Annotated in this window: 48 protein-coding genes and 1 pseudogene (1 of these 49 running past the window's edge); 19 read left to right on the top strand and 30 right to left on the bottom strand. The window is 63.5% G+C overall.

Annotated elements, in window-relative coordinates; genetic code table 11:
* The first annotated feature begins 105 nt into the window (after positions 1–105).
* Positions 106–447, top strand: a complete 342-nt coding sequence (locus B0G80_RS01455; protein ID WP_166679094.1) for a response regulator — start codon at positions 106–108, stop codon at positions 445–447.
* 43 nt (positions 448–490) lie between these two features.
* Here the strand turns inward: B0G80_RS01455 and B0G80_RS01450 are convergent, their stop codons facing one another.
* The 3 genes from B0G80_RS01450 to B0G80_RS01435 all read right to left on the bottom strand — a co-directional run bounded on the left by B0G80_RS01450 (position 491) and on the right by B0G80_RS01435 (position 10,480).
* Positions 491–6,001 carry an ATP-binding sensor histidine kinase gene (locus B0G80_RS01450; RefSeq protein ID WP_116116717.1) on the bottom strand — a complete coding sequence of 1,837 codons (5,511 nt, stop codon included), beginning with the start codon at positions 5,999–6,001 and terminating at the stop codon, positions 491–493.
* A gap of 347 nt (positions 6,002–6,348) precedes the next feature.
* Positions 6,349–8,847, bottom strand: coding sequence for a glucose/quinate/shikimate family membrane-bound PQQ-dependent dehydrogenase (locus tag B0G80_RS01440; RefSeq protein ID WP_116116715.1), 2,499 nt, complete (start codon positions 8,845–8,847; stop codon positions 6,349–6,351).
* A 301-nt stretch (positions 8,848–9,148) separates the two neighbouring features.
* Positions 9,149–10,480 carry a chloride channel protein gene (locus B0G80_RS01435; RefSeq protein ID WP_116116714.1) on the bottom strand — a complete coding sequence of 444 codons (1,332 nt, stop codon included), beginning with the start codon at positions 10,478–10,480 and terminating at the stop codon, positions 9,149–9,151.
* Positions 10,481–10,961: 481 nt separating this feature from the next.
* On the opposite strand from B0G80_RS01435, the gene B0G80_RS01430 reads away from it, so the two are divergent.
* From B0G80_RS01430 to B0G80_RS01395, 8 genes are all read left to right on the top strand, one after another.
* Positions 10,962–12,182 carry an MFS transporter gene (locus B0G80_RS01430; protein ID WP_116116713.1) on the top strand — a complete coding sequence of 407 codons (1,221 nt, stop codon included), beginning with the start codon at positions 10,962–10,964 and terminating at the stop codon, positions 12,180–12,182.
* 359 nt (positions 12,183–12,541) lie between these two features.
* Complete coding sequence (locus B0G80_RS01425; RefSeq protein WP_116116712.1) at positions 12,542–13,408, top strand: TetR/AcrR family transcriptional regulator; 867 nt, start codon at positions 12,542–12,544, stop codon at positions 13,406–13,408.
* A gap of 420 nt (positions 13,409–13,828) precedes the next feature.
* The gene (locus B0G80_RS01420) at positions 13,829–16,327 is read left to right on the top strand and encodes an acyl-CoA dehydrogenase (protein WP_116116711.1); all 2,499 of its coding nucleotides are present in this window, start codon (positions 13,829–13,831) and stop codon (positions 16,325–16,327) included.
* Between the two features lie 157 nt (positions 16,328–16,484).
* The gene (locus B0G80_RS01415) at positions 16,485–17,897 is read left to right on the top strand and encodes a 3-oxoacyl-ACP reductase (protein ID WP_116116710.1); all 1,413 of its coding nucleotides are present in this window, start codon (positions 16,485–16,487) and stop codon (positions 17,895–17,897) included.
* A gap of 2 nt (positions 17,898–17,899) precedes the next feature.
* Positions 17,900–18,835, top strand: coding sequence for a MaoC family dehydratase (locus B0G80_RS01410; RefSeq protein WP_116116709.1), 936 nt, complete (start codon positions 17,900–17,902; stop codon positions 18,833–18,835).
* Between the two features lie 165 nt (positions 18,836–19,000).
* A complete protein-coding gene (locus B0G80_RS01405) occupies positions 19,001–20,302 on the top strand; it encodes an acetyl-CoA C-acetyltransferase (RefSeq protein ID WP_116116708.1) in 1,302 nt (433 codons plus the stop codon).
* Between the two features lie 135 nt (positions 20,303–20,437).
* Entirely contained in the window at positions 20,438–22,258 is a 1,821-nt protein-coding gene (locus B0G80_RS01400; RefSeq protein ID WP_116116707.1) for an AMP-binding protein, read from the top strand.
* A gap of 37 nt (positions 22,259–22,295) precedes the next feature.
* Positions 22,296–23,360: a DUF1571 domain-containing protein gene (locus tag B0G80_RS01395; protein ID WP_116116706.1), complete on the top strand. Its 1,065-nt coding sequence runs from the start codon at positions 22,296–22,298 to the stop codon at positions 23,358–23,360.
* Here B0G80_RS01395 and B0G80_RS01390 read toward each other — a convergent pair.
* The 6 genes from B0G80_RS01390 to B0G80_RS45625 form a co-directional block, all read right to left on the bottom strand.
* Complete coding sequence (locus B0G80_RS01390; RefSeq protein ID WP_116116705.1) at positions 23,357–23,815, bottom strand: hypothetical protein; 459 nt, start codon at positions 23,813–23,815, stop codon at positions 23,357–23,359. The genes B0G80_RS01395 and B0G80_RS01390 overlap by 4 nt on opposite strands.
* A gap of 40 nt (positions 23,816–23,855) precedes the next feature.
* A complete protein-coding gene (locus B0G80_RS01385) occupies positions 23,856–25,433 on the bottom strand; it encodes an FAD-binding oxidoreductase (protein ID WP_116116704.1) in 1,578 nt (525 codons plus the stop codon).
* A gap of 78 nt (positions 25,434–25,511) precedes the next feature.
* Entirely contained in the window at positions 25,512–25,982 is a 471-nt protein-coding gene (locus B0G80_RS01380) for a hypothetical protein (protein WP_116119467.1), read from the bottom strand.
* Positions 25,983–26,257: 275 nt separating this feature from the next.
* Positions 26,258–27,109 carry an anti-sigma factor gene (locus B0G80_RS01375; RefSeq protein ID WP_116116703.1) on the bottom strand — a complete coding sequence of 284 codons (852 nt, stop codon included), beginning with the start codon at positions 27,107–27,109 and terminating at the stop codon, positions 26,258–26,260.
* Positions 27,109–27,639, bottom strand: coding sequence for a sigma-70 family RNA polymerase sigma factor (locus B0G80_RS01370; protein ID WP_106284599.1), 531 nt, complete (start codon positions 27,637–27,639; stop codon positions 27,109–27,111). Before B0G80_RS01370 ends, B0G80_RS01375 begins: the two co-directional genes overlap by 1 nt.
* 14 nt (positions 27,640–27,653) lie before the next feature.
* Positions 27,654–27,794, bottom strand: a complete 141-nt coding sequence (locus B0G80_RS45625) for a hypothetical protein (RefSeq protein ID WP_181919886.1) — start codon at positions 27,792–27,794, stop codon at positions 27,654–27,656.
* A 408-nt stretch (positions 27,795–28,202) separates the two neighbouring features.
* Here B0G80_RS45625 and hfq point away from each other — a divergent pair, with 408 nt between their 5' ends.
* Entirely contained in the window at positions 28,203–28,706 is a 504-nt protein-coding gene (hfq, locus tag B0G80_RS01365) for an RNA chaperone Hfq (RefSeq protein WP_106284597.1), read from the top strand.
* A 23-nt stretch (positions 28,707–28,729) separates the two neighbouring features.
* Here the strand turns inward: hfq and B0G80_RS01360 are convergent, their stop codons facing one another.
* The gene (locus B0G80_RS01360) at positions 28,730–28,960 is read right to left on the bottom strand and encodes a hypothetical protein (protein ID WP_106284596.1); all 231 of its coding nucleotides are present in this window, start codon (positions 28,958–28,960) and stop codon (positions 28,730–28,732) included.
* Between the two features lie 331 nt (positions 28,961–29,291).
* On the opposite strand from B0G80_RS01360, the gene B0G80_RS01355 reads away from it, so the two are divergent.
* Complete coding sequence (locus B0G80_RS01355) at positions 29,292–29,480, top strand: hypothetical protein (RefSeq protein WP_116116702.1); 189 nt, start codon at positions 29,292–29,294, stop codon at positions 29,478–29,480.
* A 387-nt stretch (positions 29,481–29,867) separates the two neighbouring features.
* Here the strand turns inward: B0G80_RS01355 and B0G80_RS01350 are convergent.
* The 14 genes and pseudogenes from B0G80_RS01350 to B0G80_RS01285 all read right to left on the bottom strand — a co-directional run bounded on the left by B0G80_RS01350 (position 29,868) and on the right by B0G80_RS01285 (position 43,809).
* Positions 29,868–30,597: pseudogene (locus B0G80_RS01350) on the bottom strand (DUF2968 domain-containing protein).
* Between the two features lie 48 nt (positions 30,598–30,645).
* Positions 30,646–32,037, bottom strand: a complete 1,392-nt coding sequence (locus B0G80_RS01345; RefSeq protein ID WP_116116701.1) for a sigma 54-interacting transcriptional regulator — start codon at positions 32,035–32,037, stop codon at positions 30,646–30,648.
* A gap of 10 nt (positions 32,038–32,047) precedes the next feature.
* A complete protein-coding gene (locus B0G80_RS01340) occupies positions 32,048–33,655 on the bottom strand; it encodes a TadG family pilus assembly protein (protein ID WP_258878790.1) in 1,608 nt (535 codons plus the stop codon).
* 185 nt (positions 33,656–33,840) lie between these two features.
* On the bottom strand, positions 33,841–34,242 hold the full coding sequence (locus B0G80_RS01335) for a DUF3613 domain-containing protein (protein ID WP_116116700.1): 402 nt from the start codon (positions 34,240–34,242) through the stop codon (positions 33,841–33,843).
* A 55-nt stretch (positions 34,243–34,297) separates the two neighbouring features.
* A complete protein-coding gene (locus B0G80_RS01330; protein ID WP_116116699.1) occupies positions 34,298–35,152 on the bottom strand; it encodes a tetratricopeptide repeat protein in 855 nt (284 codons plus the stop codon).
* A 9-nt stretch (positions 35,153–35,161) separates the two neighbouring features.
* The gene (locus B0G80_RS01325) at positions 35,162–36,184 is read right to left on the bottom strand and encodes a type II secretion system F family protein (RefSeq protein ID WP_116116698.1); all 1,023 of its coding nucleotides are present in this window, start codon (positions 36,182–36,184) and stop codon (positions 35,162–35,164) included.
* Positions 36,185–36,186: 2 nt separating this feature from the next.
* On the bottom strand, positions 36,187–37,215 hold the full coding sequence (locus tag B0G80_RS01320) for a type II secretion system F family protein (protein ID WP_116116697.1): 1,029 nt from the start codon (positions 37,213–37,215) through the stop codon (positions 36,187–36,189).
* On the bottom strand, positions 37,208–38,608 hold the full coding sequence (locus B0G80_RS01315; RefSeq protein WP_116116696.1) for a CpaF family protein: 1,401 nt from the start codon (positions 38,606–38,608) through the stop codon (positions 37,208–37,210). The genes B0G80_RS01320 and B0G80_RS01315 overlap by 8 nt, the downstream gene beginning before the upstream one ends.
* 3 nt (positions 38,609–38,611) lie before the next feature.
* On the bottom strand, positions 38,612–39,853 hold the full coding sequence (locus B0G80_RS01310; RefSeq protein WP_116116695.1) for a fimbrial protein: 1,242 nt from the start codon (positions 39,851–39,853) through the stop codon (positions 38,612–38,614).
* Positions 39,854–39,985: 132 nt separating this feature from the next.
* Complete coding sequence (locus B0G80_RS01305; protein WP_116116694.1) at positions 39,986–41,392, bottom strand: type II and III secretion system protein family protein; 1,407 nt, start codon at positions 41,390–41,392, stop codon at positions 39,986–39,988.
* A gap of 44 nt (positions 41,393–41,436) precedes the next feature.
* On the bottom strand, positions 41,437–42,387 hold the full coding sequence (gene cpaB / locus B0G80_RS01300; protein ID WP_116116693.1) for a Flp pilus assembly protein CpaB: 951 nt from the start codon (positions 42,385–42,387) through the stop codon (positions 41,437–41,439).
* A 100-nt stretch (positions 42,388–42,487) separates the two neighbouring features.
* Positions 42,488–42,985 (bottom strand): TadE/TadG family type IV pilus assembly protein, encoded by a 498-nt coding sequence (locus B0G80_RS01295; RefSeq protein WP_116116692.1) that lies wholly within the window; start codon positions 42,983–42,985, stop codon positions 42,488–42,490.
* Positions 42,982–43,482, bottom strand: a complete 501-nt coding sequence (locus B0G80_RS01290) for a prepilin peptidase (RefSeq protein ID WP_116116691.1) — start codon at positions 43,480–43,482, stop codon at positions 42,982–42,984. Before B0G80_RS01290 ends, B0G80_RS01295 begins: the two co-directional genes overlap by 4 nt.
* A 138-nt stretch (positions 43,483–43,620) precedes the next feature.
* On the bottom strand, positions 43,621–43,809 hold the full coding sequence (locus tag B0G80_RS01285; RefSeq protein WP_106284581.1) for a Flp family type IVb pilin: 189 nt from the start codon (positions 43,807–43,809) through the stop codon (positions 43,621–43,623).
* A 656-nt stretch (positions 43,810–44,465) separates the two neighbouring features.
* Between B0G80_RS01285 and B0G80_RS01280 the strand changes: the two genes are divergently transcribed.
* From B0G80_RS01280 to B0G80_RS01270, 3 genes are all read left to right on the top strand, one after another.
* Positions 44,466–45,908, top strand: coding sequence for a collagen-like triple helix repeat-containing protein (locus tag B0G80_RS01280; RefSeq protein ID WP_116119466.1), 1,443 nt, complete (start codon positions 44,466–44,468; stop codon positions 45,906–45,908).
* Positions 45,909–46,086: 178 nt separating this feature from the next.
* On the top strand, positions 46,087–47,478 hold the full coding sequence (locus B0G80_RS01275; RefSeq protein ID WP_116116690.1) for a collagen-like triple helix repeat-containing protein: 1,392 nt from the start codon (positions 46,087–46,089) through the stop codon (positions 47,476–47,478).
* A 286-nt stretch (positions 47,479–47,764) separates the two neighbouring features.
* The gene (locus B0G80_RS01270; RefSeq protein ID WP_116116689.1) at positions 47,765–49,474 is read left to right on the top strand and encodes a ShlB/FhaC/HecB family hemolysin secretion/activation protein; all 1,710 of its coding nucleotides are present in this window, start codon (positions 47,765–47,767) and stop codon (positions 49,472–49,474) included.
* Positions 49,475–49,635: 161 nt separating this feature from the next.
* Here B0G80_RS01270 and B0G80_RS01265 read toward each other — a convergent pair whose 3' ends face one another.
* Positions 49,636–49,854 carry a hypothetical protein gene (locus B0G80_RS01265; protein ID WP_116116688.1) on the bottom strand — a complete coding sequence of 73 codons (219 nt, stop codon included), beginning with the start codon at positions 49,852–49,854 and terminating at the stop codon, positions 49,636–49,638.
* 251 nt (positions 49,855–50,105) lie between these two features.
* On the opposite strand from B0G80_RS01265, the gene B0G80_RS01260 reads away from it, so the two are divergent.
* The 3 genes from B0G80_RS01260 to B0G80_RS01250 all read left to right on the top strand — a co-directional run bounded on the left by B0G80_RS01260 (position 50,106) and on the right by B0G80_RS01250 (position 51,177).
* On the top strand, positions 50,106–50,651 hold the full coding sequence (locus B0G80_RS01260; protein ID WP_147309819.1) for a hypothetical protein: 546 nt from the start codon (positions 50,106–50,108) through the stop codon (positions 50,649–50,651).
* 65 nt (positions 50,652–50,716) lie between these two features.
* Positions 50,717–50,911, top strand: coding sequence for a YodC family protein (locus B0G80_RS01255; protein WP_220377436.1), 195 nt, complete (start codon positions 50,717–50,719; stop codon positions 50,909–50,911).
* Entirely contained in the window at positions 50,911–51,177 is a 267-nt protein-coding gene (locus B0G80_RS01250; RefSeq protein WP_116116685.1) for a DUF6953 family protein, read from the top strand. Before B0G80_RS01255 ends, B0G80_RS01250 begins: the two co-directional genes overlap by 1 nt.
* A 277-nt stretch (positions 51,178–51,454) precedes the next feature.
* Here the strand turns inward: B0G80_RS01250 and B0G80_RS01245 are convergent, their stop codons facing one another.
* The 5 genes from B0G80_RS01245 to B0G80_RS45135 form a co-directional block, all read right to left on the bottom strand.
* Positions 51,455–51,739, bottom strand: coding sequence for a hypothetical protein (locus B0G80_RS01245; RefSeq protein ID WP_116116684.1), 285 nt, complete (start codon positions 51,737–51,739; stop codon positions 51,455–51,457).
* A 143-nt stretch (positions 51,740–51,882) separates the two neighbouring features.
* Positions 51,883–52,389, bottom strand: coding sequence for a hypothetical protein (locus tag B0G80_RS01240; protein WP_116116683.1), 507 nt, complete (start codon positions 52,387–52,389; stop codon positions 51,883–51,885).
* Between the two features lie 73 nt (positions 52,390–52,462).
* Complete coding sequence (locus B0G80_RS01235; protein WP_147309818.1) at positions 52,463–53,116, bottom strand: hypothetical protein; 654 nt, start codon at positions 53,114–53,116, stop codon at positions 52,463–52,465.
* A gap of 140 nt (positions 53,117–53,256) precedes the next feature.
* Positions 53,257–55,389, bottom strand: a complete 2,133-nt coding sequence (locus tag B0G80_RS01230; RefSeq protein ID WP_116116681.1) for a lytic transglycosylase domain-containing protein — start codon at positions 55,387–55,389, stop codon at positions 53,257–53,259.
* 348 nt (positions 55,390–55,737) lie between these two features.
* Positions 55,738–56,271 (bottom strand): hypothetical protein, encoded by a 534-nt coding sequence (locus B0G80_RS45135; protein WP_147309817.1) that lies wholly within the window; start codon positions 56,269–56,271, stop codon positions 55,738–55,740.
* A 226-nt stretch (positions 56,272–56,497) separates the two neighbouring features.
* On the opposite strand from B0G80_RS45135, the gene B0G80_RS01215 reads away from it, so the two are divergent.
* Both B0G80_RS01215 and B0G80_RS01210 read left to right on the top strand, forming a co-directional pair.
* On the top strand, positions 56,498–56,776 hold the full coding sequence (locus tag B0G80_RS01215) for a hypothetical protein (protein WP_116116678.1): 279 nt from the start codon (positions 56,498–56,500) through the stop codon (positions 56,774–56,776).
* Between the two features lie 285 nt (positions 56,777–57,061).
* A protein-coding gene (locus tag B0G80_RS01210) for a DUF4062 domain-containing protein (RefSeq protein WP_116116677.1) crosses the window boundary here: on the top strand, positions 57,062–57,671 show its 5' portion. It continues 407 nt past the right edge of the window; 610 of the gene's 1,017 nt are visible here — the first part of the coding sequence; its start codon is at positions 57,062–57,064; its stop codon lies beyond the right edge, outside the window.

Here is a 57,671-nt window from a genome sequence, read left to right as displayed (position 1 = left end):
TCCGTAGGCCTGTAATTTGCCTAGAGGATTCAGCCTTTCTGAATCCTTTCGATGCCCTGCGGACTCGAGATGAGAACAAAGCGCTCTCCTGCAGTTATTGGGGTAGTGGACGACGACGAATTCGTCCGGATGGCGACATCCAGTCTGCTTCGTTCGGCAAACTGGAAAGTGATTGTTTACGAGTCCGCCAGCCATCTTCTAGGTGATACGCGCCGCTCGGCACTGAAACTTGTTGTCGCGGATATTCACATGCCCGGCATGGACGGTTTTGCGCTGCTTGAATCGATCAAGCTATGGAAGCGGCCTGTTCCTGTTATTTTCATTACCGCCTACGCAACGCAAGCGCTTCTCGAACGGGCTGAAGCTAGCGGAGCCTCCGGCTTCTTCTCGAAGCCAGTGGATGATGCGCGGCTACTCGCGCTGATCGGCGAGATACTGCAGAAGTGAGTCGGCTGAAAATCAGTCGGTTCTTCAGCGTGCGCGTCGCGCGCTAGGCATTGCCTGGATGCGCTACGTTGCCTTGCGCGGGCAACGTGAACTGGAACGTGGCGCCTCCCGCTGCGTTCGATGTTACCCATAGCCGTCCACCGTGACTTTCCACGATCGAGCGGCAGATCGGCAGTCCCATCCCCAGCCCGTTGGGTTTGGTCGTAAAGAACGCTTCGAAAACGCCTTCCAGATGCTCTGCGTCGAGACCCGGCCCGGAATCCTCCACGCTGATGCAGAGTTCGTCGACGCCGGACCTGCCGGATCGGATCAGAAGCACTCGCTCGCGGATATCCGTGGCGCTCATCGCTTCAAGGGCGTTGATCATCAGATTCAGCATGACTTGCTGCAACTGCACCCGGTCGCCCTGAATCTGCGGCAACCCATCGGCCAGTTGCACGGTCAGCTCGACACCATGCTTGCGAGCTTCGCTGCGCATGAAGGCGATCAACTCGAGAATGGTTTCGTTGATGTCGAGGCCGTCTTTTCGCTGCGGCTCCTTTTTAAAGAAAGCGCGCGTGCGGTCGACGATGTTATTGGCGCGGCCACCATCCGCGACGATCCGCTTGAGCGCCTCACGCACTTCGTCCAGATTCGGCGGACGCGCCGCCAGCCAGCGCAAGGCCGCACTGGCGTAGGCGATGGTTGCGGTAACGGGTTGCTTCACCTCGTGGGCAATCGACGCCGATAATTGGCCCATCGTCGCCACGCGATTGGAATGCGCCAGCTCCATCTGGAGTCCGACATATCGTCGTTCGCTGTCGCGCACGTCCTGTTGCGCCCGCTTCTGGTCAGTCAGGTCGAGTATGAAAGCGACGCCCTGCCCCTCGCGGTCGCCGAACGCTGCAGCGCCGACCAGCACGGGCACGCGGCTGCCATCCTTGCGGATGTATTCTTTCTCGAACGGTTTGGCGCTTCCCGTGGTCGTCAATTCCGCCCTCACCCGTTCGTCGAGATCACGCCACTCGGGCGGAGTCAGATCGGGCCAGCGGATACGCGCTGAGACAAGATCGTCCCGGCTGTAATCCACGATGCGCAGAAAAGCGTCGTTGGCTTCGACAACATTGCCTTCGAAATCCCAAATGTGGATCCCGATGATGTTGGAATCCACCAGCCGCCGAACCTTTGCCTCGCGCTCCTGAAGATCGGCATAAAGACGCGTGTTCTCGAGCGAAATGGCCGCCTGTGACGCCAGCAAATCGAGCAGCGAGGAGCGGCGTGCCGTAAAAACGTGTGACGTGGCCGTGTTCTCCAGATACAGCAGGCCGCTGAGTGTGCCCTGCCTGACCAGCGGCAGGCAAAACAGGGAGCGCGTCGCGCCACTTGCCAGGTAGCTGTCCTGCGAGAACATATTGGGTGTCAAGGCATCGTCGATGATGACGCTCTTTTGCGTGTGCATCACGTAACGCAGAACGGCGGCGGGAACAGAGCAATGAGCAAGCGGCGGCCGGTTCAACGCGATCCCATGCCCATCGATGCGCGCCTCAGCCTCGATCCGGTAGCCGTCCGGCTGCTGCGGCACGACCAGCAGGCCCCGGTCGGCGCCCGAGGTCTGCAGCGCTATCGTCATCAGGCGCTCGATCAGGCCATCCAGTTCGATCTCGCTGGAAAGGGCTTGCGACGCCTTGAGCAGCGTCGCGGCGTCGAACTGCCGCCAATCGAAGCTGAGCGTCGACGTCGCCGTGCTCCCGTCCTGATTGGCAAGGCGGGGAAACTCCGCGTCGAGTTGCGCGACTTTGCCCTCCGCGCCCCAAAAGGCAAAGCAATGACGCGCGTTGCGCAAATACGCATCGGCATTCGTCCTGAGACCGCTGCCTAGATAAAAGCGACCGGCGAGTTCGTTGGCGATGCCTTCGTGGTGTGGAAATCCATTCTCGTGAGCGGAGTGGACAGCCTCTTCATAAAGGCGCATGGCTTCGAGATCGCGGCCCTCCACGCGCGCGAGCTCCGCGCAAATGAGCGCGTAGCGGTTCTGATAGTTCTCCGGGCAGTGCTCAGCCCATCTTTCGAGCTTCCTCAGCTTTGCTGCAAGAATATGCTTATAGACTTGCTGCTGCTCCGGGGATGCCTGCGGAAAAAGCGCCGTCAGGATGAGCGCATGGAAGAAGTGATAGGTCGGCTCGATCGCCAATGCCATGACGGAACTGAGGACCGCCTCCGCCCGGCCGGCCGCCTCCAATGCCTCGGCGTACCGGCCATCGAGAAAAACGAGCATGACCTTGATGATGCGATACACGCCGATCGCGCAGCCGAAATTCGATCTGATGATGGCCTCGAAGCAGGCTGCTTCATCGAACGTCTCGTCGTTCAGGTTCAACGGTTCGGTCGTCTTGCCGCGAAGACTGATGACGAATTGCCGCTCGACCCGGATCAACTCATACACCGCGTCGTTGTGACTTTCGCGCGCGAGCGCCGCGTACTTTTCCGCGAGCGTCTGCACGTCTTCGAGAGCAGCTCCTTTCTCGATCGTCTGCCAAACCGCGTTGAATGCGACGTTGCCTGCAAAAACCAGATCGCCCGCTTCCAGGCACGCAGCGGTGGCCCGTTCGAGAACCGGCAGATTAGCTGCAATGTGGCAGCGCCAGAAATTGACATGGGCGCCGTACAGATGCAGCAGCTTGCCTTTCAGGCGCCGATTGCCGAACTTTTCGTTGAGCTTGAGCGACATCTCTGAAAATTGCACCGCGGTGGGGATATCGCCGATCAAGGACACCAGCATCAACGCGTAATTGCCGTAAGCAAAACTGGAGTTCTCGGTATTGCCGTGCTGCAAGGAAAGGTTGACCGCCTTGAGGGTAATGAGCGGATAGAACGCGGGCCGCGCGGCGAAAGCGCAGTTCATCGCCTGAAGGAGAAGGTTGACGATCGCACGGATCGAAGGATCCGTCGCCACCGGCACCTCAACCAGTTCGCCGATGGCACGCCCGGCCTGATTGACGTGAACCTCCCGCAATGCATGGTCGAGGGCCGCCTGGATGTCCTGATCGGTCTCAGGAAACAGAATGCCGAAATCGCGCAGCGCAACCAGCGCGACCATGAAGCTCTCGTCATATCTCCCGGCGAGCTGATACAACTCGATCCGCAGGCTGAAGACCTTCGCACGATCGAGATTCGAGCGCGCTCTCGCGAGCATCATGTCGGCCAGCGCGTCGGCTTTCGCAAAATCGCCGACCAGATATTCGCACTCCGAAAACGCGAGATAGAGATCGAACGTGCTGTCGTAGCGCTGCGTCCATGCATTGGGCGACAGCAGCGCCACGCCCTGCGCCAGATAGCTGCGCGCCGCCGCGTAGGCCGTCGAATTCATCGCGCGCCGCCCCGCGATGAGATTCAACGCAACGGCCTGTTCGCGCTCCGGCTCCGTCACGATCAGCGCGGCGCCGCGATTGAGATGGTTGACGATGTCGAAGATGGCATCTTCCAGCGCTTCTGCCGGGGTGCGCGACACCAGCGCCCGGCCGATCCGCAGATGGGCGGCGGCCCGCTCGTCGGCGGGGATTAGCGCATAAGCGGCCTCCTGCACGCGGTCGTGTGCGAATGCATACGCGTTGGCCACGCGAAAAACGAGCCCCATTCGCACGGCTTCCCACAGGTTCGCGTGCATCGTCTCTTCGGAACCGCCCTGAACCCACGTCAGCGCGATCACTTCGGCAATGTTGCCGAGGCACGCCAGCTGCCCCAATGCGTCGCGCGTGGGCGCGGGCAAGCGGCTCAGCTTCGTCGCCATCAGATCGGCGACGTTCTCGGTAAAGCCCTTCGCGCGGATGCGCGGCAGATCCCAGCGCCACGCCGCGGCGCGCTGATCGAAGGTGAGCAGGTCTTCATCGTCGAGTGCGGTGAGAAACTGGATCGCGAAGAATGGATTGCCACCCGTCTTCTCGTGCACCAGTTGCGCGAGCGGGCCGGCGGTCGCGCCGTCGCAATGAAGCGAATCAGCGACGAGTTGCGTGACGTTCTCCGCTGTGAGCGGCGCGAGTTCTATCTGCTGCACCCTCCCTTCGGCGTGGCTGATCGACTCGAGCGTGCGCGCAAACGGGTGCGATGCGTCCACCTCGTTGTCCCGGTACGCGCCGACCAGCAGAACGTGCTTCACGTCCGGATGCGTGACCAGATGCGCGAGCAGATCGAGCGTCGCCGTATCGACCCATTGCAGGTCGTCGATAAACAGTGCGAGCGGATGCTCAGGCCGCGCAAAGACGCCGAGAAAACGCCGAAATACGATCTGGAAGCGGTTTTGCGCATCCTGCGGCGGCAGCACGGGCGCCGGCGGCTGCTCGCCGATGATCAGCGCAAGTTCGGGAATCAGATTCACCATCAACTGAGCGTTGGGCCCGAGCGCCTCCATCAGCGCGTGCCGCCACGGCTCGACCTCCGCGTCGCTCTGGCTCAGCAGGTTGCGTACGAGCGTCTGGAAGGCTTGAGCAAATGGCACATAAGGGATGTCGCGTTTGTACTGGTCGAACTTACCGGACGCGAACAGGCCGCGCGGCGGCACCAGCACCCTGTGCAACTCATTGACGACCGACGACTTGCCGATCCCCGGATAGCCCGAGATCAGCACCAGTTCGACCGCCCCGCTGCCCACGACGCGATCGAACGCGGTCACGAGCGCTTCGATCTGCGCCTCGCGTCCGTACAGTTTTTCGGGCACCAGCAAGCGGTCGGACGCGTCGTGCGCACCGAGCGGGAACGCTTCGATGCGATGGTGCGCCTCCCATGCCGCGAGGCACGACCGCAAGTCGGCTTCGACACCCGCCGCGGTCTGGTAACGGTCCTCGGCGGCTTTGGCGAGGAGCTTCAGCACGATCCCTTCGACCGGCTTCGGCAGAGCGTCGACGCGCTCGCCTGGCGGTGTCGGCCTGCGCGCGATGTGGCAATGAATCCACTCCATCGCGTCCGATGCGGTGAACGGCAGCGCGCCGGTGAGCATCTCGTACAAGGTGACGCCAAGCGAGTAGAGATCGCTGCGCGTATCGATCGAGCGGTTCATGCGGCCGGTCTGTTCCGGCGCCATGTACGCGAAGGTCCCGGCCACGATCTCCGGCGGCGCGGGCGGCTGATGTTCGTGCGGCAATTGCGAGGCGATGCCGAAGCCGGTGAGCCGTACGTTGCCGTTCCCGTCGACGAGCACATTCGCCGGCTTGATGTCTTTGTGAACAAGCCCGCATCGGTGAACGTGGCCGATGACCCGCGCCAGATTGACGGCGATGCGCAACCAGCGCGTGAGTTCCAGCGGACGGCCCAGCAAGCGATAGAGAGGCTCGCCGCCGTCGTCGTCGAGAACCAGCATGGGCGGCTCTCTGCGGCGGTATAGCGCGAGCGGCCGAGCCGCCCAGCTGGCATCGAGCAGCGGCGCTAATCCGTATTCGTGCTCGAGCCGGGTGATGCTCTGCGAGGCCGGGCGCGTGACGACCAGCGCAAGCACCGAGACGGCATGGCGGGGTCTCCTGGCGCGATAGAGAGAGAAGTCGCCGTCGTCGTGCAGCGGCTCCAACTCGTATCCGGTGAGATCCACGGCGGACTCCACTGTCGAGCGGAACGAGTGCTTCGGCACTGGCTCCGGTCCCACGCAGAACGCGGTCGACCGGAGCTTGGCGCATAGCGTTCACTTCGATCCCACGCAAAGAGGTTGCTGTAAGGCTGCGAATTCCATTTAGAAATTATTGTCCGCGCTTCGCGCCTTCCCGGCTATCGCGTGCGCGGTCGTCCCAGTTATTGAGCAGCAGCCGGCGCGAAGCAAAAAAAACGGATCGCAAGAAAAACGGCATGCGCGGCGCGCTTCCCGCGCGCGCGGCATGCCGTTGCATGAGGCCGGCGCCTTCGGGCGCGCCGCACTGCATCAACTGCGGCGGCGCATACCCCTTACTGCTGTGGCAACGCGTAGGCAATCACATAGTCGCCGAGCTTCGTGCCGAACGAGCCATGCCCGCCCGCCGCGATCACCACGTACTGACGGCCGTCGATCGAATAACTCATCGGCGTGGCCTGGCCGCCCGCGGGCAGGCGGGCCTCCCAGACCTGCTTGCCGTTGTTGACGTCGAACCCGCGGATGTAATTGTCCGCCGTTGCGCCGATAAACGCGACGCCGCCGGCGGTGACTATCGGGCCGCCCAGCATCGGCATGCCCATCCTGAACGGCAGCGGAATCGGTGAACTGTCGCGCGTCGTGCCGATACGCTTCTTCCACACGATCTCATTGGTCTTCAGATCGATCGCGGAGATGTAGCCCCACGCCGGCTGCTTGCACGGCAAGTCGAGCGGCGAGAGGAACGGGTTGATCACCACGCCGTACGGCACGCCATATTGCGGCTGAATGCCCGACTCCGTGCCGCTGCCCTTGGCGCCCGGCACCGGCTCCATTGGGTTGCCGGGGCCGCGCGGAATCAGACGCGAGACGAACGGCAGCGCGATCGGGTTCGCAATGGCGATCTGGCGATCGGTGTCGACGGCAATGCCGCCCCACTCGAACATGCCGAGGTTGCCCGGAAACACGAGCGTGCCCTGCAGCGACGGCGGCGTGAACGTGCCCTCATACCGCAGCTTGTGGAACATCACACGGCAGATGAGCTGGTCGTACATCGTTGCGCCCCACATGTCGGCGTCGGTCAGCTTCTTCGACGGGCGATAGGTGAGCTGCGAGAACGGCTGCGTCGGCGATACGTGGTCGCCGGGGGCGGCGCCTTGCGGCACGGGCGTTTCGGGCGCCGGCACGACGGGCACACCGGTGCGGCGGTCGAGCACGAACAGGTTGCCGGTTTTAGCAGGCGCGTAGACGACCGGTACGGTCTGGCCATCCTTGCCCGTGATGTCGGCGAGCGTGGGCTGCGACGGCTGGTCCATGTCCCACAGATCGTGGTGCGCGGTCTGGTAGAACCAGGCGAGCTTGCCGGTCGAAGCGTTGAGTGCGAGCAGGCCGCTGGCGTAACGCTCCTGCTCCGGCGTGCGGGTGCCGCCCCAGATGTCCGGCGTCGTGACGCCCATCGGCAGATAGACGATGTCGAGTTTCGCGTCGTAGGCAGCGGGCGCCCACGAGTTGGGCGAGTTCCACGTGTAGTGCTCGCCCGCGCCCGGAATGTGATTCGGGTCCTTCGCGCCCGGATCGAATGCCCAGAGCAGTTCACCCGTGCGCACGTCGAAGCCGCGAATGACACCCGACGGCTCGCGGTTCGAGAAGTTGTCTTCGACCGAGCCCGCCACGATGATGACCTTGCTGGTGATGATCGACGGCGAGGTGGGCTCGTACATGCCCGCTGTCGTGACCGGCTGGGCGTGTTGGAGGTCGAGGTCGCCGTGGTTGGCGAAGCCGTCGCAACGTTGGCCTGTGAGCGCGTCGAGCGCGTAGAGGTGGCCGTCGTTGACCGGCAGGTAGATGCGGCGTGTGCAGGCTGCGGTGGTATCGCTCGCTGGCGCGGCAGTGGTTGAGGCGGCATCGCTCGCAGACGTGGCAGCGGCTGCGGTGGCATCACTCGGCGGTGCCGCTGCTGCTGCGGTGGCATCACTCGCCGGCGCCGCCGCGGGCGCGGCCGCCGCTGTGCTGGCCGACAAATCGACATACGACACGCCGCGGCAAGTCACGTGCTGGAACGACGGATCGGACTTCAGCCTCGGATCGAACTTCCATTTGAGCGTGCCCGTCTTCGCGTCGAGCGCGAACAGAATCTGATGGGGCGAGCATAGGTAAAGCAGATCGCCGATCTTGATCGGCGTGACTTCGTCGGTGATCTCGACAGGATCGTTGGGCCCCTTCATGTCACCCGTGCGGAAGGTCCAGGCCACCTGGAGATCCTTCACATTCTCAGGTGTAATCTGCTGCAAAGGCGAGTAGCGCGTGCCTTCCTGGGTGCGCCCATAGGCGGGCCAGTCGGCGGCGTCGATCCCGCTGCCGGCGCCCGCGCCGCTCGCGGGCGCGGAAGCACTCAAGGTGCCGTTGACCTGTTGCGGATCGTTGAAGTTCGCGTACACCAGCACGCCCGCCCATGCCACGAGCGCGACGACGAGTGACATCACACCCAGCTTGCGCTCGCCGACGAGCCGCCAACTCACGAACAGCAGCAACCACACGCCGAAGATGACGAGCACGCCGGAGCGCGGCGCGAGTGCCCAGAAGTCGGGACCGGACTCCATCAATGCCCAGATCGCCGTGCCGATCAGCACCAGCGCATACAGCACGAGCGCGGCGGGACTGCGCCGCCACAGCAGCCAGGCCACGCCCAGCAGCACAATGCCCGTGATGAGATAGTAGGCGGAGCCGCCGACCGCAAGAAGCCACGCGCCACCGATCAGCAAATAAAGCGCGGTGAGCACGGTGAAGAGCAAGGTGATGACGCCGATGACGCCCCGGGAATTCGACTGACTGGTCATGATGATCGCAACCCTCTTGAGTGGATACCGCCTGCCGTCGGTACCGACGCCGAATTCCCGCGCCGGAGCACGGGAAAAAGCATATCAGAAGGTGCGCATTAATCTGCTGTAACTGTGCATTCGCGATTAGCCGGCGCGCGGGCTTGTCGCTCGGGACGAAGCACGCCGAGTCGCGAGCTTGGAGAACGTACCGCTCCTGCCGTCGTTCTCGTTGGCGTATTTCAATTCGAGGTGCACGCCGGCTTTCCTTTCGCTCTCCTTTCGTTTTTCGCCGTTCGCGTGACGATGAGGCGACCATGCCTTATCGCGCCCTGCTTGCATCGCTCCAGCCAAACCCGAAGCTCGACTGCAACGCGGGCGCCCACTTCGCGCACGCACGAAAACCCAGCAGCGCGCCGCCCACGGCAAACAGCACGGGAATCAGAAAGTCCTGGCTGACGCGGGTGAATTCGAACATGAGCACCACGGCCGTGATCGGCATCTGCATCGAGGCAGCGAGAAACGCCGTTGCCCCGACCACCGCGAATGCGCCCAGCGACGCCCCCGGCCACACGAGGCTCCACAAGCCGCCGAGCACGATCGCCAGCAACGCGCCATTAGCGAGTCCCGGCGTGAGCAGCCCGCCTTCGGCGCCCGCGCGCAAACTGCTCGCCGAAATCACCACTTTCAACACCAGCAGCATCGCGGCGAGACTGATGGTCAGGCCTCCGTCGAATGCCAGCCCCGCAGGTCCCTTGCCATTGCCGAGCAACTGCGGGAAATGCATCGCGAGGACCCCGATCATCGCGAAGTTCAGCAGCGACAACACCGGCAAGCGCCAGTTCTTCGGCGCCGCCGCGCGCGAGCGCTTCATCAGTTCCGCGAAGCCCCACGCCGCTACGCCGAAAATCGGACCGCACACTACGGACCAGACCACCAGCGTGGGGCTCAGCGTCATCGACGGGACGAGGTATTGATGCTCGTTGCCCAATCCCAGTTGCGCAACCAGCGCGGCCACCGACGAGGTCACGATGGCCGGCACCAAAGCGGGCCAGCCGAGCGTGCCCAGCAGCACTTCAAGCACGAACACCGCGCCGCCGAGCGGCACGTTGTAGACAGCGGCCAAACCGGCGCCCGCGCCGCACGCCACCATGATCCGGCTCTGCGCGACCGACAGACCCGCCCGGCGCGACAGCCAGCCGGCCAACGCCGAGCCGATTTCGCGCGGCGCGACTTCGCGGCCGAGCGGCGAGCCGAGCGCCACGGTGACGATCTGCAGCACCGCGTGAATCGTCGTGCTCACGACGGGCATTTGCGGATCGTCGGACTTGACGGCCTGGCGAATGCTCACGAGCGGCCGGCCGAACCGATACAGCGCCCACCAGCCGAAGCCCGCGACCAGCCCGCAAATCGTCAGCACGAGCAGGCGGCGTTCGGGCGCGGCAGCGCTGACGCCCTGCAGAAAACTCTCGGCGCTGATCACCTGCGTCACACTGTAGCCGTAGGCAAGATGCTGGATGCCGTGCAGCAGCAGCGCGAGCAGCATGCCGCCGAGGCCGGCACCGACGCCCGTAAGCAGCGTGACAGCTGCGACCACGGCAAATGGACTCCGCTCGCGGCGTACAGGCTCGGAAGTGATTGATTTGACTGACATGGTGCGTCGACAAAAGCGGAATGAGTAGGATGGCGACCATCTTATTCCGCGCCGCAGCATGAATCCAATTGATTTTTCAGCTCGACTGATGCGCGCACTTCATATATCGAACAGAGAGCCTTTCCGGGCACCGGTAAAGCTTGCAGTGCAACCTGCGTCGCCTCGTTCGATCCGATAGCGCACATATCCGTCCGCGTAAAAGTGACCGGATTAGCGCGAAATCAAACTCTAAATGGATTACAAATAACAAACGAAATTGCACGCGCTGTTAATACGACAATTACATTTACCCGACACGGCGCATACACCGCTATTCTGCGTGAACTCCGTCCCAGGGATTAATACGGATAAAGGCGCCTTCATCCATGCAAGCGTTTAACAGTCGGCGTACACTCGCTCGGAGCCTACGCCCGGGGGCGTGCGGGGCTGCGGAACCACCGGTCGTTGAATATGGGTGAATGGAGAACCAGGAGAACAATCAATGAGTTGGACACGGGAACAGAGAAACGTCACGATCGCTGCCTATCTGGGTTGGACACTCGACGCATTCGATTTCTTTCTAATGGTGTTCGTATTGAAAGATATTGCGGCGGAGTTCAATACAAAAATTCCCGAAGTCGCCTTCGGTATTATGTTGACCCTGGTGATGCGTCCGCTCGGCGCATTGATTTTCGGCTGGCTCGCCGACAAGTACGGCCGCCGTCCCACGCTGATGGTCAACATCGCGTGCTTCTCATTGCTGGAATTGCTGTCCGGCTTCTCGCCGAATCTCGCCACTCTGCTCGTGCTGCGCGCGCTGTTCGGCATCGCGATGGGCGGCGAATGGGGCGTCGGCGGCGCACTGACCATGGAAACCGTGCCGCCGAAATCGCGCGGCATCGTCTCGGGTCTGCTGCAAGCCGGCTATCCGAGCGGCTATCTGCTCGCCTCGGTCGTGTTCGGCGTGTTCTATCAGTACATCGGCTGGCGCGGCATGTTCTTCGTCGGCGTGTTGCCGGCTTTGCTCGTGCTGTATGTGCGCGCCCACGTGCCGGAGTCGCCCGCCTTCAAAACACTCGAAAAGAAAGCGCGTCCGGGTCTCGTCGCCACGCTCAGGCAGAACGTCAAGCTGTCGCTATACGCGATCATTCTGATGACCGCGTTCAATTTCTTCTCGCACGGCTCGCAGGATCTGTATCCGACCTTCCTGCGCGTGCAGCATCAGTTCGACGCGCACACGGTGTCGTGGATCACGATCACGCTGAACATCGGCGCGATTTGCGGCGGCCTGTTCTTCGGCGCCTTGTCGGAGAAGATCGGCCGCAAGCGCGCGATCTTCATTGCCGCATTGATCGCGTTGCCGGTGTTGCCGCTGTGGGCTTTCTCGACCACGCCGGTGCTGCTCGCGGTGGGCGCCTTCCTGATGCAGATCTCCGTGCAGGGCGCGTGGGGTGTGATTCCAGTACACCTGAACGAAATCTCACCCGATGAAATTCGCGCGACCTTCCCCGGCCTCGTGTACCAACTCGGCAATCTGATCGCGTCGGTGAACGGTCCGTTGCAGGCGAGCGCCGCCGAAGCGCACGGCAACAACTACGCGCTCGTCATGGCCGTCGTGATCGGCATCGTCGCGGTGGTCATCGCCGCGCTGATTCCGTTCAGCCGCGAGCGTCGCGGCATCGATATGACGCAGTCGGCGAAACAGGTTGCGGCGCAGCTTTAAGCGTTCGAACCAAACAGCTATTTTGCCGGCGCGTTATCGGGCACAATAGACAGCAAAGGCGGCTCGAACCGCCGCGACGCAGAGCACGCGTCAGCCAGCAAACGCAGGGCCAAACAAGGTAGCAAGCAATACGAGGCCGTTCCGATTTCCATCGGAACGGCCTTTTTTATTTCCGCGCGGTTTGACGTGCCGCGCGAATGGAAAGACGGACCTTCGTCAGGTCTTCTAGAGGAGTTAGTCGACTGTGACCCCTTGATCGCACGCATCATTTCTTCTTATCCTGAAAAAAACGGCCGTTTCAAATCAATATTTGAATCGCTTGTTTGCGGGCCGGACGCCCGGCAACTGGGAGACGCAACATGGCAGTTCGCACAACAGGCCGGCATGCCGGCGATACGAAGTCCCGCATCCTCGACGCCGCCGAAACACTCTTCATCGACTGCGGTTATGAGGCCATGTCGTTGCGCCAGATTACTTCGCGCGCCGAAGTGAATCTCGCCGCAGTGAACTATCACTTCGGCAGCAAGGAATCGCTGATTCACTCGATGCTGTCGCGCCGCCTCGACCATCTCAACCAGGAGCGGCTCAAGCTGCTCGACCGCTTCGATACCCTGCTCGGCGAGCGCCTGACCTGCGAGCATGTGCTCGGCGCGATGTTCATTCCGGCGCTGCGCCTGTCGCGCGATCCGCGGGTAGGCGGCAAGGCGTTTCTGCGTTTGCTCGGCCGCGCTTATACCGATCCGTCGTCGTTCATTCGTGATTTTCTCAACGGACATTACGCTTCAGTGGCGGTGCGTTTTTTCGATGCCTTTCAGCGCGCGCTGCCGCATCTGCCGCGCGAGGAACTGGGCTGGCGTCTGCACTTCGCGATCGGCGCGCTGTCGGGCGTGCTGGCCGGCACCGATACGGACAGCCTGCTTTCCGAGTTCTCGCAAGGCAAGTCGATGAACGACCTGCAACTCATCGCCCGTCTCGCTTCGCTGATGGTGGCCGCGCTCAAGGCACCGTTGCCTGACGGCACGCAACTGGCCGCGTTCGCCGCAGTCCTCGGCGACGCCAGCGAAGGCGGCTCGGAATGCGCCGGCATCGGCGGTGCTGAAACCGCGAGCGCGGCACGCACAGAGGGCGGATCCGAGTCGCCGTCGCCGGCCGTATCGGAAGGCGAGCCTCGCGGCGGCAACATGGAAGCAGGTTCGCGCCAGCACGCATTGCACGGCGCGGCTTGACGATCTGACGCTGCGGGTAACGCGTCGTCATCAGCCGTTGCCCGCATGCGGTGCTTGCGCGAGCAGGCGAGCGAATCAGTACCGCGTCGTGCGGGCAAGTCACAAGATGGTTAGCATGCCGCAGTATCGAACCCGAGGCCAACCGGCAATCCCTACGCCGCCGGCCAGCGCGAAACAGGCAACAAGTACTCAGTCAACACTCAGCAGGAAGGCAACCGAACACGATGAACGCCGCATACCTGAGCAGCAAGTCTAAGTTCCGCACCTAAGCGACGCCGCGCTGTCGAACTGCACACACGCCGCGCAAACGCAGTACGCGCAACGAGGCAACGCGAGCGTGAAGCAGAAAATCAATAGAACGCGAACCATCCGCGCTGCGTGGATGCGTCCGCACGCACCATCGAAAGAGGAGGAAACGTCATGCCGTGGTTCATCCTGGTGTTAGTGATTGCCGCCTTCGCGCTCGTCTACGTTCAGGCGCGCGCGGCATGGTGGCTTGCCTTCATGATCGTCTGGGTGGCGGCCGCGCATGTCAGCGGCGTGGCGGGTCCGGTGGCCACGACGCTGCTTGCCATCGTCTTCGTCCTCCCCGCCCTCGTGTTTGCGCTCAAACCGCTGCGCCGCACATGGCTCGCCAAGCCCGTGCTCGACATTTTCCGCAAGATCCTGCCGGAGATGTCGCCGACCGAGCGCGATGCAATCGAAGCCGGCACGGTCTGGTGGGACGCCGAACTGTTCTCGGGACGTCCGCACTGGGACAAGCTGCTCGGCTACGGCCCGGCCACGCTGACGGCGGAAGAACAGTCGTTCCTCGACGTCGAATGCGAAAAGCTGTGCGACCTCGCGAACGACTGGGAAACCACCATGGTCTGGCAGGACCTCTCGCCGCAAACCTGGCAGTACATCAAGGAGCACGGCTTTCTCGGCATGATCATTCCGAAGCAGTACGGCGGCAAACAGTTCTCCGCCTACGCGCATTCGCAGGTCATCATGAAGCTCGCCACGCGCTGCTCGGCCGCCGCCGTTTCGGTGATGGTGCCGAACTCGCTCGGCCCCGCCGAACTGCTGATGCACTACGGCACCGAAGAGCAGAAAAACTACTACCTGCCGCGCCTCGCACGCGGCGAGGAAATACCGTGCTTCGCATTGACCAGCCCGTATGCGGGTTCCGATGCAGCGGCGATTCCTGACGTCGGCATCGTGTGCAAGGGTCGGTTCGAAGGCCGCGAGACGCTGGGCTTTCGCGCCACCTGGGACAAGCGCTACATCACGCTCGGCCCGATTGCTACCGTGCTCGGCCTCGCGTTTCGCGCGCTGGATCCCGAGCATCTGCTCGGCAATGACGACGAACCCGGCATCACCTGCGCACTGATTCCGACCGACCATCCGGGCGTGAACATCGGCCGCCGTCACTGGCCGTTGAACGCGGTATTTCAGAATGGCCCGAACTCGGGCAAGGACCTGTTCATTCCGCTCGACTGGGTGATCGGCGGCCGCGCCCAGGTCGGCAACGGCTGGCGCATGCTGATGGAATGTCTCGCGGCGGGCCGGGCGATTTCGCTGCCGTCGTCGAACGTGGGCATGGCGAAGATCGCCGTACGCGGCACCGGCGCCTACGCCGCGGTTCGCCGCCAGTTCCGCACCGCCGTCGGCAAGTTCGAAGGCGTGCAGGAAGCGCTTGGCCGCATGGGCGGCAACCTGTACGTGATGGACGCCGCGCGCCGCCTGTCGGCGCACGCGGTGGACCTCGGCGAAAAGCCTTCGGTGATCTCGGCGATCGCCAAATATCACATCACCGAGCGCGCCCGCATGGTCATCAACGACGGCATGGATATCGCCGCCGGCAAGGGCATCTGCATGGGGCCGTCGAACTTTCTCGCGCGCGCCTATCAGCAGGTGCCGATCGCGATCACCGTGGAAGGCGCGAACATTCTCACGCGTTGCCTGATCATCTTCGGGCAAGGGGCGATTCGGTGTCATCCGTATGTGCTGAAGGAAATGGCCGCCACACGCGAAACGGATCGCGCCAAGGCGCTGCGCGATTTCGACGAGGCGTTCTTCGGCCACGTCAGCTTCACCCTATCCAACGTGGTGCGCAGTTTCGTCTATGGCGTGACGGGCGGCGCATTCATCGCCAAACCGCGCACGGCGCATGCGCCATTGCATGCGTACTATCGCGCGGCCACGCGGCTGTCCACCGCGTTCGCGCTGCTCGCCGATGTCTCCATGTTCGTGCTCGGCGGCGATCTGAAACGCCGCGAGCGCATCTCCGCGCGTCTGGGCGACGTGCTGTCGCAGCTCTATCTGATCTCCGCCACGCTCAAGCGTTTCGAGGACGAAGGCCGTCAGGAAGAAGACCTGCCGCTGGTGCGCTGGGGTGTCGAGGATTCGCTATACAAGGCGCAACACGCGCTCGACGGCGTGCTCGCCAACTATCCGAACCGGCTCGCCGCCGGCCTCGTGCGCGTGCTCGCGTTTCCGTTCGGACTGCCGCACCGCGAGCCGTCCGATCAGCTCGGCAGCGAGATCGCCGCATTGATGCAAACGCCAGGCGCCGCGCGCGAACGTCTGGTATCCGATTCGTACGTGCCGCACCCGGATGTCGACGCGCTCGGCTACGGCGAGCTGGTGTTCGAGCTGAACCCGCGCTTCACGCAGATCGAGCAGAAGCTGCGCGACGCCGTCAAGCAAGGACTGCTCGAACCGATGCCGCAAAGCCTGCCGCAACTCGCCGCCTGGACCGACACCGCACAGAAAAAAGGCCTGCTCGACGCCGACGACCGGCGCGTGCTCGACGACTACGCGCGTTACGGCGCGCAAGTCGTGAAGGTGGACGATTTCCCCGCCGACTTCGAGATGCTCGCCAACCTGCAAAAGCGCAAGGAGGCGCTGGAAAAGGCGCTGGAGCTCGCGACCTGAGTTTGGCGCCGGCTTAAAAAAACATCCGGGGAAGGCGCGCCGCGAGCGTCGAACTCGGTGCACACTGACACACGTTCGACGTCCCTCAGAGAGACTTCCTGCGGGGCGTCTCTCAAGGGCACTTCCCTCGGGCGTGGCCAGCGGAGCGACTAATAATATGAACGACTCTTATCTGAACTTCGTCAACTCGCCGTTCGGCGCGCGCCTCGCGCGCTCGGTCGGCCTGCCGAAGCCCGAGGTGCTGCGCCGCTATCGCGCGGATCAGCCCGAGTTCGGCGGACTGGTCGCGCTCGGCGCGGGCCGCGAACCGCATCTGCTCGACGCGCTCGCGAGCCTCGTGGCGAGCATCGGCGTAACGAGCGTCGCGCACGAAAGCGCCGGCTTGTGGGTGCCGCTCGCCAACCGTCACGGCCTCATGACGGGCCGCTTCGAAGCGGCCGACTCCGGTTCGCAAGGCAAACTCGCGGCCCTGCTGTTCGACGCGAGCGGCATCGAAGACAGCACCCAGCTCGAACCCTTGCACGGCTTCTTTCACGACACGCTGCGCTCGCTCGGCAAGTGCGGCCGCATCATCGTGCTGGGACGGCCGCCGGAGACCTGCGCGACGCCGCGTCAATGGACCGCGCAACGCGCGCTCGAAGGCTTCACGCGTTCGCTCGGCAAGGAAGCGCGGCGCGGCATCACCGCGAATCTCGTGTATGTGGAGCGAGGCGCGGAAAACCGGGTGGAAGCGACGTTGCGGTTCTTTCTGTCGCCGCGCTCGGCCTATGTGTCGGGCCAGGTCGTGCGCGTCGCCGCCGGCGCGGGCGGCGAGACGGCACCCGCCTTCGATTGGCAGCAACCGCTCGCGGGCCGGCGCGCCGTCGTGACCGGCGCGGGGCGCGGCATCGGCGCCTCGATTGCGAGCGTGCTCGCCGCCGAAGGCGCGCACGTGATCGGCATCGACATCCCGACGGCCCGCGACGCGCTCGACGCGACCATGCGCCAGTTGAACGGCACCGCCCTCGCCTTCGATATCGCCGCACCTGAAGCGCCCGCGCAGATCGCGGCCGCGCTCGACGAACAGGGCGTGGATATCGTCGTGCATAACGCCGGCATCACAAAGGACAAAACAATCGCGAAGATGACCGCGGCCGCGTGGCAAAGCGTGATCGACATCAACCTGTCCGCGCAGGAACGGATCGACGACGCCCTGCTCGCCGCCGGCATTCTGCGCGACGGCGGCCGGATCATCGGCGTGTCGTCGATCAGCGGCATTGCCGGCAATCTCGGCCAGACCAACTACGCCGCGTCGAAGGCCGGCGTGATCGGCCGCGTACAGAGCATGGCGCCGCATTTGCGCGCGCGCGGCATCACGATCAACGCGGTCGCGCCCGGCTTCATCGAAACGCAAATGACCGCGAAGATTCCGCTGACCATCCGCGAAGCCGGACGCCGCATGAATTCGATGAGCCAGGGCGGCCAGCCGGTCGACGTCGCGCAGACCATCGCGTGGCTCGCGCATCCGGGATCGGCCGCCGTGAGCGGCCAGATCGTGCGCGTGTGCGGACAAAGCCTGATCGGAGCGTGACCATGGCTGAGCCCGGCGATCCGTTCGAAGGCAGTCCTCTATCGAACCCGGCGCGGCCGGATGCGGTGCGGCCCAAGACCGTCGTGATCGAGACCTTGCCCGCGCCCGCCAAGCTCTATGCGCGCGCGTTGTCCGGGCTCGTCAAACGCGGGCGCGAGACGCATCTGCCGCCGCTGCGGCTGGTGCGCCCCGCCGTCGCCCTCGACCCCGGGCCGATCTGGCGTTATGCGCGCGTGTGCGGCTTTATTCCCGAGCACGGCGTGCCGCTCACGTATCCGCATCTGCTCGCCTTTCCCTTGCATCTGCTGATGCTGACCGACCCGGCGTTTCCATGGCCGGCGCTCGGGCTCGTGCATCTGGCCAACCATGTGCGTCTGCGCCGGCCGCTCGCCTACAAGGAGATGCTGCGCGTCGAGGTGGAGTTCGGCGCGCTGCTGCGCCACGACAAAGGCCAGGCGTTCGTGCTGCATACGCGCATGTACCGGCGCGGCGAAGCGGTCTGGGACGGCGATAGCGTCTATCTGAAACGCGGCGTGCCGGCGAGCGGCAGCGTGCTCGATCCGCTCGAACCCGGCGCCGTTGCGTTGCATCGCATCGCACGCTGGCAACTCGCGTCGCAGCTGGGCCGCGACTACGCGAGCGTGTCCGGCGACTACAACCCGATCCATCTGAGCGCGCTGTCCGCGAAGGCCTTCGGCTTTCCGCGCGCGATCGCCCATGGCATGTGGACGCTGGCGCGCGCCGCCTCCGCGTTGCAACCGCCGAAGCCGCTTGCGGAAGCCACCCTCAGCGCCGAATTCAAACTGCCGATGCTGCTGCCCGGCGAGGCGTCGCTGTGGAGCGCGCCGCCTTCGCTGATCGAACGCGACATCGAGGTGCGCGATATCGCGGGGCAGAAACCGCATTTGCGCGGCCGCATGCAATGGAGGTTGCAATGAGGTGCGCGCGTCGTGCGTCGAGTCGTGGAATCGTGTAGTCGTGGAATCGTGGAATTGCGGGCGGCTGAATCGTTGTTGAATCAGGACCGTCGCGACCGGCCGTCAGACCATTGTTAGACCATTCGCACCATTCAATACTCAGGGAACGACCCGAAGGAGCCGAGCATGTCCAACCCGCTGCCAGCCGCACGCCGAGTCGCCATCGTCGGGGGCAACCGGATTCCGTTTGCCCGCTCGAACACCGCCTACGCGACCGCGTCGAATCAGGACATGCTGACCTTCACGCTGCAAGGGCTGATGGACCGCTATAACCTGCACGGCGAACGCTTGGGTGAAGTCGCCGCGGGCGCTGTCATCAAGCATTCGCGCGACTTCAATCTGACGCGCGAATCCGTGCTGTCCACCACGCTTGCCAAAGAAACGCCCGCTTACGATGTGCAACAGGCCTGCGGCACCGGACTCGAGGCGGCCATTCTCGTCGCCAACAAGATCGCGTTGGGGCAGATCGAAGCGGGCATCGCGGGCGGCGTCGATACGACCTCCGACGCGCCGATCGGCGTCAACGAGCGGATGCGCAAGATCCTGCTCGAAGCCAATCGCGGCAGGAGCACCGGGCAACGCGTCAGCGCGCTGAGCAAGCTGCGGCCCGGCATGTTTTTCAAGCCGCTTCTGCCGCGTAACGGCGAACCGCGCACGGGCCTTTCGATGGGCGAGCATTGCGAACTGATGGCCAAGCGCTGGAACATCTCCCGCGAGGCCCAGGACGTGCTCGCCTACGACAGCCACCGCAAGCTCACGGAGGCGTATGCGCGCGGTTTCGTCAACGATCTGATGACGCCGTACCGCGGTCTCGCGCGCGACAACAATCTGCGCTCCGACCTCACGCTCGAAAAACTCGCGAGCCTGAAACCGGTATTTGACCGCGACGCCGGCACGCTGACCGCGGGCAATTCGACGCCGCTCACCGACGGCGCTTCCGCGGTGCTGCTCGCGAGTGAAGAATGGGCCGCGCGTCATGGACTGCCGGTGCTCGCGTACCTGAGCTGGTCCGAAACCGCCGCCGTCGACTTCTTCGACAAGAAAGAAGGCCTGCTGATGGCGCCCGCCTACGCCGTGCCGCGCATGCTGACGCGCGCCGGGCTCACGTTGCAGGACTTCGATCTGTACGAAATCCACGAAGCCTTTGCCGCCCAGGTGTTGTGCACGCTCGCGGCATGGCAGGATGACGAGTATTGCCGTACGCAGCTCGGCTTGCCGGGCCCGCTCGGTGCAATCGATCGGGCAAAATTGAATGTGAACGGCAGCTCGCTGGCCACAGGCCATCCATTCGCGGCGACGGGTGGACGCATCGTCGCCGGCCTCGCGAAAATGCTCGCGCAACTCGACAAACCGGGCGGCACCGCGCGTGGGCTGATTTCGATCTGCGCGGCGGGCGGCCAGGGGGTGGTCGCGATTCTGGAACGCTGAGCACGAGATGCGTTTCAGTGTTTGCTTCGCCGCATGCTTTTGCTTCACACGCTGCCACACTCGCGTTGATTGCTTCGATGACCGGCCACCGGGCCGGCACACAAAGAGATGAAGCCACAGCTTCAGGAGACGACCATGACCCAGCCCACTCAAACCACGCTTGCGCCTGGCGGTGAATCGGCGGCGCCGAACGCAGCGGAGCCTGCGCCTGCTTTCGCGCAGGCGCAGGCTCACGCGCCGAACCACGCGCCCAACACCGACGGCATCTGGTACGCGTCCTATCCGGCGGATGTGCCGCGTGAAATCGACGTGTCGAAATACGAGTCGGTCGTACAGTTCTTCGACGAATGCATCGCGCAGTTCCGCGAGCGTGTCGCGTATGTGAGCGTGGGCGCGAGCATGACCTACGGTGAACTCGGCCGCAAGGCCACCGCGTTCGCCGCGTATCTGCAGAGCATCGGCATGAAGCCGGGCGAACGCGTCGCGATCATGTTGCCGAATACGTTCCAGTATCCGGTCTCGCTGTTCGGCGTACTGAAGGCCGGCGGCGTGGTGGTCAACGTGAATCCGCTCTATACGGTGCGCGAACTCGCGCATCAGTTGAAGGACAGCGGCGCGCAAACCATCATCGTGTTCGAGAATTTCGCGAAGACGGTCGAAGACGCGCTGCCCGGCACCAAAGTGCAGAACGTGATCGTGACGGGACTCGGCGATCTGCTCGCCGACGGTCTGAATCTGAAGGGACGTCTGCTCAATTTCATGCTGCGGCACGTGAAGAAGATGGTGCCCGCGTACAACCTGCCCAAAGCGGTGCCGCTGCTCGACGCGCTTTCTACCGGCTACTCCCGGCCATTGACGCCCGTGCGCCCCACCCACGACGACATCGCGTTCCTGCAGTACACAGGCGGCACGACCGGCGTCGCCAAGGGCGCGATGCTCACGCACAGGAACATCATTGCGAATCTGCTGCAGGCCAAGGCGTGGTCAGAAGGCCAACTGACCGGCGAGGTCGAAACAGTGCTCACGCCGCTGCCGCTGTACCACATCTATTCGTTGACGGTAAACGCGCTGATCTTCATGGGATTGGGTGGACGCAACATTCTGATCGCCAATCCGCGCGACATGAAGCGCGTGATGATGATCATTCGCCACGAGAAATTCACCGGCATGACCGCCGTGAACACGCTCTATAACGCGTTCCTCGACAACGAGGAATTCTGCAAGCGCGACTTCTCCGATCTCAAGCTGGCGATGGCGGGCGGCATGGCCACGCAGAAGTCGGTGGCCGAGCGATTCAAGGCGGTGACCGGCAAGCCGATCATCGAAGGCTATGGGCTCACGGAATGCTCGCCGATCGTGTCGATGAATCCGGTCGACCTCTCCAACATGCGCGACTTCGAAGGCTCGATCGGTTTGCCCGCGCCGTCCACGCAGGTGCGTTTCAGGAAGGACGACGGCCATTGGGCGAACATCGGCGAGGCGGGCGAATTGTGCGTGAAGGGACCGCAGGTGATGAAAGGCTACTGGAATCGTCCGGAAGAAACCGCCAAGGTGATCGACGACGACGGCTGGCTCGCCACCGGCGACATCGGCGTCATGGATTCGCGCGGCTTTATCCGGCTGATCGACCGTAAGAAGGACATGATTCTGGTGTCGGGCTTCAATGTCTATCCGAATGAAGTGGAAGACGTGATCGCGGCGCTTCCGGACGTGCGCGAAGTCGCCGCAATCGGCGTGCCCGACGCCGCGCAGGGCGAACGGGTGAAGGTATTCATCGTCAAGCGCAATCCCTCCCTGACGGCGGAACAGGTGATCGCCCACTGCCGCAAGAACCTGACCGGCTACAAGGTGCCGAAGCTCGTCGAGTTCCGCGACGAGCTGCCGCAAACCAATGTCGGCAAGATTCTGCGCCGCGCCCTGCGCGACGAGGAACTCGCGAAGCAAAAGCCTGCCTGACAGGGAAGGCGCTTCGCGTCACCTTTCGGAGAGATTCATGAAGCACCGCCTGTCCGCACGATCACGCCGCACGCCCGTCTTCATGCGCCTCGCCGGTTTGTCGCATTCGTCGCTTTCGTCGCTTTCGTCGCCGCGGACCGCTGGTTTGCGTGCGGACTTATTCGCACGCTTGCGCGCGTCGTTGCAAAGCGTGCCGTCGCGCAAGCTCCTGATCGCGGCGCTCGTGGCGGGAGCGGCCGCACTGGCCACGCCGGCCGCATTCGCGCAAAACGACGACACGCCGCCCGCGCTCGACAGCGCCAGCGCCGTCAAGGCGCCGTCCACGCCCTCCACGCAGGTCGGCAAGCTGACGCTGGATCAGCAGGTCAAGTGGCTGCGCGCCGCGCAACAAAGCGGCGCGATGGAAAAGCTCAGTGACGCGCAACTGGTCGCGCTGTTCCAGTCACTCGATCCACTCGCGTTGCCGCGCTATATCAAGGAAGGGCCGAACGGCTATCCGTCGTACGAGTTCACCATGGCGCGCTCGGAACGCATTCACGGCCAATGGCCCGACAAGCCCGATCACATGCTGGTGCGCGTCGCGCACGACCCGTTGCGCATCTACGCAAAGTGGCTGCCCGACGGCGCGCGCGCCGGCCAGGAAATCATCTACGACGAATCCAAACGGACCGATGAGATGTACGGGCATCTGGGCGGCATCATGAACGTGATGCCGGTGTGGACCTCGCTGACCGGCGCCCTCGCCCGCGCGCAATCGAATCATCAGGTGCGCGATCTCGGCACGGAATACATCGCGAACCAGTACCTCAGCGAAGGCAAAAAATACATCGAGGCCGGCTTGCCGCGTTCGACCCAGATGGAAGTCAAAACGGTCGACGGCGTACGCGTGGTGGCCTTCACCTTCGAAACGCCGACCGGCCAGCCGCAGTTCTACGCGAAGAAGGAAACGCTCGGCCTCGATCTGCGGCATCCGTATTTCCGCACCGTCGAGTCTTATGACAACGACGGCAAGATCTTCGAGAAGGTCGTGTTCGAAACAATCACGCCGAAAACATTCGACGACTCGACCTTCGATCCGAAGAACAAGGCGTACAGCTTCTAGCTCTCGTGCAATACGCGTGGCGCGAAGGCGAAGGCGAATGCGACGTGACCGTGCTGTCTGTCCGAGCCCGCGCTTTGCTCGTGACTGTGTTCGTTTTCGATCACCTGTCCCGCGCTTTTAGCGAGTTGGTTCAGCACGAAGTAATCGGACGCGCGCGTGAGCCCAATTAGCGAAACCGACAGGAACGTGGGCGTAGGTGTGGGTGTACATGCCGGCGTTGCGCAAAGCAGCGGTGCAAGTGTCGTGTACCAGAGCGCGCCGATGTCGTCGCCGGTTTCGAAAACCGGCAACTGCCGGTGTGCTGCATAGCCGGCGAATGCGGCGCCGTACGCCAACGTGGAGTCGACCACCGCCACCGTATTGCTACGCGCCGCCGCATGCGCGAGCCACGGCCACGCGCTGCCTGCCGCGGTCGAGAGGCAAGCGCCGGTCAGCATGAAAGTGCGCCGGTCCATGCATCGCTCCTGTCGTCATGCCTCGTTTTCGGCCGCGCCCTCAGGTATAGCCGCGCCGGTCGCGCCACGCCGCCGGCCAGATGCCCTGCTTGCCCGGCGCGAGAATGCCGTTCGGGTCGAGCGCGTCCTTGATCGTTTCCGAGAACCGCAGCAACGCGCCGTCGTTGAAGCTGTACTGGGCCGCGGCAAAATCCATATACGCGAGATGCGCGCGGTATTCGCCGTAGCCCGCCGCGCGCGCGTCGCTCATCAGCGAACGCAACAGCGCGCCGGCCTGCTCTACCTGGTTCGCGTCGTCGCGGTCGAAGATCGCCGCGAAAATGTGATGCAGATGGCGCACGCCCGCCGTAAAACCGCCGTAGTAATCGAAGCCGTATTCCGCGGCGCGTGCCTTGACCATCGTGTATTGACGCAACGCGTCGCGCCCGGTCGCGGGACACACCGGCGCGAAGTCCACATGCGCGCCCGCGCCGCCGCGCCAGTCGAGCATGCGAAACGCGCTCATCGCCGGAATGCCGGCGAGGTTGCGGTCGCCGCCGGCCGTGGGCTGCGCGTCGCCCGCGTAGCGCGCCGCCAGAAAGCGCGCCCGCGGTATGCGCGCAAACGCGCGCTGCACGATCGCATGGCGCGCGTCGATCGACTCAGGCGTACCGTAAAGCGCATAATGCAGATTCCAGCGGCCCACATTCAGCTTCTCGAGCATCGCGTCCACCGCGCTTCCGGGCATCGCCCCCGGTCCGTCATACCACTGCGCGCGCGCCGACAAGCCGGCCGCGCGGCGCAAACCGCCTTCGATCACCGCGTGATTGCGGATCGTTTCATCGAGCCGCAAAGGCCGCAAAGTCTCCACGATCGCTTCGAGATCCGCTTCATGCTGAAACTGGATTTCGCCGAGCAGATAAGCGGGCGGCGCGGGCATCAGCCACACGCCGAGCTTGGTGACGATGCCGTAATTCGACTGCATGAACATCGCGTCGAACGACGGCCCGTAACCCGGCTGGTACAACTGCCACGCGGTGCCGATTTCAATGCCGCCCATGCCTGTGCGCAACACATCGCCGTTGGCGAGCACCACTTCCATGCCGCACTGCGACGCCGCGTGATCGCCGTACGCGGTATAGCCGAAGCCGCGTTCGAGCGTATTGCCGACCACGCTGCCCCAACCGGCCGCGGGCGGATCGACCCACAGCTTGTAGCCCTTGTCGCGCAGATGCGCGTACAGATCGAAGTAGCTGACGCCCGGCTCGACCAGCGCGTACGCCATGGCCTCGTTCACTTCGATGATGCGGTTCATCCTGTGCAGATCGAGCACGACCGAACCGGCAAGACGCGGCGCGGCGCCGCCATACGCGAAGTTGCGTCCGGTCGAAACGGTCCAGAGCGGAATGCGAAACTGATTGGCAATGCGCAGCACCGCGCGAATTTCATCGACGGAGCCGGGCAAGACGGCGGCACTTGCCGAAAACGCTTCGCGCTCACCGGGCGCGAACGGATCGAGATACACGGCAAGGCCGTCCGCCGAGGTCACCACCTGCGGCTCGCCGACAATCGAACGCCAACCGGCGAGCGCGCGGTCGAACTGTGCGGCGGACACTTTTGGCGGCAAGTTGCGAATCAAAGCGTCTCCCTGGCCGCCGCGCGAATCCGCGGCAGTGAGTCAGCGGCATGAGTCATTGGCACGAGTCAGAGGCACGAGTCAGCGGCGCATTCCACCGCCGCCGTGCGACATGCCGCCCCATGGGTGCATGGGCGCCGCACCGTGCCAACCGCCGCGTCCGCCCGCGCCGAACGATCCGTGCACGCCATGCACATAGCGCACATGATCCATATGATGGAAATGATGAAAGCGGTCGACGAACACGAACGACACGCCGACCCCGAACACCACCGGCGGCCCCCAATACCATGGATCGTAGTAGTAGACCGGGCCATCCGCCAAGGCCTGCGCGGCGGCATCGTCCTCGACGATCTGCCATGTGCCGTCCGGTTGCAGGCATGCGCGGCCGGTGATCTGCTGCATGACGCCGTCGATTTCCGCCTGCCCCGCCACGAACCGGCACACCGGCGCGTCCGCTTGCGCCTCGACCGGCGCCGCGCACGCGGCGCACAGGCACACACAGGCTACGCCGCAATACAGCCCGCTGCCGAATTGATGAAATGTGAGCATGATTTTGCTGCCTTTATGCTGTCCGACGCGCACCGGCGTTGCGACCGCAAGAAACGTGTCGGCACCGTGAAGACACCGTCGTTTGCCTTGCTGAAGACCTTGCCATGTACCCATGTACGCATGCGGGAAAGGCACGATCCAGCAACAAGTAAACGCAGCGCCGCGCGACGCTATTCCTTCAGCGCGGCGCAAGCGCACGCCGTTTCTGTTACCGGGTGTTGCACGGCCTCTGCCGACCGACACGACAGTCGCGCGGCGCGAACTCGCACATGCCCCTACTGCCACGACTCCGGTTTGCCGCCGAGCGCGCTGCACACGTCGATGGCGATCGTGCGCAGCTTGCCTTCCGCGATCGGCCCGGAGAGCGCGTAGCCCATGCCGTCGCTGACCCAGTAGAAGGTGCGGCGATTGCCGTCGCGAAACAGGCGGAACGCGGTTTCGTCGCGCGAGATGCCGGTGACGTAGAGCGTGAGCCGCGCGCCGCTGGTGTTCTCGTACATGAACTGCGCCGCCGGACCCGCTTCGCCGGGCAACAGCCGGCCGCCCACCAGCGAGTAGCCGTATTCCTGCAAGGACGGCACCGAGAGCGGCCGGTTCAGCCGTTTGGAGAGCCAGTTGATCAGATGCTCTTCTTCGTTCGCGGCGACTTCCACCGGATGCCGCCGCTCCGGCGTGTACACCGCATAAGCGATGTCCGCGCGCTCGGCGAAGCTCGGCGGGCTGCCGCCCAGACCGCCCCACGCGCCGCCGGTCAGACGCGGCGCGAGCGGCCCGAGGGCGAGCGCGAGCCCGGCGCCGGCCGCGAGCCAGCAGGCCGCGACGCCCGCGCGTTGCCACCAGGCGGTCCTGCGCCGCAACACGATGAAGGCCGGTTCATCGGCCGCCTCGCGTTCATGACGCTCGTCGCGCTCATCGCGCTCGCTGCGCTGCGGCGCGCCGCACAGCACGCGCAACGCGGCTTTCTGCGCGCGCCACGCGGCCACGCGCGCGGCGGCCTGCGGATGCTGCGCCAGCTGGGCCTCGATCGCGGCACGCTCCGCGCCTGGCAATTCACCGTCGACATACGCCGACAGCGCTCGCAGATCGAGCCCTTCGGGCAAGCTGGAATCGTAGTCGTCGCTGTTCATCACGGGTTTCTCACTACTTTCAACGGTGGACTTTTACGCGCCGGCCCCTGCGCCGGTCCTTCCGTCAGCAACGCGCGCATGTGTTCGCGCGCGCGGGAGAGCCGCGACATCACCGTGCCGATCGGCACGCCGAGCGCGCGCGACGCTTCCTGGTAAGACAGCTCCTCCACGCAGACCAGCAACAGCACTTCACGCTGTTCGACGGGCAGACAGTACAACGCGCGCTGCAGATCGCGCAGCACGAGGCCGTCGACCTCGCCTTGCGGCGCTTCGAGATTGCGCCAGGGCGCGCTCTCTTCGTCGACGGCAATCTCGCGGCGGCCGCGCAATTGATCGATGTAGAGATGCCGCAGGATCGTCAGGAGCCATGCGCGCAAATTGCTGTCCGGCCGGAACGCCGCCCAACGGGCGAGCGCGCGCTCCGCCGTATCCTGTACGAGGTCGTCGGCCCATGCGCGGTCGCCCGTCAGTGCGCGCGCGTAGCGGCGCAGCTGCGGGAGCCACGAAATCACTTCGGCTTCGAAATTCACCCGGCGAGCGGCGCTCAGTAGCCGCCGCTGCCGCCGCCGCCGCTCGAACTCGAGGCGCCGCTATCGGTCGCGGACGTGCACGCGCTCGTCGCGAGGGTTCCCCCCGCCAGTGCCAGCAGAACGAAAACAGCGGAAAGGATGCGCGATACTTTCATGGTGAGTCTCCTGTCGGCCAGAGCTGGCGCTTTCGCGCCTGACTCGGCTCTCATGCGAGAAGCTTGCGGATGAGCGCCCGAACATCCGGTGCGGCCGGCACAAGCCGATCGGCGACGCGCACGATGCAGTGTCGCCATGCCTGATATAACGCGGTCGGGCGGCGCTTTATTCCATCCGATACACCGCGCCCGCCATCTTTTTCCGCCATCCGCGCCGCGCAGGGCCGCGTGTGGCGGAAGAACGCGGCATTCGTCCGCAGATTCGTAACTCAACGTTACAGTCAATAGTTATCAGATGCTTATGCGCCCACAAGCCGTTATAGTGGACCCAGTTCGCCCGCCGACGCGTTCCGCCCCCACACAGGGTAGAATCGCGGCGAACAACCGTCTTTCTAACCTGAATTGTCCATGGCTTCCGCAGAATCGCATCCGCAAAACGACTTCATGAACGCTGCGCGCAAAGAACGAAAGCGCGTCGAGATTTACCTTGTCAACGGCATCCGCCTGACCGGGTGCATCGAGTCGTTCGATCAGTATCTGGTGATGCTGCGCACGCCTGTCGGCCTGCAAGGCATCTACAAGCGCGCGATCTCGACGATCCAGCTCGACACCGGCACGCGTCCGGCTCCGCGCGCGGGGCGTCCCGCGCACGGCGAGCACACCACGCGTGGCCCGCACGGCTCGCGTGAACCGCGCGATCATCGTGAGCCGCGCGAACCGCGTGAACCGCGCGAGTCGTATGGCGCGCCGTCTTCGGACCGGCCTGCGTCGGATCGAAGCAGCGGCACGTCGGACGGCCCCGTGGTCGTTACGCGCCGCCGGCGTCTGTTCGGCACGGGCGGCGACGGTGGCAACCACGGTGGCGGTAACCACGGCGGCGGCAATCACGGCGGTAATGGCGGCAGCGAGTAAGCCGCCGCGGCGGCGGCGCTCGGCTACTCCGGCGAATGGCCGAGCCGCTGCAATATCTTCTCCAGACGCATCACCTGCAGGTCTGTCAGTTCAAATCCGCATTTGACCGCCAGCACGCGGCGGCGCCAATACACGGCGTCCAGCCAGCGCTGCGCCGGTTGCTTCGTTGCCCAATCCAGGTGTTCCAGCTCAGCTTCCACGACGTGCGACGCGTTGAGGCGCTGCGACGCGCACGCGGTTTTTTTCCGGTTCATGTTATTCGCTGCCTTGTTGTTCACGGGTTCTGGTTGCGCCCCTCCCGAGCGCGACATTGCCGGTTCGCGGCATGCGTTGCGGTCTACCGGCCCACGCAGCCGGTGCCTGCTTTTCTTTTGCGCGCCGCACTGTGTCGACACACGGAAAACGAGCTGATGCGCAATGGTTTTTAAGTTTCGGCTGATAAACCCGCACCGGTTCGCGCATCGTTCGGCTCACGGGTTTGCAGCCGGCACTTACGGCGCACGGTCCTGGACCGTTCGGCCGATGTTCGCCGAGGCCTGCTTTGCGCTATGCTGACTTGCAGACTCTCTTCTCACGGAGTACGTCATGACCAGCAAGAAGCAACACGAATCCCCTCCCGCGGCAACGCAAGCGCCCGCCGAATCCGACGACGACCGTCTTGACGAGGCGCTCGAGGAAAGCTTCCCCGCCAGCGATCCGATCGCCGTCGACGTGGGAGACCCGCATCACGCGTCGGGCAAGGAGGGGGCTTCGGAGGGAAAAAAGCGGCATTAGAGCTGGCCGCTTTATCGGCTGGCGGAGCACAGGGAAAACGAAGCAGCAGCCAAAGCGTGGCCGCCGCTATCGCCGTCACGTACGCGGTGCGTTAAGCGCTGCCGCTAGTGCGCGTGCAAAACAACTGGGAACAAGGGCGGCGAGCCACTCGCGTGCCGCGCGTGAGACTTCACGTAAACACGCGGGAAATAAACGTGGGTGGCTATTACTGCTGCAGGAATGGAAAGTCCGGCGAGTGCGTGAACGAGCAACGGCGTTCGCGTGGGCCGCGCGAACTATACACATTGCACGAATGCAGTTGAACACGAGCCATCGTTGCGGTAAAGCCGAGCGACACGGTTAGCACCGCGCCGCCCTGCCCACCGGATGCTCTTTAGACCGTTACGCTCAGCGCGAGGGCAACCCGCTTTCCAACTGGCGTTGCAGATCGCGCACCTGGCGCTGCGCGGCACGCAGCTGATCCTGCGCGGAAGCCTTTTGCTGAGCCAGCGAAGTCGCTTCGGCGCGAGTTTGCTGCTGCTGGGTCACCACGATGCTCTGCTGCTGACGCGCGACATCGAGGTCCGCCTGCAAGCGGTTCGCATTGTCCTGCTGCAACGCGATCATCCGCTCCGTGAACGCTTTTTGCGCTTCGAGTTGCGTGCGGCGAATCTCGACGTCCGACAGTTGCACCGTCTGACGCACGAAATCCTTGTAGATCATGTCCGCACGTGTCGCGTCCTGCGTCTTGATGACACGCCAGAAATTTTTCTGCTGGAACAGCGCCACGTAGTACGTCATTTCCTTGCCGTAAAACAGCAAGCTCGCGCCCGTAACTGCCGTTATACGTGGTGCGCAGTTCGCTTAGATCCGACCCGTGGATCATCTGCTGCAATTCCGCCACGTTGCCTGCCGCGGACTGCTTCGCTTCGTCCGACGTGAGGGCGGAAGTCTGCGCCTGTCCCGCCGGCGAGGTAGCCGGCAACGCGGCTGTCGTGCCTGGCTGGGAAACGACACCGCCGATGGCGCCGCCGCTTGCGCCGCTGTTCTGCAGAGCTTGCGCGTTGACGCCTTGCGCCGTGCCCATCGCGATCAATGCGGCGAGCGCAATCTGTCGCAGTTTCGACTTTCGGTCCATGTAATTTATGCTCGAACAGTTTTTTGTTTTAGTACAACCATCCCATTATTACTCACTTTCCCGCGTTTCGGGCTCCTCGTCGAAAATTTGATACTTGCGCATTTTCTCCCATAACACCTTGCGGCTAATGCCGAGATAGAGCGCCGTATCCTGGCGGCGCCAACCGTTTGCGTCGAGCGCGGCCAGCACGCGATTCCGCTCGGCCATGTCCCATTTGCTGCGGTCCACGAGCACCTCGGCGACGCCCTCCGCCGGCACCGGCTGAGTGGTGCGCGCGAGCGCGAGAAGCCGTTGCAGGCGTGCCGCGTCCCACGCGCCGATTTGCCGCACGGTCACGCCGATGCGTTCGGCCAGATTGCGCAACTCGCGCACATTGCCGGGGAAATACGTGTCGGCGACAGCGTCGGCGAGCCAGTACGGCAGATCGGGCAACGCGGCGAGACGCTCCGCGCCGACGATCTGCGCGATGAACGCCTTGAAGATCGCAATCTTGTCGACAGCGCCCCGCTCTTCCAGCGACGGAATCTTCAATTCGATCACGGCGAGCCGGTAGTAAAGGTCGGCGCGAAACGTGCCGTCCTTCACCAGTTGCGGCAGCAGTTTGTTGGTCGCCGCCACCAGCCGGAAGTCGAGCTTGACCGGCGTCGCCGAACCGATGCGCGTGACCGCGCTGTCTTCGAGCACGCGCAGCAGCTTGACCTGCTGATAGAGCGGCAGATCGCCGATTTCGTCGAGAAACAGCGTACCGCCGTCGGCTTGCTCGAAGTAGCCTTTGTGCGCGACCACCGCGCCGGTGAACGAGCCTTTCGAGTGACCGAAGAACAGCGATTCGAACAGACCGTCGGGGATCGCGCCGCAGTTCACCGCGACGAACGGGCCTTGTCCGTAGCGGCTATGTTTTTCGTGCAGCAGTTGCGCGATGCGCTCCTTGCCGACGCCGGTTTCGCCGTGCACCAGCACACTCGTGTCGCAATCGGCGAAGGTGTCGACTTCGTGCAGCAGCGCCTGCATGCACTCCGAGTTGGCGATCATCGCATCGGACTCGTGCGTCTTGGCGCTGTGCGCGCGCATTTGCAGCACGAGCTTCATGACCATGCCGCGCAGTTCGGCGCAGGTGAAGTCGAGCGGCAGAATATGCGAGTACTCGGACGGATAGGCAGCCGGATCGTGCTCGCGCGGCGCGGCGCCGACCCAGACCACCGGAATGCCGTGCGCGGCCTGCCAATCGCGCAGGATCAACGCGCCGCTGTCGATCACCGACACGCTGATGATCGCAAGCGACGGCCGCAGCGCGGTCCGCTCGGGCGAGATCGCGATGTCGTCCGCACGGATCACTTCGACATCGAAGCTCGCCATGCAGCGCGCGACCCGGTCGACGATGTCGGCCTTGCCCTCCCAGACGTAGATATCGAGTTCCTCGATTTTGGTGGTGGTTCTCATCTTGGATTGGCTAGTTGACCAGTTGCGAAACGCCGCACGTCAGCGACATGTTGTGGACCGTGGCGGTGCCGACCTGAACGCCGAGCAGCGCTAGCGTGGGCACGAGCACCGCGTCGAGCAGCGCGAAGACAGGTTGTAGTGCAGCCGACAGCACCGGCGCAAGGGCGGAGAGCAAAGGCTGGATCACCGCGGTCAGATTGAGTCCCAAGGCGGTCACCTGTAGTGTGTTGGGCAACACCTTGAGTAGCTGCGCGGTCAGCGTCGACGCATCGCTGCCAACGGCATTGGAATTGATGGTGACCGACGAATCGAAACTGCCGGACGCGCCGTTGAACGTAACGGGCTGGGACGAAGGCGGCGCCAAGGGCAATTGCTCCGTTCCGTTGATCGCAATTTTCGTGAGTTCGTTCGTGCCGGTTAACAGGGTCCATACCGTAACGTCGGCGACATTGATCGTTCCGCCGCAAGCCGGATTCGCCCCCACGCAGACCGTCGCGACGCTCGGTTGCACCAGAATCGTGGCATTGGTCGCTGCCCTGGTCGACTCGCAGTCGACCGAACTGAGCGCGGCAGTGCCCTGCGCGCTCGTCAGCGAAAGCATGATCGGTGTACTCAAGGCGGAAATGCTGATCGAGCCGATGCCAAGATTCAAGCTGATTGGCGCGAACGTCAGCGGCAGCAGATTCACGCTCGCGTTCACCACCGCCGTGCGCGCCATCGTGCGATACGTCCCATTGGGCAACATGCCGCCCTCGCCGACCGCCAGCACCGGTGGCTTGATGACCTGCAGCGAAATCCCCGCCACTCCCGCGAGACCCGTCGCCACATTGATCACCGGCGCGTTGCCCTTGGTCCCGTCCGGACTGCGTTGCGCAATCTGCGCCGCCACCAGCAGAGCATCGAACGCGTTGACCGTCGCGGTCGCCGCGGCATCAGGATTGGCGAGACCGAGCGCGAGCAGCCCGGGCGAAGACGCACCGCCGTCGCCGATCGTGATGTTCTGCGCGCCGGGAATAGCCACCGCCAGCTTCTGCAGAATCGACGCATTGATGGTGTCGCCGCCCGTCTGCAACGCGGTGACCATGGCGACCATCAGTTGCTGAAAGCTCACTGTCGTGCCGAGCAAACCCTGCATGGTCGACACGCCGAGCGCAACCATCAGATCCTGCAGCTTGATGTGCGCCGTGGCGAGGCTTTGAGCATCGCCTACGCTCAGCGACACGCTGGTTTTCAGCAAGCCGCCGAGAATCGCATCCAACAGCGCCGACTGCTGCGTATTGATCGACGCAATGCCGGTCCCCAGCGAAAACGCGTCGATGTTGGAAGCGAACGCGGTGGCCGTCGCCGAGACATTACGGCTTGGTCCGAGGAAGAAGTACGGCACGACCTGGGTCGTCGTCACCTGCACGGCATTCAGCGGATTGCCGCTAGTGCCGAAATAGGTGCTCTTGCTGGTATCCCAGCGGCCGCATGTCGTATTGATGGTCGTGGTGGTGCCGGCCGTGAAACCGTTGGCCGCCGCGTTCTGCTGCGCGGCCGTGGTGGCCGTCGCGCAGCCGCCCGTGGAGCCGATCATCTGGACCGCCGCCAGCGCCGCCAGATCGGCCGTGCGCTGCAACTGCCGGCGCGCGAAAAAACACGTTGCCGACGTCGAGCGCGCCGAGCGCCGCGATCGCCACGCTCAGCCAGATCACCGCGACCACCGCGACCGAGCCATGCTGACGGCGCTCGCCCGCGCGCCGCATCCACAGAGGATGCGCGTGGCGCGCGGCACGGGTCATGGCGCAAGGCAATTGGCGCATGTCAGTTCGATCCGCCGCTGCTTCCGCCGAGACCGCTGTTGACAGCCATCGCACCATTGCCGCCGCTGCCCGCGTTCAACGCGGAGCCGTACAGATCGGGAATCTTGCTCTTGAACGATTCCATGTAGCGGCGGTAGGCCAGCCCGGCTTCGGCGCCGAGCATCGGGAGCGCCGGCGCGGCTTCCTTGTTGCTGCTTTGCAGATCGCGCCATGCGCGGGTCGCGTGACCCACTTCGCTTGCTTGCACTGCCGGCGGCGCGCTCTGATCGGCCGGGGTCATTTCGCTCGTCTGCGCCATGGCCGAGACGGACGCGCCCAGCAGCGCACCGGCCGCCGCAGCTGTTGCCAACCACCGGCACGGCATCGACGCGCTCCAGCCCCGCTTCGTTGTTGTGTTTCTCATTGCTGCTCCCTGATTCCCTGATTCCCTGATGCATCACCACGAGGTCGCCGCGCGCTCATTGCGCGAAGCGCTGCAACAGACGCGGCGCGGGCTCGATGCCCTGCGCGCTCGCGACCGTGCGCGCGCCCGCGCCGAGCGCGCCCGAGTCTTGTTGCGGCAGCGCGCCGCGTGTTTGTGCGCGCGCCGCCGCGGCCACCTTCGCCGCATCGCTGCGGATCGCGGCGCGCACGTCTGGTGCGAGCTTCTGCTGGTTCATGACCGCCAGCGCCTGCGCCTGGTTGCCATTGGCAAGCAGATATAGGGCGACGTTGCTGACGATCTTCGGATTGGTCTGGTCGAGTTCCGCCGCCTTCATGAGCGGCACGCGCGCGCCGTCCACATCGCCGTCGCGCAATCGGGCATAGCCGAGGTCCGAGAGCGTCGTGGCATCGGTCGGCGCGAGCTGGACGGCCTGCTGCAATTCCTGCGCGGCGCGCCCGAAGTCGCCGGCCGCGCCCGCGATCAGACCGAGGCCGCGGTAGCCGCGCGTGGCGAGCGGCGTCTTCAGCAGTTGTCCGTATGCGTTCGCGGCGGCGGCCGGCTGATCGGTCATGCGCAGCGCGTCGGCGCGCAGCAGAATCGAGTCTGGGCTTGCGCCGTACTGCTTGTCGTACGCGTCGATATGCGCGAGCGACGCGAAGTACAGCCCTTGCGATTGCATCTGATCGATCAGGCCGAGGTACATGCCCGGCGTGTCCGGCGCGGGATCCTTGCTGGCCTGCTGCGCCATCACGGCGCGTTCCGCCTGCGGCCCGACGCCATAGCCCATGACGTCTTTGGACGCGCACGCGCCGAGCAGCGACAACGCGGCCAGCGCCGCCGCGCAGCGCGCGCCCGGTTTGACGGAATCGAATGAGAGACTGTGAGTCATGGCAAATCCTTAGTGCTTCACCTTGCCCAGCGAATGCTGGACAGCCAGCACGCCGGGTCCGGCCGTGACGATCATCAGCGCGGGCAGCAGCGTGACGATCATCACGCCCGTCATCTTCACGGCGAGCCGGCCGATGCGTTCGCGCAGCATCGCGCGGCGCGCCTCGCGCAAGCGGTCGCCGAACTGCTTGAGCGGTTCCTGCACGGCGCCGCCGTGCCGGTCGACCTGCACCAGCAAACGCACCACGGCGCGCAGATCTTCGTTGTCGTAACTCGACGCGAGCCGGTTCAGCGACTGCTCACGCGTGCGGCCGGCAGCGAACTGGCGCTGCGCGATTTCGAGTTCGCCGGCGAGCACGGGCAGCATGCCGCGAAAATCATTGACCACCACCTGCAAGCTCTGATCGAGCGACAGACCCACGCCTTGCAGAAGACGCAGCAAATCGACCAGCAAAGGCAATTCGTCGACCACCGCGCGACGGCGCTTGCCGGCACGCCGCTGCAACACGAACTTCGGCAACATGAAGCCGGCCATCACGGCGATGATCACCAGCGCCACATAACGGGACCCGTCCAGATGGGTGCTCGCCAGCGTGCCGGCGAGCACCGGCAGCACCAGAGCACCGAGCAGCCGCGCCAGCAGAAACAGGCCACGCGTGCGCGTATCCACGAAGCCGCATTGCTCTAGCAGTCGGCGATCTTCTTCAGCGACGACCTGGCGGCCGAGCGGCGTGTCGAGCCAGCGAATCCCGGTATGCACGAAGCGTTCGAGCAGGCCCTTGAAACCCGCCGGCGGCGCGCTGCGCACGGCAGCGTTCGCCCCACCCTTCGCGCCACCCTGCGCGCCCTCTGCCCCACGTGCCGCGGCAGCCGCGAGCGCCGCGCTTTGCAATGCGCGCTCGTCGAGTGCGTTGCGCAGCGTGCGTTCGCTGCGCCGCGCTGCCGCCACGCGCGCCAGCACCAGGCCGGCGATCAGCAGCAAAGCGAGCGCGGCCAGAGCCAGTGCAAGTGCGGCGAGTTGTTGGGTCTGCATCGTCAATTCCTCAGATTCGCGAGGCGGTACAGCAGATACGCCCCGACCACCTGCAGCACGAACGCCAGATAGACGAGCTGTCGCCCCATCGGGTCGAACCACATCGAAGCGAAATACTTAGGATTGGAGAGAATCAGAAAACCGCCGATGCCGATCGGCAACATGGCCAGCACCCACGACGACAACCGGGTTTCCGACGACATCGCCACCAGCTCGCGCTCGGCGTGTTCGAGATCGCGCATGAACGAGGCCATCCGTTCGAGCATCACGTCGGCGCGGCCGCCGTATTTGACCGACAGACGCAGCACGGCACCGACCAGTTCGAGTTCGCGCACGCCGTAGATCATGGCCACCTGCGAGAGCGCGCGATCGATTTCGACGCCGGTGCGCAGCATCCGCGACACGTAGTCGAGGCATTCGCGCAGCGGCGCCTCGGTGGTTTGCAGCGCGGCCTGGAAAGCGGCCGGCACACTGTTGCCGAGCGTGATCAGCCGCACGATGCCGTCGAGAAAAAGCGGCAGCTGCCGCACGATCTGCTGACGGCGTTTGTTCACTCGCATCGTCAGCAGAAAATAGAAGAACATCACGCAGGCGAGCAACGCGACGCAGGCCGCGAGCGCGCCGCCCACCATTGCGGCCCAGCCGCACAGCAGCACCACGATCGTGCCGGCGATCGCGGCAGGCCCTTTGGCATTGACAATACCCGCGCGCGCCATCGCGTGCTGCACCATAAAGCGCACGCGCGCCTGGCCGTAGCGCCAGCGCGCGAGCCAGCCTGCATCGGCCGGCGGTGCCTGCGGCGCGATCACAGCGTGCTGCGCCGCGACGCGCGCGGGGGCGCTGCGCGCAGTGCTTGCCGCGCCGCCGCCCATGCCGCCCACGGCCGCGCCGGCCGGCATCGCCATGCGGCTGTCGATATAACGCTCCGCGCTCGCCTGGCCTTTGCGTTGCGCGCCGCGCTGCCAGAGCAGCAAGGCAAGCGCCGCGCAGAGCAGCGCAAGCGCCGCGAAGACCAGAACCGCGCTAGACATTGAAGCCTCCGCCGAACCCACCGCCACCGAAGCCACCGCCGCCGCCAAACCCGCCCCCCGAGCCGCCGAAGCCCGCATTGCCGAACGCATGACTTGCCTCGCCGCCGCCCAACGCCTGACGGAAACGCGCCAGCTTCGGCGAGTGCGGGTGAATGCCGAGCGACACCCAGTTGTCGAGTTCGTCGCCTTCGGCCGTCAGGATCGGCTCATAGCGATACAACTCCTGCGTCGCGATGATGTTGTCCGACAGCCCCGTCACTTCCGTGATCGACAGAATCCGCCGACGCCCGTTGGAAAGCCGGCCGATCTGCACGATGAAGTCGATCGCGTTGGCAATCTGGCGGCGCAGACTGGACTCGGTGCCCTGGAAGCCCGCGAAACCGGCGAGCATTTCGAGCCGGTACAGACATTCGCGCGGCGAGCTGGCGTGCACGGTGCCCATCGAGCCGTCGTGGCCGGTGTTCATCGCCTGCAGCATTTCGAGCACTTCGCCGCCGCGCACTTCACCGACAATGATGCGGTCCGGCCGCATCCGCAACGTATTGCGCAGCAGGTCGCGAATCGTGACGATGCCCGAGCCGTCGAAACCGCCCGGCCGGCTTTCGAGCCGCACCACATGCGGATGGTTCAGCGACAGTTCGGCGGTGTCCTCGATCGTCACGACCCGTTCCGGCTCGGGAATATGAAAGGCCAGCGCGTTGAGCAGCGAGGTCTTGCCCGAACTCGTGCCGCCCGACACCAGCACGTTGCAGCGCGCCGCCACCGCCGCTTCGAGCAGCGCGCCGATTTCCGGGCTATAGGTGCCGTTGCCGAGCAGATCGTCGGGCCGCATCGGATCCTTGCGGAACTTGCGGATCGAGACGATCGGGCCGTCGATCGACAGCGGTTCGATCACCACGTTCACGCGGCCGCCGTTCGGCAGACGCGCATCGACCATCGGATTCGATTCGTCCAGACGACGGCCGATCGGCGCGAGAATGCGCCGCACGATCCGCAGCAGATGCGCGTTGTCCGCGAAGCGCACCTGGATGCGTGTGAGAATGCCGTGGCGCGACACGTACACGTCGTTGTAGCCGTTAATCAGAATGTCTTCGACGGCCGGATCGGCGAGCAGATCCTCGATCGGACCGAAGCCCGCGAGCTCCTTGGTCAGCGCCTCGGCAATCAGGCGAACCTCGCTCTCGTTGATCGGTATCCGGCGCAGCCTGACGAAGCTGTCCATCTCCAGATCGACGAACTGGTTGATCGCGTTACGCGACCAGCGGCCGAACTCGGAACCGAGCTCTTCGATGCGCGTGAGCAGATGTTCGTGCGCCGCGTTCTTGATGTCCTGGAACTGCTGGCTATGCGCGAACGAAGCCGCGTCGTCGGCAAATTCGATCTCTTTTGCCATCGTCTATGACCGCTTTTGAGTAGTTGGAATGAAGCGCCTGAGCGCGCCGAGTGCCGATTTGCCACGTGCCTTCGCCACCGCGCGCTCGCCGCCGCCGAGCCGCTCGATCAACGGCTCGAGTGCGCGCACATACGGATCGCGCGCGGCGGTATCGACCAGCAGATGTCCCTGATTGACCGCCTGCCCGAGCGCGATGCGCCGCTCCGGCAAGGTGGTGAGCAGCGCAATATCCAGACGCTGCGCGATCTGCGCGGCGGCAAGGCCGAGATCGGCGTCGAACTTGTTGACGATCAGACGCACGTTCGCGGTATCCACGCCCTCTTCGCGCAGCGCGTCGAGCACGCCGACGGCCGACACGATCGAGGCTACGCCCTGGTCGCACAGCAGCCAGGTTTCATCGGCGGCCTGCACGACATGGGCGATGAACTCGCTATTGGTGAAGCCGCCGAGGTCGACGATCTGCTGGTCGAAGAACGCGCGCAGACGGTTCAGCAAACCGATCGACGACGAATACGAGACCTCGCGCATATCGGCGAGATTCGGCGGCAACGTGGTGAGCGCGAGGCCGCTCGAGTGATGCGACAGCGCGGTATGGACGAAGGTCTGATCGAAGCGGCGCAGATTGCGCACGGCTTCGACAAAGTTGAATTCGCTGCGCGTGTTCAGCAGCAGCGAGCCGTCCGCGGCCGGCAGGCCGAGATCGAGCAAGGCGGCTTGCCGGCCCTGCGCGATGTCGCGCCGCTGCAGCAGCACCGCGAGATTCGCGGCCAGCGTGCTCACGCCCATGCCGATGCGTGCGCCCAGCAGCGCGGTGACATGCCCATGGCGGCTGACCGGCTCGACGAGATTGTCGAGCACCTGACGTGTGATGCGCAACGCGTCTTCGGCCGGCGCCGACAGATCGATGAAATCGCGCACGCCGGCGCGCAACGCCGCCAACGCGCTTTCGGGTTCGGCGAGCGAGCCCAGTGCGACGATTTGCATGCCCGGATAAGCGGTGCGCACCGCGCTCGCGGCAGCGCTCGCCGCCGCGGCGCGGCCGCCTGAAAAATCGACGAATACCAGCGACGGATTGAGCGTCGCGATGCGCTGCATCAGCATCGACGGATCGAGCGTGGCCGCTTCGACCACGCCGGCGCCCGCCAGCGTATCGGCGAGCCAATGCACGTGCTCGTCGGCCAGCGACGCAAACACGAAATAATCGGTGACCGCCCTTTCAGTCAATGAATGCGTTCTCGCGTTCATGTTGCACGTCCTTATGCCGCATAGGCGGCAAAGCCCCCACGTCGTACTGCTTGCCGGTAGGCGCCCGCAGTTCGCGCGCGTGCCGGCTCACACCTGTAGTCAGCCAACGCGCCGCGATGGCGCCTGCCGGCTTCACCTGGAAAATCCCGGCGACGAATCGCGCGCCACCACGCCGCCGATCAGCGAACGCCACACCGGCCCGTTGCGCTGCTCGGACTGCTCGCCCGGCGTCGACGGCAAGGTCGCGCCCCTGGCGAGCGGCGAGACCAGATGCGGCGTCACGATGATCACCAGTTCCTTCTCATTCTGCTGATAGTTCAGTTGCTTGAAGAACGTGCCGATCACCGGCAGATCGCCGAGCAACGGCACCTTCGAGACATTCGACGCCGTCTCGCGATCGATCAGCCCGCCGATCACGAAGCTCTCGCCATCGCCGAGTTCGACGGTGGTGTCGGCACGCCGCGTGGTGAACGCGGGCACCGACACGCCGCTGATCGTCACGGCATTGGCGAAGTCCAGCTGGCTCGCCTCCGGCGCGACTTTGAGCGCGATGCGCTGCGGGCTCAGCACGGTCGGCGTGAGCGTGAGCCCTACCCCATAAGGTTTGAATTCGATCGATGTCGATCCGAGCGCCTGCGGCACCGGAATCGGCACCTCGCCGCCGGCGAGGAAGCTCGCGCTCTGGCCGGACAAGGCCACGAGCGTCGGCTCGGCCAGCACCCGCGCGAGGTTGTTGCTTTCCAGCAGGCTCAGGTTGGCGAACAGGCCGTGCGTGGCGGAGTTGAAGATCAGGTTGAACGCCGACGAGATCGGCGTCACAGCCGTCATACTCGGCGCCTGTCCCGCCGTCGCCGATACCGAGCTCAACGCCGACGGCGCGAACGAGCCGAACGTGAAGCCGTTGTTCTGCTTGAAGAAGTTGAAGCCCACTTCCTTGAGCACCGAACGGCTGAACTCGACGACCCGCACATCCACCTGCACGACCGCGCGGCTTGCGACCGTCGACGTATCGAATACCGCACCGTCCTTGCCGAGCGAGCCCTCCGCCGCGACCACGGCGCGCTGGTGCGCCTCCATGGTCGCCGACGTGCCGGACACGATCGCCGTGCCGCCGAGCACCTTGACGGCCGGCGTATCGGCGCCGAGCAGCGACGCAGCCGCCGGCGTGGTCACGTTGACGGTGTATTGCAGCGGCGCGTCACGATCGCGCGCCCACAGCATGAGGTTGGTGGTGCCCGCGGCCTTGCCGACCAGTAGCACGCCGCCGCGCTTGTCACCCTTGATGATCAGCACGTCGGCCACCGACGGATCGCCAATCGCAATCCGCTGCAACGTGTGGCCGACTGCGAGTTGCCGCTGCGCGCCCACCGTCAGGTCGATGCTTTGCGCCGGCGCGGCAAACTCGGCCTGAGCCGGCTGCGCCGCTGGCGCCGCTTGGCCCCGCTGCGCCGGACCGGCTGCACCGGTCGCCGCCGATACGGCCAGCAAAGCCAGGCCCACGCACGCCGCCTTCCTGAAAACAAAAATCCGTTCTGTCATGTAGTTATTGGACGCGACTGGCCGTCCGCTCCTGAAACCACTGCTTACCAGGCGACCGTTTCGGCGCGCCCACCCCGTATCACTTCGATACCGCTTTTTGTACTGTTTGTAGTGGCCGCCACGCGCGTGGGCGGCAGCGGTATATGCGGCAATGACGGCCTCGCGGCGGCGCCCGCGACACTCGCATTGGCGGTGCCCGACAACGTGTCGAGCGCGACGCCGGCTGCGGCGCGCGTCGAATCCCGCAGCGGCTCGGCCGCGCCCGCATGCGCCGCCGTCTTCAGCACGCCTGGATAGGCCGGCAGCACGGTTTGATCGATTACTTCGGGATCCTTGGGATTGCGCAATGCGAAGATCAGATGGCCGGCGCTCTCGGCGAGCGTCAAACGGTCGATATCGGCGACCGGCACCGCCAGCACCGCGGTGCGGACCATGCCGTTCGGATCGCCCGCGCTGTCGCCGCTCGCGGTCGCATTGCCGAACGCGAGCACGCGCACCTTCGACATCAGCAAACGCGCCTGGGTCCGATCGATTTCACCGCCGTTACCCAGGCTGCCGTCGCGCTTGAGCGTGAAAAACACGTCGACGAAATTGCCCGGCCGCAACCGGTTGCCGACCGCGTTGCCTTCGTCTACCCGGACAGCAAGCGCGCGCTCGCCCGGTTCGACGCGCTCGGCGAGTCCCGAGGACAGCTGGCTTTCCAGCACCGGCGATTGCGCGCCGATCTCCGCGTTCGGCACGCGGCCGGCCAGTTGCGCCGGGTCCGTGAAGGCGCCGTTCGGATTGATCGGCAGCGACTGCACGCGCACATCGTTGACGGTGATGGCTTTGCCCGCCGGCAGCGTGTGAGTCGCCACCACGACTGGGAAGCTTGCTTGCGTGGCGGGCGTGACGGCTACCGGCGCCGGGCGGCGCGACAGCGACCACGCGAACAGGCCGAGCACGAGCGCGACCGCGATCAGGACGCCGGCAAGAATTTTGGTCAGATTCGGCATGAAGGTTGACTGCTTCGGTTAAACGATGCCATGCCGTGCGCGCGTTCTATCACACGTGGACGGACCAGGAGGTCGAGGGAGCTGAGTGCCGGCGCGTGCGTCACTGTATGTTCTCCGGATTGAGCTGGACCGTGGCGCTGCTCGTGAGCGTGTTCGGCAGCGCGAATCCCAGCAATGGCAAGCTCGGTATCAACGGATTGGTTTGGTAGTCGTAGCTCACCAGGACATTCACGCATTGCATCGCGTTGTTCGGCCCGCATGCCTTGGAAGACGGCGTGCATTGCATCGACTGCACGAGCGTCGCGGCTACCAGCTTCGCCGCCGCGCAGGCCGCGTTGCCGCGATTGGTCAACGCGCTTTGCATCGAGGTGTTGTTCTGCCAGTTCAACGCGGCGCGTGCGCCCTCTTCCGCGGCCATTGTCAGATTCTGCTGCGCGACGAGAATCAGACTGAAGGTGACGATCGCGTACAGGATCGTGAAGAACAGCGGGAACACCAGCGCGAATTCGACGGCCGTGGCGCCGCGTTGCGCGCGCGCGCGGCGCACGTTGATGCGCCGATGCGGCGAGCACGCGCGTGGTGTCATGACGGTTTTCATCGAACGCTTCCCGCCATGCCGTGCAGAACGAGCCAGCCGCTCGCGGCCACGGTGAGACACGCAGCGTAAGGCGTGGCTGCTTTGCCGGCGAGTTCGAACGTGGCGCCGGATCGACGGGCCAGGCCGGCGAGCCGCGTACGGGTGGCAATCAGAAGCCACGCTGCGTGCAGACCGGCCGCGAGACTCGCAGCCATCCATAGACCGGGCAGCGCGTGCATGCCGCACCATGCGCCGAGAACGGCGAAGACTTTGACATCCGCGGCGCCCATCACGCCGAGCGCGAAAAACGGCAGCAATACAGCAAGACCGATTACTGCGCCAATGCCTGCCTGAGTCAGCGAAATGCCGAAAGGCCCGCATTGAAAAAACGCGCAGCAAAATGCCGCCGCCAGACCGGCGACAACTACTGAATTGGATATACGCCGCCAACGGCAATCGCCAATTGCGACAGCCACTGCCCACGCGATAAATAACAACATGCCCACGGAAACATTCATCTCGAACTCGACAGGCGAAGCTGCGCCATGTGGATTGCAATGCAATCCACATTAACGATTCAGCGATGCGTTATTACGCCCACGAAGTGGGCGGACGTCGAAACGCCGGCTGCTTCGCGCAGCGCTTACGGTTTGCCTTTACGGTCCGGTCTTCGTGGTGGACGGCGAGATTTTATCCGCGACTTGCTGCAAAACATTGGAGACGTTCGTGCCGACATTCGTCACCGCGGTAGCGATCACGAGCACGACGAGGCCTGCGATAAGGCCATATTCGATAGCCGTTACGCCTTTGTTATCGGCCAGAAAGCGTTGTGCGAATTTTTTCATTTGAACCCTCGAACTTCATTTATTTCGTTCGTATACGTTCTGCAATTCTCGACCATGTGCCTTGGATGCGCGGACCGTTGAGCTCTCATTCCCAGTCTCGTTTATTGCATCGCAGTGCCATGCCCTGCAGCCGCCCTTCAATAAAACACCGACGCATGAGTTGTCTGTTCGATAACCCACCTCCGTCATCAATCTTCAATGCTTTCGGGTTTTATAGCCGAACAATCATTTTTAAGCAATTGTCCGCTGCGCCGAATCTCATCCCGTATGCATTTTTACCACTCACTCTAGTTAACGGCAGTTCGTGCGTTGCAGCACATAGGAATAACCATGAGTTAGATTCGCTCCACTAATTATTCGTTTGAACAGAACGTTTGAAGCGCCCGCACCTGTTTCGCCCGCCCGCGTTACGCCGTACATCGTAACGGCGCGCGGGGCTCGTTACGTTACGCCGGCCGTGCGAACGCGCTGCGCAGTGCCTTATGTGAGCGCAATCTGGTTTAGCGCATGCTCCGTCAGTTCCTCACAAAGCCTTATCGCATATAGCGCTGCGGCTCGCGCAAAAAAAGTCCTCGCATTGTTCAGCAGAAATGGCACGGCTCGTGCAGAGACAGGCACGCAGCAACATCCAATAACACATGCGATGCGAGGGCGACATGAACATTCAAACGACCAACACGACAGTACGGGCAACCCTCATTGCAGCCGGCGTGGCTGCGATGCTTTCTCTTGGTGCTTGCGGAGGCTCCGGCAGCCTGAGTTCCGGCACCGGCAGCAGCGGCAGCGGTTCCGCCGGCGGCACACTTTCCACGACCGGCAGCGGCTCGACGGGTGCGGGCGGCTCGGGCTCGGGTGCGGGCGCAGGTGCGAACACGACCACGGGCAGCAACGGTTCGGGAACAGGCACGGGAACGGGTACAGGCACAGGAACCGGTACGGGCACGACGCCCGTCGCCAACGCGCTCGGCACGGTAGTCGGCAACACGGGCGGTGTGGTTAGCGACGCCGGCTCGGCGGTCACCGGCATCGGTACCGTGATCGGTTCGCAGACGTTGCCCGACGTCAGCTCGCAAACCACCCAGTCCGCCGGCGGCATCGTGCAACAAGTCGGCTCGGCCGTTTCGACGCTCGGCAACGGCGTGTCGCAAGGGCTCGGCCAACTCGGCACCGGCGGCAACGCGGTCGGCACGACAGTCTCGAGCGTGGGCGGTGTGCTGAATCATGTCGGCGGCGCAGTGACCGACACGGGCAACCTCGTGACGAGTCTCGGCAGCGGTCCTCTCGCTCCGCTGTCGGCGATCACCACGCCGCTCGGCGGCGTCGTCAACACACTCGGCGGCGCGGTCGCCAACGGCGGCAGCACGCTCACCACCGCCCTCTCGACGGGCCCGGTCCAGCAAGTCACGCAAACCCTCAGCACGGCGATCACGCCGATCACGTCGATGGTCGCCGCGACCACGCAAACGGTCGGCAATACCACGGGTCTCGGCGCGCCGCTTAACGGCCTGCTCTCGACGGTCGGCGGCGGACTCGGCAAGGCCGGCGCCCTGTTGACCGCGACCGGCGGCAACCCGGTCACGGCCGCACTCGGCCATACGGTCACCGACACCGGCACGACGGTCGCTTCGGTGGGCGGCTTGCTCACGGGCGGCAGCGGCGGCAATCCGCTTGCGCCGCTCACCAGCGCGCTGGGTGGATTGACCGGCGGCACCGGCAGCGGGCCGCTCGCGCCGCTCACCAGCGCGCTCGGTGGATTGACTGGCGGCACCGGCGGCGCATCGAGCGGCAGCGGCAGCAGCCCGCTCGCCCCCGTCACCGGCTTGCTCTCTACCGTGACAGGCAACCTCTCCGGCGCGGCCGGGGGCAGCAGCGGCCCGCTCGCACCGGTCACCGGCTTGCTGTCCGGTGTCACCGGCGCACTCGGCGGCGTCACCAGCACGGCGAGCGCCGCGCCGACCACCACGACCGCCGCCGCATCCACCAACTCGGGCGCGGGTCCGTCGCTGTCGACCAGCACGGGCAAAGGCACCGCGAACAATCCGCTCGCACCAGTGACGTCGCTCGTAGGCGGCCTGCTCGGCGGGTTGGGCAAGAAGTAAGCAGGCCTCTCGGGAACAGCGAAAAACCGTGAGCGACACCCAGCCGGAGCGTGGCCGGCCAGCCAGACTCCGTGGCTTCCCGAAACCTGGCTGAACTGGGCCGCGCCGCTCAGACATCTGTTGCAACGGCGCACTGATATCAACGCACACGACATCCAGAAGACACAGAGGAGCACACATGTCCACTCAACGTTTTTTCTCTCTCCCTGCGACGTGCGCGACGGTGTCGTCGTTGCGCGCGCCATTGATTGCCGTGGCGGTCGCCGGTTTGCTCGCGGCGTGCGGTGGCAGCACCGTCAGCGCGCCGCCCACCACCTCAAGCACCGGCAGCGGCTCGGGTTCGACCGATACCGGCAGCGGCACCACCGCGAAGACGGGCACGACCGGCGTCGCCACCGCGGCCGCGCAGACCACCAACGACCTGGGCACGGCGATCGCCTCGCAGACCATTCCGGGCCTCAGCCCGCAAGTCACGCAAGGGCTCGGCAACGCAGTGTCGAGCACGAGCGGCACGCTGAACTCGCTGGCCGATGCCGTCAGCAACGGCGTCGGCCAGACCGGTACGACGGCCAATCCGGTCGGCACCACGGTCGCCGGACTCGGCTCGGTGGTCGGTTCGACGAGCGGCGTCGTGCAAGGGTTGAGCACTGCCGTCGGCGGCCTCGGCAGCGGCAAACTCGCGCCGCTGGCGCCGCTCACGACACCGTTGGCCAGCACGCTCTCCACCGCTGCGGGCGCACTCAACGCCGGTGGCGGGACGCTCGGCAACGCGCTCGGCTCAGTGCCTGTGCAGCAGATCACTCAACCGATCAGCACCGCCATCACGCCGATCGTGACGACGGCAGGACTCGTCACGCAAGCGGTCGGTACGCAGACCGGCCTCGGCGCGCCCCTCGGCGGCGTGCTCGCGAAAGTGGGCGGCGCATCGAGTTCCGCGGGCTCGCAAGTGGGCGGCGCCACGAAGAATCCGGTCGGCGCCGATCTCGGCACGCTGGCCGGCTCGCTCGGCAACACCGTGACCAACGCAGGCGGCCTGGTCAATCCGAACGGCCCGAATGGCGCGCTGCCGATTCCTGGACTGCTCACGAGCCTCGTCGGCGCCACGAGCGTGAGCGTCGCCAATGGGCCGCCCGCCAGCAGCAACCCGTTCGGCCCGCTGCAAAGTTCGCTGACGAGTCTTGGGCTCGGCAGCGATCCGCTCGGCTCGCTGTCGACGCTGCTCGGCGGCACACCGCTGGCCGGGCTGACCTCGGCGTTCGGCGGCACGCCGCTGGGTTCGCTGACTTCCTCGGGTTTGAGCGGCTCGCCGCTGAGCTCGCTGACTTCGGCATTCGCTGGCTCGGGTAACGCATCGAATCCGTTGTCGACGTTGACGGGCGCGCTCTCCGGCGTCACGAACGGCGGCTCGGGTTCGGGCGGCAGCGGCCAGGCGCTCGCGCCAGTGACCGCGCTGGTCGGCCAGTTGACCGGCACGCTCAGCTCGGCCGCAGGTTCGACGAGCGGCTCGGGCACGGCGACGAGCGGCCTGACGACCCTGCTAGGCGGTCTGGCGCCGGTCAACCATAAGTAGTTAGCCTAACTATTCATTCGCTGCGGCGTGCATCAGCCATCCGGTGAGACCTGCCGCGCGGCTGTTCATTGAATGATGCAAGCCGCAGCGAGTGACGCAATGCGCACTAACAGTCCGACTCGTCACGTGCTTCGCGCGGTTGCCCAGAGCGCTCAAGCCCCACTTGGTACGTGACGTAATACGCGTAAGCATTGCACTACACGTCGAGCCGCACATAAGGGCTCGCGACCCGCCCGGCCAGGCGGTGCGTCCGCGACACACAAGAACGATATACGAGGAACATCCGATGAAACTCGGGTACAGCAGCCTAGGGACCGTGGTACTCGCAGCATTTGCGGCGGGCACTCTGCCAATGCAAGCGCATGCGCAGTCCCGCCCTGGCGGCTCGGCGGTCGGCGGCAATCCGCTGGACTCGCTGCCGCAGATCAAGGCGCCCGACAAAGGCCCGAACGTGACCGTGCAGGTCGCGCCGCAAGCCCCTCAACTCGAAGAATTGCTTGCGCGCCATATCACGCCTTCGCGCGTGCAGGTGGAGGGCGTGAAGTCCATTCCCTTCGACGATGTCGCGCAGCGCTTCACGCCGCTCGTCGGCAAGGACACGACGATCGGCGATCTGATTCAGGTCGCCAACGGCGTCACGAAGCTCTATCAGGACCGCGGTTTCGCGCTCTCGTTCGCCTTCATTCCGGCGCAGACATTCGCAGACGGTGTGGTGCGCGTGACGGTGGTGGAAGGCTACGTGTCCGCGGTCAAGGTGACGGGCAAGGCCGGCGCCGTGGAAGACAAGATCCGCGCGATTGCCGATCACATCACCGCCGACCGGCCGTTGCGGCGCGCTACGTTCGAGCGCTACATCAACGTGCTCGGCCTGCTGCCGGGCGTAAAGGTTGCGGCCAACGTGCCGCCGCCGCAGAACACCGATGGCGCCACCACGCTCGAACTGAACGTGGAGCGCAAGCCGTTCGACGTCAGCACCGGCATCGACTTCAATCACCCCGGCGTGCAGGGGCTTCTGACCGCCACTGAAAACGGGTTGACCTCGTTCGGCGAACAGCTGAGCGTGTCGGCCTTGCTGCCGAAGGGGCGCGACAACGTCACCTATCTCGCCGCGCATGGCGCGGTGCCGATCGGCAGTAACGGGCTGATCGCGAAGATCGACGCCTCGCACTATCGCGGCAATCCGACCGACAATCCCGGCCTGCCCTCTTCCATCGAACGCACGGTCATCAATGACAAGATCGGCGGTTCGCTGGCGTATCCGATTCTGTTGAGCAACACGCAAAGCGTGATCGGCACGGCGTCGGTCTATGCGTCGCACGACGAGGATCGCTATCACAACCACGACACCGGCGCCCAGATCGGCTTCCGCTCGCAAGTGCGAGTCATGCAGTTGCAGGCCGATTACACCAGCGTGCAGACGAGCCAGGTGCGCCGCGCGAGCGTCAACGTGGCGAAAGCATTCGACATTCTGGGCGCGTCCAAGTCGGGCGACTCGAATGTGCCCGGCGCGCCCGTCAGCAATCCGGCGTCGATCAACTTCGTGCGCACTGGCGCGAGCTTCTCGCAATCCAACGAGTGGCCGTTGAAGATCGGCACGGCGGTCTCGCTGACAGGCCAATACAGCGGCGTATCGCTGCCGACCTCCGAGCAGATCTCGTTCGGCGCGCAGCGTTTCGCGCAAGGCTATCAGCCGGGCGAGGCATCAGGCGATTCGGGCTGGGGCGCGATACTGGAAGTCAACCGTGCGTTTACGCCGGGCTTCACCTATCTGCGCACGCTCACGCCTTACGTTTCGTTCGATATGGCGCGCGTCTATCTGCATGCGGGCACGCCCTCGCCTTCGAAGCTTTCGTCGATCGCGTTCGGCTTCCGCATCTCGGATGCGAAGTACTACAGCCTGGATCTCTCGGTGGCCAAAGCGATCGGCGACGCGCCGGTGGAAAGCGCGTCGCGTAGTCCGCGCATCAACGCGACGTTCTCGTATCAGCTGAATTGATCGAGGCAGTGCCGCGTCCTGATTAGAGTATCCACTATCGGCTCTCTTCAACCTGGGCAAAGCTGCGCCGGTATTGGGTTCTGCCCGGTCGGCGCGGCGATTCCCCGCACGAATCCCCGTTATCACAGCCTCGTTGGTCGCCGCTGGTACGGTGCGACGCGTCAGCCCTTCCCGCTCGCTTGGGTAAAGGTATAGGTCTGGCCATCGATCTCAGCGCTGGCCGCGCCTTCCGTCTTAACGATGCGCCGAAGGGTCTTGCGCGTGTGCGCGCTCAGGTCCCAACCAAATGTCCGGTTGGCCTCGTCTATGCCCTTGAACGCTCGGGCCTTCCGCGAGCCTGACGCGCGCACCTGAATTTGGCAACGAATACGATCTAGCATGGTCCGGCTCCTCAGTTTGATTACGGGTGGTCGCTAGTCCGTACAGACCAGCGGAATTTGATTATCCGTAAGGTTTGTAAGCGCGGCAAGTAAATTGGTGACAGAACGCGCCTTTGCGCCCAAATGCGGAGCGACAGCAGGCTGCCGTCGGCACAATAGATGCATTTACGCCACGCGCCCTAGTCCGCGAATTGCTCGCTTGCTATATTGCGCACAGACCATAAGCAAACAAAACGACTAGAGGGAAGGCCGTGCCTATAACAAATTTCCGTGCGATCAGTGCTGCCGTCGCGGCGCTCGCCGTCCTTTCCGCCTGCGACTCATCAAATAGCACCGAGCCAACTGCCGCGCCGAAGCCCACGACTCTGACCGCATGCGATTGGGATCAGATGGAGTTGCTTGATGTGAAGACACTCTCGCACGCCGACGCGGTGACCGTATGCCAAACGATTCAAAACTCGCTTGGTCACGTGCCGTCGCTTCGAATCGCGAAAGAACTTGCAACCGCCATGTCTGCGATGCAGATGAAAGGTGACAAGACGCCGATTAGCGATCAGGCCTATCAGTATATGAACATCGTTGAAGCGCGCGGCCAGACCGATAGCGACGACGCGATGTACGACACGTTCAACGTTGTATTCAAAGTCTTCAACGGCTCGATGGGCCACGTCATGCCGCGTGATCTAAATATGGCGCTCCGCGCAATGGCCCCGCAGCAAGCACGCAAGATCAACGACGATGGGATTTACACCTTAGGCGCGGTGATTCAAGAAGAGAAAAAAGCGAACGGGGAGTGACCCTCGCCGCTGCCCGTCGAAACCGGTGTTGTATGAATGTAACAAACCCAAATGGAGAGCGAGAAGTGGCTAACAAATTCAAGATCGGTGACATCGTTCAACTGAAATCCGGCGGACCGGAAATGACAGTGCAAACGCTGCCAAGCGCAACATTCCGGCAATACAAATGCCAATGGTTCGCGGGCAAAAAACTCGAAGCGGGCGGCTTCCCCGAAGAATCGCTTGAGGATGTCACGGTTAAAGCAATGGACTCAAAGTGATGGACGTCGTCACGGCGGCAAAGTGGATGCTCTCGCAACTGGAGCGCGACGGCTGCATTTACCAAGATGACGTAGTTGACCACTTGGTGAAGGCGAAGGCCGATGCCCTGCTGCGCGAGAACGCCGATGGAAACCTCGTCGTTGGCCGCGCCCTGCTCGACGCCTTTAAGCAAGTCACCGACACGACCGTTGTGTGGGTCAAGCCGGATCGCTACTGGCGCTGGCGCGTGAAGGAAGACGAGCCGGGACGCGAAGCGCGCGGTTGAAACCTGAACACCCCGCACGCGGGCCGATAGTCGCCGGTTGGATCGACCGGGTGTCTAATATGTATACAGCGGGAGCCGCTGCGCGTTAAAAAGGCCGCTGCGCCCTTCCAGACGCGCGGCCTTGCTTCGGTACTCGTGCGGCGCTATCAAGCCTGAAGGTCACTCTTGGTGAGGTCTCAGGACGATTTCCGTTCGATAGTCGAAAGGACCTCAGCAAGATGGTCGGCCGCAGCAACGAAGTTTTGGAACGTCTTCAAATACCCGGCGCGGCATCTTGCTAAAACGGGCTGCCGCCCTTGCGTGCAACGTCCCGCCGCAGCCCGGTCATCCATCGCGCGTGTTCAGCCCTCGCCGGAAACTCTCGTTCAAATGCTTCCGGGTGCCATTGCGCTTCGCCGGTCTGGTCCACCACATACGCCGTAACGCCATTGAGCAGCAAAATCATATTGCACGCTTCCTTCCGGTCGCGCAGCGTTGCGATGGGCGAGTTCGCAATCTTGACATAGGCAGCTATCGCATCTTCCTTCGTCCACGTGAAGCCATTGATCGTTTCTTTGCTCATTTTCCTTTCCCTCCAATTCCTAGATAAACGCGCCCACAGTTGCCGCGCGGTGATCACGCAAGGGTCGATCATCGCCATTGCCCGAAGCTTACCAACGCGGCAAACAAAAGATCACGAATGTTGTCGTTCGTCTGCGGTTCCATTCACGCAGCGACCATATCCGCGTATTCAAATTCCAGAGCGAGGTCATACGGCAGTGTCTTGATTGCCGACGACCGAAACACCGGCCATTTGTCGACGATCGCCACCCTAGTTTCAATCTTGCCGCCCTTGGTGAGCATGCTCATGTAGCGGTCAAGTTGCGGCTTGACCAGACCGGCGTTGATCAGATATTCCAGTATCGACAGATACGAAAAGATTTGCTTGCGCTTACCGGTTGTGTCGATGATTGCGCAGGAACCCAGCCCTGTATCCGTATCGCCGCGCCCACCGAACGAGAGCGAGAACGGCAAAATGGCTAGGCCCGTGGGCGTAACGAACGCGCCTGAGAACGTTTGCAAGCGGCCATATTTGTCGCGGATGATCGAAGAAATAAATTCCGTTCCTTCGAAGTCAGGGCGGAATCCTCGAATGCGAAACTCGATTTCCAGCGCAATGCAGAGTTGGGCAAAAAGGAGCTTAGCTGCTTTGTCTTTGGCGATGATTGTCATGGTTTCAATAATTAGTTTAACTACATGAAATGGCGCGGCAAAACCGAATTGTCGGCACAGCCGCGCGGCTCACTTACTTCGAGCGCTTTCCTTCGAACATCGCATACAGTCCGTCTGCGTCCACCGCGCGCGGCTCCATGCCGAATTGCGCGCGAACGATGTCGCCTGCATCGCCCATCGCCTGAGCCGTCTTGAGCCGTGACAGCTTCGCACGTGCGCGCTCCACTCGCGCCATGTCGTCGGCGCCAAGGATCGGGCCTGCTGAGTCCACCCCAGCCGCGACGTGCGGATCACGCCCGGTGCGTGCCTTTTCGTTTGCAGCGGCCATCACTTCTTCATCGTTCTCGTGATCCGGGCCTTGGCCGTCTGCCGTGCCGCTCGTGCCGTACATCATCTCGACCATCAGACCGTTCAACTGTCCGCTGAGCTTTTCGAGCACGAGTTTCATGACCATGATGAATTTCGGGTCGTTCGCCAGCGCGGCAAGTTCCGGGTCCGCTTGGGCCTCTGCCGAATCGCGAATCTTGAGGATGGCGTCCAGCCCTTCGGCGGCGACAAGCGCAGTCTTCCCGATCTTCGCAAACCGTGCCTGCGCGGCAACGCCGATTGTCGAAGGAATGACGCCTTTCGCGCCCTTGACGGAAGGAGTAACGGCGTCTACACCTGCCGCGCGGCGATTGGTGCGAGAGGTCGCCTTGTACATTTGGCGCAGAGTTTCTTGACTCAAGGTGGCTCCTTTGTTGACGCGAACGTTGTGGGGGATTTTGTCGTGAATCGTGCGGCTTGCCATTTTTACTTCTCCATTTGAAATGTAGTCCTAAGTGACTACGGGTTAAAAATAACTCGATTTCCGCATGCTTGGTTCTATTATCCCTTCACTCCTGACGAGAAGTTGTACAGAAGATCGTTCATGCTCTTCGTCAACTGGTTGTTGACCTCTGCGGCGACGGCCTTGGGATCGGTCGCGCCGTTGACGTTTATGATGATCGGACGCTCGCCAATCGTGCGAGATTGGTCACCAGGAGCCTGACGCCCGATGACTTCAGCAGAGTACTGTCGCATGAGGTCCAAGCCGCGAGATTGGTCACGCAACTCCGTCTTCAGCTTGGCGTAGTTCTGGGCCGGAAGACCGGCAACGGAAAGCTGGCGCTGGAGGTCATAGATGTGGTTGCTGATGCCCGCTTGAATCTGCCGCGTGGCCCAACCGGCATCGCCCTGCGTTACGCCGCCGCGCTGGATTTGATCGAGCGGCACGCTGAGATAGTCCGCCACCGATTGCTGCACGGAACGGATGTTCATCTTCTGCTTGCTCTCGCCAATCCCGCCAGAGCCTCCACCGTACGCGGCCTTGATCTTGGCCACATAAGCCGGGTCGCTATTTCCGTTGTAGCCGACTAAGGCAGCGGCCACATCCCCTTTGTTGCGCTTCAGAAACTCTGAGTAAATCCGCGCGCCAACGTCGATGTTCGTTGCCGGGTCGCGGTAGTCTTTCAGCCCATACGCTTTCTGATTGCCGCGAGTAATCTGCATGAGACCACCAGCGCCGGTCGGACTGACCGCGAGAGGATCGCCTTTGGACTCCACTTGCATAATCGCCGCAAGCATCTGAGGATCGAGATTGTACTTGCGAGCAGACTGGCTGATAAAGTTCGCATAGTTGTTCCCCTGCCAGTTATTCGATCCACCGCCTGACAGAGAGCCCACAGAACCGGCTCCTGGGAGTCCAGCGGCCTTGCCTATCTCCCCAGCCCAAGCCGCCCACGCCTGCTGGATATTGATGGCCGAAGAGAACGATTGAACGGCACCGGCAAACATGTTCACGGCCAGGTTCATCTGATTGGCCGTTTGGAGTCCTTGCTTATTCACGGCGTCCATCTTATCCACTGCCGCGTCGCGCTTGTCCTGGTCCTTCTTCGCGTCTGCCTTTTTCTTTTGTTCGTGTGGGTTTGACCTATTCTGGTCATTATTCAAAGCATTCTGCGCACCCTGATAATCCGCATCAGGAATTCCATTGAGGCGTCGCCACCATCCAATTACGCCGCCGCCCTTTTCCGGGTGAACCTTTGCGTCGCCTGATGTGCCTACGATACCTCCTACTAGCCCGGTCTTTTTGATGTCGTGAACTGCGTTTGGAAGTGCCTGTGTCAGCTTCTCCATAATCTTGACTAGTTCTGTCATCAGCGGCAGAAGCGGCTCGGCAAGCTCATTCGATACTTCGGTAAACTTCTCTTTCAAGTTCTGCAGTTGGTCATTGAACTTCGATAGGCTTTGTTCGGCATCCTGGCGTTTATCAATTTCCTCGCCGGTCATCTCAGTGATCTTGCCGATTGAAGGCCCCAGCTTTTGGAGCGTCAGAAGCCAGTCTTGATTGATGCCGGTTGCCTTAGCAATGCCTTGTACGTCGCCTTTCGACTTGCCCTGCAGGCCCAGCGCCAACTGCGTCATCTCCGTATTCAGGCCGGTCGGTGTCTGGCCGCGCTCACCGACATTGACGCCAAGCATCTTCATGATGCGTGCCTCTTTCCCCAGTCGCGACGGATCGGCATAGGCGGAGTTGGCCATTCCAGCGAACGTCTTCACGCCTTCTGCGGCTGCATCGCGGTCCAGATACCCGCCAGAGTTCTTGACGAACTTGCGCGCGTACTCTTCCATTCGAATTGACGACACGCCCAGCTGCATCCCTTCCGAGCGCTGCCGGTTGTACTGCTCGCGAAGGTTCATGACCATCTTTACGCCGATGGCCAACGAGCCGATTGCGGCTGTGGCAATAGCGAACTCCGCGCCCATTGCTTTTACCGCGCTGGACACCGCGTTGAGGCCTGGAACAAGCCGCCCTAGTTCGTTGGACGCGTCGCCTGCGAACTTCTTAATGTCGCTGGCACTCTTCGTCGCGCCTGTACCTGCACCTTTCATCTTCTCCTGCAGCTTCTCCAATTTTCCGATGCTGTCACGCAAATCCACGTTGTACTGGAGCACGAATTTATCTAGGCTATCGCTCATTACTCGTTCCCTGCCTGCTTTACCTGATCGGCGTTGTCCGCCGCGATCTTCACTGCTTCCGCAAGACAAAGCGCGCTGGGGAAAACATACTTCGCGCCGGTGTGCGAATTGGGCGCTCGTCTCGCTCCGATGGTCCGCATTGCTGCGGCCAATGCGCGGTGCGTGAAGTGCTGTACGTATCCGATCTTGCAGGCTGCTTCGCGCACTGCATCGCTATCAACCGTTATTTCACCGGTCTCGCGCCGACGTCCCGTTTTCGCCGCAGCGATGATCGCCGGCAGGGCTTGTGCGAGTTCCGCGCTTCTGGCTGCGGCGACGGCTGTCCGAAGAGGCGTTCTGCTCATCGCGTTACGTCCGGCTGGTAAAACTGGCCGCGTCGGGGCTGTGCATCTGGGCGGATTCAAAGCGTTCCTTTTGGATGCGCTTCGCCGCCTCTCGCGTACGTTCGGCCAAGACCCTTTCGAACGTGTTGCCGATACCGCTGTATGCGCCGTCAACCTTGTTTTCGAGTGCCGTGCTGTGGGACCGCAGGAACGCCGCGTGGTCACGAGCAACGACAGACAATTCAGCGGCGCGCTGATCCCATTCGTGACGAAGGGCGTCAATGCCGATGCGCTCAACAGCATCTTCAAACGCGAGCGCATAGTTGGATGTACGCTCGTAATGCTCTGCGGCAACAACCAGATCATTCGGCTGGCCGCCAACGTGTTCGCCAAAAACGGCAACGAACGCACCAAGGCAGTCTTCGCCTCGTGCGCGAAGTTCGGCGTAGAGACTGGTTGCGCGCAAGCCTCCAACGTGTAGAAGAAATTGCGGCTCAGAAAAGTCCGATGCTTCGAATTGAACCTGACTGTGCTTGCGTAGATAAACGGTTGTGGGCATTGAACGGATTCTCGATGAATTTGAATGATCTATCGCGATTCGAAATTTACGCCGCGACAAGTCGTAATTTACGACTTGTCGGTGAACGAATACACGCAACGTGTTAGGTGTACGAAGGACAGCAACGTAAACTTCAAACGGTCAACAATTTTCCGTCTCCGCTATGCCCTTCCCATCCGTCGCAGAAAGTCGGCTCTCTCGCGCTGACTGGCAAGCCGAGTTCTACATGACTAACGAGCTAGGCGCGGCAGCGAGGTCCGGCACCAAGCCGCTCGCGGAATCAACGCTGCGTGACCGCCTGACGCGGGACGGCGTGAAGGTGACCCTACTGCACAGCGGCGAAGCGCGGACGTACCGATCAACCCGCGAGGCGTTCCAACTACTGCATCTGCCCGATTCGAAGCACGTCAAATTTCGAATGGGTCTAAAGGCGGAGCGCGTACGCGATTGGACCGACGAGGATGGTCGCGTGTACCGGTTTGAACTCGTGCCGCTGAATAAGTAGGCCGCGCAGTGCCCACCGACCGAGATGCGACCCCGTAGAAGTTCCCGCCCAGAATCTCTAATCCAGCGCAGAAGGCTTGACGGCTGTGGCTGTCGGACTATGCGGTATCGCCACGCTCAATTTCCCCGCACAGATACCCGTAATGCGGTTGTAAGCCAATGGGCGCGCAGTGAGGCGTCGAAGAAAACGAATTTCCAAACCGCAGTTTTTCTATCGTGTTCGGGGCCTGTGTTGAGCGGTGATAGACTTCCCGTCACCTAATCGCGGCTTGGAGACCGGTTCAGAATGGATAAGAAATATCAGGTGTTCATCTCTTCCACCTACACAGATATGAAAGCGGAACGGCAGGCGGCAGTCGAGGCGATCCTAGACGCCGGACACATTCCGGCTGGCATGGAGTTGTTCGCCGCGTCCGACAAAGAGCAGATGGAGGTCATTAAAGGCTGGATTGATGAAAGCGACATTTTCATGCTGGTCCTCGGTGGCCGATATGGGAGCGTCGAATCAGAATCGGGCAAAAGCTATATCCAACTTGAGTATGAACACGCGGTCGCCACCAACAAGCCGTTTTTCGCGCTCTACCTAACAGACAAGGCCATCGCCGAAAAGGCTAAAGGGCCACTTGGACTGGACGCTACCGAGCGACATGACACCAAAGCGTTGAACGAATTTCGCGCAACTGTGAAGAACAAGCTATGTAGCGAGATCGAAGACGTCAAGGACATCAAGATCCAAGTGCCGAAATCAATCCGGAACCTCGGAGAGAAGCGCAAGCTTGGTGGATGGGTCCGGTCGTCTGCCGTTTTAGATGTATCGCCGCTCATGTCGGAATTGGCCGCGCTGCGCGGAGAGAACGATGCACTTAAGGCAGAGTTGACGCGAGCTAAGACGGGCG

Source organism: Paraburkholderia sp. BL6669N2 (genome assembly GCF_003387275.1).
Taxonomy (GTDB): domain Bacteria; phylum Pseudomonadota; class Gammaproteobacteria; order Burkholderiales; family Burkholderiaceae; genus Paraburkholderia.
Note: the sequence above shows the minus strand (reverse complement) of the source record. Positions and strands in the feature narration are given on the sequence as shown.

Bases quoted from the DNA above. Each gene is read 5' to 3' on its own strand.
- B0G80_RS01440 (WP_116116715.1), bottom strand. From the start codon at position 8,847: ATGACCAGTCAGTCGAATTCCCGGGGCGTCATCGGCGTCATCACCTTG.
- B0G80_RS01435 (WP_116116714.1), bottom strand. From the start codon at position 10,480: ATGTCAGTCAAATCAATCACTTCCGAGCCTGTACGCCGCGAGCGGAGT.
- B0G80_RS01430 (WP_116116713.1), top strand. From the start codon at position 10,962: ATGAGTTGGACACGGGAACAGAGAAACGTCACGATCGCTGCCTATCTG.
- B0G80_RS01425 (WP_116116712.1), top strand. From the start codon at position 12,542: ATGGCAGTTCGCACAACAGGCCGGCATGCCGGCGATACGAAGTCCCGC.
- B0G80_RS01420 (WP_116116711.1), top strand. From the start codon at position 13,829: ATGCCGTGGTTCATCCTGGTGTTAGTGATTGCCGCCTTCGCGCTCGTC.
- B0G80_RS01415 (WP_116116710.1), top strand. From the start codon at position 16,485: ATGAACGACTCTTATCTGAACTTCGTCAACTCGCCGTTCGGCGCGCGC.
- B0G80_RS01410 (WP_116116709.1), top strand. From the start codon at position 17,900: ATGGCTGAGCCCGGCGATCCGTTCGAAGGCAGTCCTCTATCGAACCCG.
- B0G80_RS01405 (WP_116116708.1), top strand. From the start codon at position 19,001: ATGTCCAACCCGCTGCCAGCCGCACGCCGAGTCGCCATCGTCGGGGGC.
- B0G80_RS01400 (WP_116116707.1), top strand. From the start codon at position 20,438: ATGACCCAGCCCACTCAAACCACGCTTGCGCCTGGCGGTGAATCGGCG.
- B0G80_RS01395 (WP_116116706.1), top strand. From the start codon at position 22,296: ATGAAGCACCGCCTGTCCGCACGATCACGCCGCACGCCCGTCTTCATG.
- B0G80_RS01390 (WP_116116705.1), bottom strand. From the start codon at position 23,815: ATGGACCGGCGCACTTTCATGCTGACCGGCGCTTGCCTCTCGACCGCG.
- B0G80_RS01380 (WP_116119467.1), bottom strand. From the start codon at position 25,982: ATGCTCACATTTCATCAATTCGGCAGCGGGCTGTATTGCGGCGTAGCC.
- B0G80_RS01375 (WP_116116703.1), bottom strand. From the start codon at position 27,109: ATGAACAGCGACGACTACGATTCCAGCTTGCCCGAAGGGCTCGATCTG.
- B0G80_RS45625 (WP_181919886.1), bottom strand. From the start codon at position 27,794: ATGAAAGTATCGCGCATCCTTTCCGCTGTTTTCGTTCTGCTGGCACTG.
- hfq (WP_106284597.1), top strand. From the start codon at position 28,203: ATGGCTTCCGCAGAATCGCATCCGCAAAACGACTTCATGAACGCTGCG.
- B0G80_RS01360 (WP_106284596.1), bottom strand. From the start codon at position 28,960: ATGAACCGGAAAAAAACCGCGTGCGCGTCGCAGCGCCTCAACGCGTCG.
- B0G80_RS01355 (WP_116116702.1), top strand. From the start codon at position 29,292: ATGACCAGCAAGAAGCAACACGAATCCCCTCCCGCGGCAACGCAAGCG.
- B0G80_RS01345 (WP_116116701.1), bottom strand. From the start codon at position 32,037: ATGAGAACCACCACCAAAATCGAGGAACTCGATATCTACGTCTGGGAG.
- B0G80_RS01335 (WP_116116700.1), bottom strand. From the start codon at position 34,242: ATGAGAAACACAACAACGAAGCGGGGCTGGAGCGCGTCGATGCCGTGC.
- B0G80_RS01330 (WP_116116699.1), bottom strand. From the start codon at position 35,152: ATGACTCACAGTCTCTCATTCGATTCCGTCAAACCGGGCGCGCGCTGC.
- B0G80_RS01325 (WP_116116698.1), bottom strand. From the start codon at position 36,184: ATGCAGACCCAACAACTCGCCGCACTTGCACTGGCTCTGGCCGCGCTC.
- B0G80_RS01320 (WP_116116697.1), bottom strand. From the start codon at position 37,215: ATGTCTAGCGCGGTTCTGGTCTTCGCGGCGCTTGCGCTGCTCTGCGCG.
- B0G80_RS01315 (WP_116116696.1), bottom strand. From the start codon at position 38,608: ATGGCAAAAGAGATCGAATTTGCCGACGACGCGGCTTCGTTCGCGCAT.
- B0G80_RS01310 (WP_116116695.1), bottom strand. From the start codon at position 39,853: ATGAACGCGAGAACGCATTCATTGACTGAAAGGGCGGTCACCGATTAT.
- B0G80_RS01305 (WP_116116694.1), bottom strand. From the start codon at position 41,392: ATGACAGAACGGATTTTTGTTTTCAGGAAGGCGGCGTGCGTGGGCCTG.
- cpaB (WP_116116693.1), bottom strand. From the start codon at position 42,387: ATGCCGAATCTGACCAAAATTCTTGCCGGCGTCCTGATCGCGGTCGCG.
- B0G80_RS01295 (WP_116116692.1), bottom strand. From the start codon at position 42,985: ATGAAAACCGTCATGACACCACGCGCGTGCTCGCCGCATCGGCGCATC.
- B0G80_RS01290 (WP_116116691.1), bottom strand. From the start codon at position 43,482: ATGAATGTTTCCGTGGGCATGTTGTTATTTATCGCGTGGGCAGTGGCT.
- B0G80_RS01285 (WP_106284581.1), bottom strand. From the start codon at position 43,809: ATGAAAAAATTCGCACAACGCTTTCTGGCCGATAACAAAGGCGTAACG.
- B0G80_RS01280 (WP_116119466.1), top strand. From the start codon at position 44,466: ATGAACATTCAAACGACCAACACGACAGTACGGGCAACCCTCATTGCA.
- B0G80_RS01275 (WP_116116690.1), top strand. From the start codon at position 46,087: ATGTCCACTCAACGTTTTTTCTCTCTCCCTGCGACGTGCGCGACGGTG.
- B0G80_RS01270 (WP_116116689.1), top strand. From the start codon at position 47,765: ATGAAACTCGGGTACAGCAGCCTAGGGACCGTGGTACTCGCAGCATTT.
- B0G80_RS01265 (WP_116116688.1), bottom strand. From the start codon at position 49,854: ATGCTAGATCGTATTCGTTGCCAAATTCAGGTGCGCGCGTCAGGCTCG.
- B0G80_RS01250 (WP_116116685.1), top strand. From the start codon at position 50,911: ATGGACGTCGTCACGGCGGCAAAGTGGATGCTCTCGCAACTGGAGCGC.
- B0G80_RS01245 (WP_116116684.1), bottom strand. From the start codon at position 51,739: ATGAGCAAAGAAACGATCAATGGCTTCACGTGGACGAAGGAAGATGCG.
- B0G80_RS01240 (WP_116116683.1), bottom strand. From the start codon at position 52,389: ATGACAATCATCGCCAAAGACAAAGCAGCTAAGCTCCTTTTTGCCCAA.
- B0G80_RS01230 (WP_116116681.1), bottom strand. From the start codon at position 55,389: ATGAGCGATAGCCTAGATAAATTCGTGCTCCAGTACAACGTGGATTTG.
- B0G80_RS45135 (WP_147309817.1), bottom strand. From the start codon at position 56,271: ATGCCCACAACCGTTTATCTACGCAAGCACAGTCAGGTTCAATTCGAA.
- B0G80_RS01215 (WP_116116678.1), top strand. From the start codon at position 56,498: ATGACTAACGAGCTAGGCGCGGCAGCGAGGTCCGGCACCAAGCCGCTC.